The organism is Streptomyces sp. M41(2017) (assembly GCF_002078175.1).
In the GTDB taxonomy this organism is placed as follows: domain Bacteria; phylum Actinomycetota; class Actinomycetes; order Streptomycetales; family Streptomycetaceae; genus Streptomyces.
On sequence record NZ_MWFK01000001.1, the window covers coordinates 171,918 to 228,728 of the forward strand.

The following is a 56,811-nucleotide window of genomic DNA, read 5'->3' on the forward strand; positions in this document are numbered from 1 at the left end:
GACCAGGACCAGCGGGAAGATGACCAGCGGGATGAACACGCCCAGGACGAGCGTGTGACCCCAGAGGTTGATCTCCCAGCCCGGCATGACACGGATCAGGCCTTCGGAGAAGCCCATGTACCAGTCCGGCTGGGCGCCCGTGGACACCTGGTCCGGACGGTAGGGACCCATCGACCAGATCGGGTTGATCGAGGCGATCGCCGCGATGGCCGCGATGACACCGAAGACCAGGAAGAAGAAACCTCCGGCCTTCGCCATGTAGACGGGCAGCAGCGGCATGCCGACGACGTTGTTGTTCGTCTTGCCGGGACCCGCGAACTGGGTGTGCTTGTGGTAGAAGACCAGGATCAGGTGGCCGACGACCAGGCCGAGCATGATGCCCGGCAGCAGCAGCACGTGCACCGAGTAGAAGCGGGCCACGAAGTCGCCGCCCGGGAACTCGCCGCCGAAGAGGAAGAACGACAGGTACGTGCCGACGATCGGCACGGACAGGACCGCGCCCTCCATGAAGCGGACACCGGTGCCGGAGAGCAGGTCGTCCGGGAGCGAGTAACCGGTGAAGCCGGTGAACATGCCGAGGACGAACAGCAGGAATCCGAAGACCCAGTTGACCTCACGGGGCTTGCGGAACGCACCCGTGAAGAACACGCGCATCATGTGCACGAACATGCCGGCGAGGAAGATCAGCGCGGCCCAGTGGTGGATCTGACGGATCAGCAGACCACCGCGCACATCGAAGGAGATGTGCATGGTCGAGTTGAACGCCTCGGACATCAGCTGTCCCTGCAGCGGGACGTAGCTGCCGTGGTACTCCACCTCGTTCATCGACGGGTGGAAGAACAGCGTCAGGTACACACCCGTGAGGATGATGATGATGAAGCTGTAGAGGCAGATCTCACCCAGCATGAACGACCAGTGGTCGGGGAAGATCTTGCGCATGTTGGCCTTGGCCAGGGAGTAGATCCCGAGGCGGCCGTCGGCCCAGTCGGCTACCCGCTCACCGGCGGGCGCCTTCTCGCGCGAGCGCGAGTCGGAGGTGGTCGTAGTGCTCATCCGCGCTCCCAGAATGCAGGACCGACGGGCACTTCGAAGTCGCCGAGCGCTTCGAGGTAACCCTCATCGTTCACACCGATGCGCAGCTGCGGCAGCGGGTGACCGGCCGGGCCGAAGATGACTCGGGCACCGTCGGAGAGGTCGAAGGTGGACTGGTGGCACGGGCACAGCGCGTGGTGCGTCTGCTGCTCGTACAGGGAGATCGGGCAGCCGACGTGGGTGCAGATCTTCGAGTACGCCACGATGCCCTGGTAGGACCACTCGAGTTCCTGCTTGTCCTTGATGTTGTCCGGCTGCAGCCGGATGATCATCAGGGCCGCCTTGGCGATCTCCTTCTGGAAGTCCTCGTCGTGCTCCTCCAGGCCCTCGGGCTTGACGAAGGTCAGAGAACCGACGGCCACGTCCGAGGGACGGAGCGGCTCGTTGGTGTTCATGTTGACGAGGAGCTTGCCCTTGGACCACAGGGTGTGGCGGAGCTTCGTGCCGGGCAGCGGACCGAGATCGCGCAGCAGCATGACGCCGGAGAGCGGGAACAGGGCCAGCGCGCCGAACATCGTGTTGCGGATCAGCTTGCGACGGCCGAGCGCGGACTCCTTGGCACCCTGCTTGAAGTCGGCCAGGACCTTGGCCTTGACCTCGGGCTCCGCCTCGATCGCGTGACGCTCGTCGGCGATCTCCACGTCGGACATCAGGGTGCGGGCCCAGTGGACCGCGCCCGCGCCGATCGAGAACAGCGCCACACCGAGCGTCAGACCCAGCGTGAAGTTCAGCGCGCTGATGTGACCGATCGGGAAGACGTAGATCGACTTGTCGTTGGGGATCGCCACGTACGCGACGATGAAGGCGACGGTCGCCAGCATCGACAGCACGAACAGCAGGGCGACCAGTCGCTCGGACCGCTTCGCGGCCCGCTCGTCGATGTCCTGGATGCGGTGCTCGTGGGGCGGCAGCCCCGGGTCCGCGAACGGGTTCTGCTCGTCCGCGACGGCGACCGAGGCGTGACCGTGACCGGCGTGGTCGTCGGTGGCCCGCTCAGCGGGCACGTTCTCTTCTGGAATGTCTTGGCTACTCATGACTTCTTGGCCTTTGCGGTCCGAGCGGCGACCCAGACGGCGACGGCGACCAGGGTGCCAAGTCCGAAGATCCAGCCGAACAGGCCCTCGCTGACCGGTCCGAGACCGCCCAGTTCGAGACCGCCGGGGCTCTCGGTGTTGTCACCGTTGACCGCGTCGAGGTACGCGATGATGTCCTTCTTGTTCTTCTCCGTCAGCGTGGTGTCGGGGAAGGACGGCATGTTCTGCGGGCCCGTCTGCATGGCCTCGTAGATGTGCTTCGGGTCGACACCCTCAAGGCTCGGCGCGAACTTGCCGTGGGTCAGCGCGCCGCCCTTGCCGGTGAAGTTGTGGCACTGGGCGCAGTTGGTGCGGAACAGTTCGCCACCCTTGGCGATGTCCGCGCCCTCGGGACTGACCTGGCTCTTCGTCGGGACCGAAGGACCGGCACCGAGCGAGGCGATGAACGCCGCGAGCTGGTCGATCTCGGCCTGCGAGTAGATGACCTTCTTCTTCGGGATCTGCGCGCCGGGCTGCTGGGCCGGCATACGTCCGGTGCCGACCTGGAAGTCGACCGCCGCGGCGCCCACTCCCACCAGGCTCGGCCCGTCGGAGGTGCCCTGACCGCCGGTTCCGTGGCAGCTTGCGCAGCCCACGGCGTACAGCTTCTTGCCCTCGGTGATGGCGAGGGACTGGGCGGTTTCATCGGCCTGCGCCTTGCCCGCGGGTGCGAACGCGGCGTACAGCCCCCCGGTGGCCGCCAGCGCGAGGAGTAGGACGACGACCGCCGCCAGCGGATGGCGTCGTCGTGCGGAGAGCTTTTTCACGGATTACCCCGGTGTCAGGATCTTCTGCGTCGGTGCTTCTGGATGTTTCGGGCTCCGGGCCCGATTACTTGATCAGGTAGATCGTGGCGAAGAGGCCGATCCAGACGACATCGACGAAGTGCCAGTAGTAGGACACGACGATGGCGGCGGTTGCCTGCTCGTGAGTGAACCGCCGAGCCGCATAGGTGCGACCAAGGACCAGCAGGAAGGCGATGAGTCCGCCCGTCACATGCAGTCCGTGGAAGCCGGTGGTCAGGTAGAACACCGAGCCGTACGGGTCGGAGGAGAGCGAGAGCCCGTCCTTCTTGACCAGTTCGGTGTACTCGAAGACCTGACCGCCGATGAAGATCGCACCCATGATGAAGGTGACGGTGAACCACATCCTGAGCTTCTTCACGTCCCCGCGCTCGGCGGCGAAGACGCCGAGCTGACAGGTCAGGGAGGAGAGCACCAGGATCGTGGTGTTCGTCGCCGAGAACGGAAGGTTCAGGCTGGACGCCATTTCCTTCCAGTGATCCGGCCCGGTCACCGATCGCAGGGTGAAGTACATCGCGAAGAGGGCCGCGAAGAACATCAGCTCGGAACTCAGCCAGATGATCGTTCCGACGCTGGTGAGGTTCGGCCGATTGACCGACGGGTGCGCGTGCCCGGTTTCTACTGTCGTTGCTGTCGCCACGACCGACATTATGTCGGTCGCTTATCCCGCCCTCACCCCGGGGGGTGCCGTTCGGAGTGTTGACGGGGTGTGTCCAGCCCGTATGGCCCATCGAAGCCCTGTCCGAACCGGTGTTGACGAGGTGTTCAAGGGAGTAGCATCCGCGCATCGGGCAGGCTCCGGCCGGCCCGGCCGCTTCATGTCCGTACGACGCCGACGTCCCGGAGGAAGAATGCAGCCGACCGCCACGGTGCTGGTCTACAGCGACGACTCCAACACCCGCGCACAGGTGCGGCTCGCCACCGGGCGCAGGCCCGCTCCGGACGTTCCCCTCGTGGAGTTCGTCGAATGCGCGACGCCGGCCGCCGTCGTCATGGAGCTCGACAAGGGCGGCATCGACGTGTGCGTGCTGGACGGCGAGGCGGTTCCGCTCGGCGGCATGGGCGTCTGCCGGCAGATCAAGGACGAGGTCTTCGACTGCCCGCCCGCGCTCGTCCTCATCGGGCGCCCGCAGGACGCCTGGCTGGCCACCTGGAGCCGTGCGGACGCCGCGGTCACCCTTCCGGTCGACCCGGTGGAGTTCGCCGCCTCCCTGGCCACCCTGCTGCGCCGCAAGAACCTGCAGAGCGTCTGAGGACCCGCGCCCCGTGAGGGGCGCGGTCTCACACACTCTCGGGGCGCAGCCTCGCGCGCTCGGCAGGAGTCGGGGCGTCCGGGGATCCGCCCACCAGCGCGCTGCCCTCACGCCAGTTCTTCCAGTCGAGGTTCCAGTCGCCGAAGCCGTTGCCGAACGCGTCCATCATGTCGCCGTTCGAGTTGACGACCTTGACGACGTCACCCTCGTTGAAGGTGTCGAAGAACCACTCGGCGTTGCTGGTGCTCATGCCGGTGCAGCCGTGGCTGACGTTGGCGGACCCCTGGGAGCCGGTCGACCACGGCGCGGCGTGCACGTACTCACCGCTCCAGGTCACCCGTGTGGCGTAGTACACGGGCAGGTCGTAGGAGTCCGAACTGCCCTCGGCGATACCGATGCTGGTACCGCGCATTTGTACGTAGTACTCCTTGCCCAGCACGACCTTGACGCCGTTGCGGGTCTCGAAGCCGGGCTTGCCGGTGGTGACGGGGATCTCGTTGATCTGCTCGCCGTTGCGGTAGACCGTCATCTCGTGGGAGGCGGCGTCGGTGACGGCGACGAGCCGGTCGCCCGTGGTGAGCTTCAGGGTCTTGGCGTTGCCGCCCCACAGCCGCTCACCGATCTTGATGCCGGCGAGGTTGCTGTGCGCCGTGATCGTGGCGTGGGTGGGCCAGTACTCCTTGGGGCGGTAGTGGAGCGTCTTGTCGTCCACCCAGTGCCAGGCGCCGTCCACGGCGGGCGTGGAGTCGACCTTGAGAGCGCGCTCGACGACGGCGCGGGCCGCCTTGTCCTTGACGGGGGCGCTCAGTTCGGCGGTGACGGGCTGACCGACCCCGTACTTGCCGGCCTTGGGGCCGAACTCGACGTCGAGCGTCTTCTTGGTCTTGGGTGTGCTGGTGTCGAAGCCGAGGACCTTGCGCCCGGGGGCGCCGTCCTCGTCCTCGGTGCTCACCCGGACCGTGTAGTGGGCTCCTGCGGCCAGCGGGGAGGTGCTGTGCCAGCGACTGCCGTCGGCGGACAGTTCGCCCGCCACATAGCGTCCTGACGCGTCGGTGGCCGTCACGTCGGTGATGCGCCCGTCGTCATCCTCGGAGGTGATTTCGAGCGGCTTGTCGGGGTCGACCTTGCCGGGCTTCTTGCTCTCTCCGACGGGGCCGTTGAACGAGATCTGTCCCGCCGCGTCGTACGGCTTCGCCGAGAGCGGGTGGCCGTCGGAGCCGCAGGCGGTGGCGCCCGCTCCGAGGGCGACCACCAGCGCGGTGCAGCTGACGACCGTGCGGATTCGCGGTGAGTGGTTCATGAGCTCACGCTATGAACGCCCGTCAAGGACGGCGCGCCGGGTGGGCCGACCGAGGGACGGAAGTCGTGGCAAACGGGGGAGCCCGGACTCTCCTGACGGAGTGTCCGGGCTCCCCGGGGTTCAGCGCGTGCTACTGGGTGCGGTTCTCACCGTGGTAGTACTCGAAGACCCAGCCCCACAGGCCGATCACGATGATCGGGGCCGAGAAGTAGAGCAGCCACCAGCCGAAGACGACGCCCATGAAGGCCAGGGCGCCACCGACGCCCAGCGCGAGCGGCTGCCAGCTGTGCGGGCTGAAGAAGCCCACCTCGCCGGCCTCGTCCGCGACGTCGGCCTCCTTGTTGTCCTGCGCCAGCTGGTCGACCCGCCGGGCCGTGAAGGCCAGGTAGTAGCCGATCATCACGCTCAGGCCGAAGCCCATGAAGAGGGCCGTGGTGCCGGCCGGCTCCTTGGACCACACGCCGTACACGATCCCCATGACGAGGATGAACGCGGCGAGCCAGAGGAACATCTTGCCTTGGACCTTCACTTGCCGGCCTCCTTGCCACCAGCGAGAGCCGACGAACCGGAACCGGCGTGCTCGAGCTGGTCGAGCGCGGCGATCTCGGGGTGGTGCAGGTCGAACGCCGGGGATTCACTGCGGATCCGCGGCAGGGTGAGGAAGTTGTGCCGCGGCGGCGGGCACGAGGTGGCCCACTCCAGCGAGCGGCCGTAGCCCCACGGGTCGTCGACCTCGACCTTCTTGCCGTACTTGGCCGTCTTCCACACGTTGTAGAGGAACGGCAGGATCGACAGGCCGAGCAGGAACGAGCTGATCGTCGAGATCGTGTTCAGCGCGGTGAAGCCGTCGGCCGCGAGGTAGTCCGCGTAGCGACGCGGCATGCCCTCGGCACCCAGCCAGTGCTGCACCAGGAACGTGCCGTGGAAGCCCACGAACAGCGTCCAGAAGGTGATCTTGCCGAGCCGCTCGTCGAGCATCTTGCCCGTCATCTTCGGCCACCAGAAGTGGAAGCCGGAGAACATCGCGAACACCACGGTGCCGAACACCACGTAGTGGAAGTGCGCCACCACGAAGTACGAGTCCGAGACGTGGAAGTCCATCGGCGGCGAGGCCAGGATGACGCCAGTCAGACCACCGAAGGTGAAGGTGATCAGGAAGCCGACGGCCCAGAGCATCGGTGTCTCGAAGGACAACGAGCCCTTCCACATCGTTCCGATCCAGTTGAAGAACTTCACGCCCGTCGGTACGGCGATGAGGAACGTCATGAAGGAGAAGAACGGGAGCAGTACGCCACCGGTGACGTACATGTGGTGGGCCCACACGGTCACGGACAGACCGGCGATCGCGATGGTCGCGCCGATGAGGCCCATGTAGCCGAACATCGGCTTGCGGGAGAACACCGGGATGACTTCGGAGATGATGCCGAAGAACGGCAGCGCGATGATGTACACCTCTGGATGGCCGAAGAACCAGAAGAGGTGTTGCCAGAGCAGCGCTCCGCCGTTGGCCGCATCGAAGACATGTGCCCCGAATTTTCGATCCGCCTCCAGGGCGAACAGGGCCGCCGCGAGAACGGGGAAGGCGAGCAGCACCAGCACGGCGGTGAGCAGCACGTTCCAGACGAAGATCGGCATGCGGAACATCGTCATGCCGGGAGCGCGCATGCAGATGATCGTGGTGATGAAGTTGACCGCGCCGAGGATGGTGCCGAAGCCGGAGAAGGCCAGACCCATGATCCACATGTCGGCGCCGATGCCCGGCGAGCGGACCGCGTCGGACAGCGGGCTGTAGGCGAACCAGCCGAAGTCGGCCGCGCCCTGCGGGGTGAGGAAGCCACCGACCGCGATCGTCGAGCCGAACAGGTAGAGCCAGTAGGCGAACATGTTCAGCCGCGGGAACGCCACGTCGGGCGCGCCGATCTGCAGCGGCATGATCCAGTTCGTGAAACCGGCGAACAGCGGCGTCGCGAACATCAGCAGCATGATCGTGCCGTGCATCGTGAACGCCTGGTTGAACTGCTCGTTCGACATGATCTGCAGTCCGGGGCGCGCCAGTTCGGCGCGCATGAGCAGCGCCATGACGCCGCCGATGCAGAAGAACGCGAACGACGTGACCAGATACAACGTGCCGATCGTCTTGTGGTCCGTGGTGGTGAGCCACTTGATCACAACACTGCCGGGCTGCTTGCGCCGAACCGGCAGCTCGCTCTCGTACGAGTCTTCGGCTGCGTCGGCACCCTGGGGTTCGTTGAGGATGCTCACAGGTTGTTCGTCTCCCGGTTCTTCTCGTGGCCCGTCTGCTCAATGCCGGCCGGGACGTAACCGGTCTGTCCCTTCGCCGCGAGCTCCTTGAGGTGGGCCTCGTAGCGCTCGGGGGAGACGACCTTCACGTTGAAGAGCATCCGGGAGTGGTCGACGCCGCACAGCTCGGCACACTTGCCCAGGAAGGTGCCCTCATGGTTGGGCGTCACCTGGAAGGAGTTGGTGTGCCCCGGGATGACGTCCTGCTTCATGAGGAACGGCACCACCCAGAAGGAGTGGATGACGTCACGCGAAGTGAGGACGAAGCGGACCGTCTTGCCCTTGGGGAGCCAGAGGGTCGGACCCGGGTTGCCCGTCTGCGGGTTCTTCGTGCCGGGCGTGCCGACGTCGTAGACACCGCCGGCGTTCGCCGGGAACTGCTTCTTGAACCGGTCCGGAATGGCCGCCAGGTTCGGGTCGGTCTTGGCGTTCCCGGTGGAGCCGGGAACGTCCGCGACGTAGTTGAAGCCCCAGCTCCACTGGAAGCCCACCACGTTGACCGTGACGTCGGGCTTCTTGTCGAGGCTGAGGAGCTTCGTCTCGTCGCGGGCGGTGAAGTAGAACAGCACCGAGACGATGATGAGCGGGACCACGGTGTACAACGCCTCGATGGGCATGTTGTACCGGGTCTGCTGAGGAACTTCGACCTTGGTCCGGCTGCGCCGATGGAAGACGACGCTCCACAGGATCAGGCCCCAGACCAGCACGCCCGTGGCGAGCGCGGCCGCCCACGAGCCCTGCCAGAGGGAGAGGATCCGCGGAGCCTCATCCGTCACCGGGGTGGGCATACCAAGGCGGGGGAAGTCTTCCCAGTTGTACGAGCAACCAGTGGCTGTCGCCAGGACCAGGCCCGCAGTCATTGCCTGCAGCAGCTTCCGCCGCATCGGGCGCCGCGGCGTGGGGGTACCGCCCGCGCCCCCCAGGGCGTGGGGGAGGTCGGAGCCGTTGGGACTCACGTAGCGCCTTCCCGAGAGTCTCGCCCGCGCTGTTGGCTGCGGCCTTCTCGCTGGTCGGTCGCCGCCCTGCGTCGGGCAGGGGTTTGGATGTTTATGCGGACCAAACCCTACTGGACGCTATTTGGGGTCGCGCGGGGAGGGTGCCCAACGCGCCGCCCGACTCCCCGAAGGAGTGCTGTTTCGCCTGCGGGGCCCTCTTCCACGCCCTGGAATGCCCCACTCCGGATGCCTTCTGACGGGCCTTTGGGGCGACGGACTAGCGTGGTGGCGTGTCCTACTTCGACGCCGCGTCCGCGGCTCCGCTGCACCCCGTCGCCCGACAGGCCCTGCAGGCCTCGCTCGACGAGGGGTGGGCCGACCCCGCCCGCCTGTACCGGGAGGGACGGCGGGCCCGGCTGCTGCTGGACGCCGCGCGCGAGGCGGCGGCCGACGCGGTGGGCTGCCGCCCCGACGAGCTGACCTTCACCACCTCCGGAACCCGCGCGGTGCACTCCGGGATCGCGGGCGCCCTGGCGGGCCGGCGGCGCGTCGGAGGCCACCTGATCGTGTCAGCCGTCGAACACTCGTCGGTGCTCCATTCGGCGGAGTTGCACGAGGTGTCGGGCGGCACGGCGACACGGATCCCGGTCGACCGGACCGGCCGGGTGTCTCCTTCGGCGTACGCGGAGGCCCTGCGCGCCGACACCGCGCTGGCCTGCCTGCAGTCGGCCAACCACGAGGTGGGGACCGAACAGCCGGTGGCCGAGGTGGCACAGGTGTGCCGGGGGGCGGGTGTGCCGCTCCTGGTGGACGCGGCGCAGTCGCTGGGCTGGGGCCGGGTGGAGGGCGACTGGTCCCTGCTGACGGCGAGTGCCCACAAGTGGGGCGGCCCTTCGGGGGTCGGACTGCTCGTCGTACGCAAGGGAACCCGGTTCGCTCCCCAAGGGCCCGCGGACGAGCGGGAGTCGGGGCGGGCTGCCGGTTTCGAGAACATCCCGGCGATCGTGGCGGCGGCAGCCTCGTTGCGCGCCGTCCACGCGGAGGCCGCGCGGGAGGCGGCACGGCTGCGGGAGCTGACGGAGCGGATCCGGCTACGGGTGCCCGGTCTGGTCCCGGACGTCGAGGTGGTCGGCGACCCCGTCCGGCGACTGCCGGGGATCGTGACCTTCTCCTGTCTCTATGTCGACGGAGAGACACTGCTGCACGAGCTGGACCGGGTGGGCTTCTCCGTCTCCTCGGGCTCGTCGTGCACGAGCAGCACCCTCACCCCCAGCCACGTCCTCAAGGCCATGGGCGTGCTGAGCGAGGGCAACGTCCGGGTGTCACTGCCGCCGGGCACCCCGGAGGACGAGGTCGAACGGTTCCTCGCGGCACTGCCGGGCACCGTCGCGGCGGTGCGCGAGAAGCTCGGCGCGCCGACGTCGCGGCCGGTGGCGGAGGAGGCCGCCGCCCCGGTCGACTCCCTGGTGGTCGACGCGCTGGGCAGGCGCTGCCCGATCCCCGTCATCGAGCTGGCCAAAGTCATCGGGGACGTACCGGTCGGCGGGACGGTACGGGTCCTCGCCGACGACGAGGCGGCCCGGCTCGACATCCCGGCGTGGTGCGAGATGCGGGGGCAGGAGTACGTCGGTGAGGAACCGGCGGACCACGGCTCGGCCTATGTGGTCCGCCGGCTGTCCTAGTCGGTCACGGCGGGCCCGGAGCGGGAAGGCCCCGGGGTTCCGCCGGTCCTGCTAGGAGAGATGCGTCTGGACCTCGGCGGCGGCCTCGTGACCGTACGCCTTGGTGAAGCGGTCCATGAAGTGGCCGCGGCGCAGCTGGTACTCCTGCGTGCCGACCGTCTCGATGACGAGGGTGGCGAGCATGCAGCCGACCTGGGCGGCGCGCTCGTGGGAGACGCCCCAGGCCAGACCGGAGAGGAAACCGGCGCGGAACGCGTCGCCGACCCCGGTCGGGTCCGCCTTGAGCTCCTCCTCCGGGCAGCCGACCTCGATCGGGTCCTCGCCGGCGCGCTCGATGCGGACACCGCGCGCGCCGAGGGTGGTGACCCGGTGGCCGACCTTGGAGAGGATCTCCTCGTCGGTCCAGCCGGTCTTGGACTCGATGAGGCCCTTCTCGTACTCGTTGGAGAAGAGGTACGTCGCGCCGTCCAGCAGTATCCGGATCTCGTCGCCGTTCATGCGCGCGATCTGCTGCGAGAAGTCGGCGGCGAAGGGGATCGCGCGGGAGCGGCACTCCTCGGTGTGGCGGAGCATCCCCTCGGGGTCGTCCGCGCCGATCAGGACGAGGTCGAGACCGCCGACCCGGTCGGCGACGGACTTCAGCTCGATGAGACGGGCCTCGCTCATCGCCCCCGTGTAGAAGGAGCCGATCTGGTTGTGGTCGGCGTCCGTCGTGCACACGAAGCGCGCGGTGTGCAGCACCTCGGAGATGCGGACGGAGTCGGTGTCGACGCCGTGCCGGTCCAGCCAGGCGCGGTACTCCGCGAAGTCGGAGCCGGCCGCACCGACGAGGATCGGCCGGGTACCGAGCTGGCCCATGCCGAACGCGATGTTCGCGCCGACCCCGCCCCGGCGGACGTCGAGGTTGTCGACCAGGAAGGACAGGGAGACCGTGTGCAGCTGGTCCGCGACCAACTGGTCGGCGAATCGGCCGGGAAAGGTCATGAGGTGGTCGGTGGCGATGGAGCCGGTGACTGCGATACGCACGGCTAGGACACGCTCCTGCGAGGGGAGGGGATTGACAGTTAACGCTACCGGTTCGGCACGGGACCTCTGAAGCGGGCAAAACTACCCGATAGTAGATCTTTCTTCGTGACGGCAGGCGTGCATACGGTTCCGGTATGACGAACCTCAAGGTCCCAGGCACCCCTCCGCTCGGCCCGGCCGGCGACCTGGACGGCGATCTCGCGACGCTGCGCGGCGACTGCGCCCGGATGGCCGGGAACTGGGCGGCCCCCGCGGCCGCCTCCGCCCTCCCCGTCTCCCCCTCCCTCATCCACGGGGTGACCGTTCCGTCCACCTCGGCGCGGATGCTCGACGGGATGTCCGACTACGGCGACTGAGCGCGCCGCCTGAGCGGTGCCGCCGTCCGGGTGAGAGCCCGGCGGCGCCGTTCGGGTGAAACGCGCGGAGCGCCCGCGGGGAACCGTGCGCTCCCCCGCTGCGTCCCATCGCCGTCCCCCGTAAAGGGGACGCGGTGTACGACCTCGCGGGGCCCGTCTTCGACGGGGCCCGGCAGGGGAACAGCAGTGGAGCCGAAGGAGCGATGCGGTGAGCAGCGAGCGACCCGACGACGACGCGACCGATCCCGTCGAGGGTGACGCCAGGGGTCCTGTCGAGGACGCCGCGGAGGAAGCCGTCGCGGAACCCGCGGAGAAGGACACCGAGGCACGTGAAGGACGCTCCTCCGGGAACTCCGGGGACTCCGGGAACTCCGGGGACTCCGGGGACTCCGGGGACTCCGGGGACTCCGCCGGCGTGCGTGCCGCGGGTCCTTCCGGGGAGCGCGACGCGGACGACGGTCCCGCCGTGCCGCGCCGGCGGCCCACCGCCGTGATCGTCGCGGTCGCCGCGGCGGTGCTGCTCGTCGGAGGCGGCGGCGCGTACGTCGCCACCGGCGCGGCCGGCGGCAGCAGCTCCCCGGGGACGCCCGCCGGTGACGGCACTCCCCCGCCGCTCGTGCTGGACGGCTACTCCGGGACGACCACGAGCACCGGACCCACCGGCGGCCCGAACGGCATCGCGCCCGGCGAGCCCGACCCCTACGGCACGACCTACCGAGCCGACGGCAAGCTGCCGGAAGGACCCGAGTCCGCCCCGGTCCACTGGGCCGAGGGCAGCGTGACGCGGGCGGAGGTGGAGCGGCTCGCGAAGGCACTGGACCTGGCGGGCACGCCCCGGCTGGTCGGGGACGCCTGGACGGTCGGGGCGGTGAAGGACGGTTCGGAGCCCAATCTGCGGGTGAACGCGGACGCTCCGGGGACCTGGACGTTCAGCTACACGATCCCCGGGACCGACAACTGCCCCCGGGGCAAGCCGTGCCGGCCCGGCGGCACGGGCGGGGCGGGGGGTGCCGGCGGTCTGTCGGGGGTGGGCCCCGGTCCCGTCGGTGAGGCCGCGGCGAAGAGGGCCGCGGCTCCCGTGCTCAAGGCCGTCGGTCAGGACGACGCGAAGCTCGACGCCACCCAACTCATGGACCGGGTGCGGGTGGTGAACGCCGACCCGGTGGTGGGCGGTCTGCCGACCTACGGGTGGACGACCGGGCTGCGGATCGACGGTGAGGGTCATGTCATCGGCGGCAGCGGCCAGTTGAAGACGCCGGTGAAGGGCGACACCTACCCGGTCGTCGGAGCGCGGCGGACGCTGGACCTGATGAACGGGTCCTCGTCGGGAGCCTCGCCGTCGGGCGGCGGGCGCATGGGGATCGGCGGCTGCGCCAGCCCCGTACCGCTGAAGGACCGCGACGAGCAGCCGTGCGAGCACCCGACCACGGGGGGCACGGCGCAGTCGGTGACCGTGGAGAAGGCGACCTTCGGACTGGCGGCGCACCGGGCGGACGGGCGGCAGGCGCTGGTGCCGTCGTGGCTGTTCGAGGTGCGCGCGCCCGGTGCCGGAGACACCTACACCGTGACGCATCCGGCGATCGACCCCAGGTTCCTGACCGCGCCCGAGGCCCCGGGGCAGCCGACCCCGGCTCCCACGTCGCCGGGGGACGAGCCCTCGGCGAGCCCGCGGGATGTGCACGTCCAGGGCTACACCGCGGACGGCGGCGAGCTGACCGTCTCCTTCACGGGCGGGGTGTGCTCCACCTACACGGTCGCGGCGAAGGAGAGCGGGGACCGGGTGACCGTCACGGTGACGGAGAAGCCGGACAAGGGCAAGGTCTGCATCCTGATCGCCAAGATCTACCAGAGGACGGTGCGCCTGGACGGGCCCCTGGACGGCCGGAGCGTCGTCGGGAGCGACGGCCGGGCGATCCACCAGGGGCGGGTCACCGAGCCGGGAGCGTCCGGAACCACCGGCGCGGGACCGCGGTAGTACCGGCGGTCGCGGCCGGAGGCGGGGTCGGCTGCGGCGGCCCGGCGGGTTCCGGACACACGAAGGCGGCGTCCCCGTCGGAGGGGGACGCCGCCTTCGTCGTACTCGGCGTGCGCACGTGTTCGGCCGGAGCCGTGAGCCGCGGGCTCGGCTCAGTGGCAGTCGGCACCGGCGAACCCGGGCCCGGTCGGTGCCGGGCCCGGCCGGGCCGTGCCGTCCTAGCTGAAGGAGTCGCCGCAGGCGCAGGAGCCGGTCGCGTTCGGGTTGTCGATCGTGAAGCCCTGCTTCTCGATGGTGTCCACGAAGTCGATCGAGGCGCCGCCGAGGTACGGGGCGCTCATGCGGTCGGTGACGACCTTGACGCCGCCGAAGTCCTTCACGACGTCGCCGTCGAGGGAGCGCTCGTCGAAGAACAGCTGATACCGCAGACCCGAGCAGCCGCCGGGCTGAACGGCGACGCGCAGCGCCAGGTCCTCGCGGCCTTCCTGGTCGAGCAGGGCCTTGACCTTGCCCGCGGCGGCGTCGGACAGGATGATGCCGTCGCTCACGGTGGTGGTCTCGTCCGATACGGACATCTGCTTCTCTCCCGGGTTGTACGGAGACTGCTTGCCGACGGTTGCAACCGGCGGGGCCGCGGATTCATTCCGGGCCGTGTGCGTGTCTTTGCCTTCTCCGTTCATGCTCGCACACCCGCCCTCGCACGGGCCACGGCTCTGTGGACAACCCCACGGGCGGCGGGGCGCACCCCGCCGGAGCGGCGACCAGGATTCACGTCACATGGACGCTATGGACATCGTCAACATGACGTGAAGCGGTTATGATAGATAACGTCAATTCGACGAAAAGGCATCGTTCCGCCGGGCCGCTCCCCTACGGGCCCGGCGAGCCGCAGAACAGAAAGGGTGCGTGTCGTGACCACCGCCCAGACCCAGGATCTCGACGTACAGCCGACGCCCCTCGCCCTGCTGCTGCTCGGCCGCGAGGCCGACCCGAGGAGCGAGCGCGGCGTCGAGTGCCCCGGCGACCTGCCCTCTCCGTCCGACCCGGACCTGGTCGAGCGCGCCCGCGCGGCCAAGGAGAAGCTCGGCGACAAGGTCTTCGTGCTCGGCCACCACTACCAGCGCGACGAGGTCATCCAGTTCGCGGACGTGACCGGTGACTCCTTCAAGCTGGCCCGGGACGCCGCGGCCCGCCCGGAGGCCGAGTACATCGTGTTCTGCGGCGTGCACTTCATGGCCGAGTCCGCGGACATCCTCACCGGCGACGACCAGAAGGTCGTCCTCCCCGACCTCGCCGCGGGCTGCTCGATGGCCGACATGGCCACCGCCGAGCAGGTCGCCGAGTGCTGGGACGTGCTGACCGACGCCGGCATAGCCGAGCAGGTCGTGCCCGTCTCGTACATGAACTCCTCCGCCGACATCAAGGCGTTCACCGGTAAGCACGGCGGCACGATCTGCACGTCGTCGAACGCCGAGCGGGCCCTGGAGTGGGCCTTCGAGCAGGGTTCGAAGGTGCTCTTCCTGCCCGACCAGCACCTCGGCCGCAACACCGCCGTCCGCGACATGGGCCTGTCCCTGGACGACTGTGTGCTCTACAACCCGCACAAGCCGAACGGCGGCCTGACCCAGGAGCAGCTGCGCGACGCGAAGATGATCCTGTGGCGCGGCCACTGCTCGGTGCACGGACGCTTCAGCCTGGACTCGGTGAACGACGTCCGCGAGCGCATCCCGGGCGTCAACGTCCTCGTGCACCCCGAGTGCCGTCACGAGGTCGTCGCGGCGGCCGACTACGTCGGCTCCACGGAGTACATCATCAAGGCCCTGGAGGCGGCCCCGGCCGGCTCGAAGTGGGCGATCGGCACGGAGCTGAACCTCGTGCGGCGTCTCGCGAAGCGGTTCGCGCCCGAGGGCAAGGAGATCGTCTTCCTCGACAAGACGGTCTGCTTCTGCTCGACCATGAACCGCATCGACCTGCCGCACCTGGTGTGGACCCTGGAATCCCTCGCCGAGGGCAACCTCGTCAACCGGATCGAGGTCGACAAGGAGACCGAGGCGTTCGCGAAGCTGGCGCTGGAGCGGATGCTGGCGCTGCCGTAGCCGCACCGGCACCGGCACCGGCACCGGCACCGGCACCGGCACCGAGCAGTACGTACACGGGCCCCCGTCCCGGCGTGTGAACGCCGGGACGGGGGCCCGTGTGGTGAACCGGTCAGACTCCGGCCGGCTCCGGGGACTTGTCCCCGTCCTTGTCCTTCTTCTCGCTGTCCTCGGCGTCGGCGTCCCCGTGGCCGGCGGTGTCCGCACCGGACTTCGCCGCCCGCTTCGCCGCCTTCTTCTTCGCGCGGCGCTCCTTGCGGAGTTCGACCATCGCGTAGAGCGTCGGGACGAGCAGCAGGGTGAGCAGCGTCGAGGTGATGAGACCGCCGATCACGACCACCGCGAGCGGCTGCGCGATGAAGCCGCCCTCGCCGGTCACACCCAGCGCCATGGGCAGCAGGGCGAAGATCGTCGCCAGTGCCGTCATCAGGATCGGACGGAGCCGGTGCCGGCCGCCCTCGACGACGGCCTCGACCACGCCGTACCCCTGCTTGCGGTACTGGTTGATCAGGTCGATCAGCACGATCGCGTTGGTCACCACGATGCCGATGAGCATCAGCATGCCGATCATCGCCGGGACGCCCATCGGGGTGCCGGTGAGGACGAGCAGGCCGATCGCGCCGGTCGAGGCGAACGGGATCGACACGAGCAGGATCAGCGGCTGGATCAGCGAGCGGAACGTCGCCACGAGCAGCATGAAGACGATCGCGATCGCCGCCAGCATCGCGAGGCCCAGCGACGCGAACGCGTCGTCCTGGTCCGACGAGACGCCGCCGATCGACGCGGTGGCGCCCGCGGGCAGCTTCAGCTTGTCGAGCTTCGCGGTGAGGTCCGCGCTGACGGCACCCGTGTTGTCGCCGGTCGGCTTGGCCGAGATCGTGGCCGCGCGCTGGCCGTCGATCCGGGTCATCGAGACCGGCCCGTCGACGAGCTTCACGTCCGCGATGTCACCGAGCTTCACCGCGCCGAGCCGCAGCCCGCGCAGCTCCGCGAGGGTGGTGGCCGGCTCGGCGGACCGGATGACGACGTCCCGCTCGGAGTCGTCCAGGATCGCCTTGCCGCTGGTGGTTCCTCGGACCGCCTCGCCGACGGCCGCGCCGAGTGTGGCGTCGTTGAAACCGGCCGCCGCCGCCTTGGAGTTGGCCTTGACCGAGATGCGCGGCACGCTCTGCGCGAGGTCGCTCGTAACGTCGGTGACGTCGTCGAGCTTCGCCACCTCGTCACGGACCCTGCCCGCGGCCTCGCGCAGCACGTCCCCGTCGGCCGCCTTCACGACGACGCTGAGGTCCTGGCTGCCGAAGCCGTCACCGGCGGACACCGTGGTGGTGCCGACGCCGGAGAGCCCGCCGAGCCCCTTCTCGATGCGGTCCTGGACGTCCTCGGACGAAGCGGCGTCGTCCAGCATGACCTGGTAGGACGCCTGGTTCGTGTCCGTGCCGCCGCCGAAGGCCGCCATGAAGCCGGAGGAGCCGATGGTGACCTGGTAGTTCTTGACGCCCTTGATGCCGCCGAGGAGCTTCTCGACCTTCTTCGCCTGCGCGTCGGTCGCGGCCAGGCTGGTGCCGGGCTTCAACTCCTGCTTGACGGTGAGGACTTCCTGCTCGCCCTGGTCGAAGAAGTTCGTCTTCAGCAGCGGCGCCATGCCGAACGTGCCGACGAGGACGGCGACCGCGATCAGCACACTGGTGAGCCGGCGCCGCGTGGCGAAGCGCAGGACGGGGACGTAGAAGCGCTGCAGACGGCTGCGCTCCTCCTTCTCCTCGGCCTTGCGCCGGGCCTCCTCCGCGTCCGCCGGCGTGCCCTTGGGGGCGCGCAGGAACCAGTAGGAGAGCACCGGGACGACCGTCAGCGAGACGAGCAGGGAGGCGAGGAGCGCCGCCGTGACCGTGATGCTGAAGGAGCCGAACAGTTCGCCCACCATGCCGCCGGTCAGACCGATCGGCAGGAAGACGGCCACCGTGGTGAGGGTCGAGGACGTGACCGCCCCGGCCACCTCGCGGACCGCCGCGAGGATCGCCTGCTCGCGCTCCTCGCCGTAGCCGAGGTGCCGCTTGATGTTCTCCAGGACGACGATCGAGTCGTCGACGACCCGGCCGATCGCGATGGTGAGTGCGCCGAGCGTCAGCATGTTGAGCGACAGGTCGCGGGTCCACAGCACGACCAGGGCCAGCACCACGGAGAGCGGGATGGACACGGCGGTGACCAGTGTCGAGCGGACGGACGCGAGGAACAGCAGGATGACCAGGACCGCGAAGAGGAGGCCCAGGGCGCCCTCGGTGGTCAGGCCGTGGATGGACTTGGAGACGGCGGGGCCCTGGTCGCTGACGACGGTGATCGTCGAGCCGGCGCCGAGGTCCTTGCGCAGACCGGAGAGCTTGTCCTTGACGGCGTCGGAGATGGCGACCGCGCTGCCGTCGTGGTCCATGGTGACGCTCACGGCGAGGCTCGGGCGGCCGTCGGTGCGCGTGATGGAGTCGGCCGGGGCCTGCTCCTGCCGGACGGTGGCGACGGCGCCGAGGCGCACGGGCTTCTTGCCGGGGCCGCCGGCGACCATCAGGTCCTTGATCTGGCCGAGCGAGGTGAAGCCGCCGCCGACCTGGACGGTGCGGTTGCTGCCGTCCTCGTCGAAGGAGCCGGCCGGGACGGTCGCCCCGCCCGCCTGGAGGGCCTGGCCGAGGGCGGCGGAGGTGAGTCCGGCCTTCGCCATCTTCCCGTCGTCGGGCGTGACGGTGACCTGGAGGTCCCGCACACCGGCCACGGTGACCCGGCCGACGCCGTCGATGTCCTCCAGGGACGGGACGACGGTCCGGTCGAGCTGGTCGGAGAGCGCCTGCTGGTCCTTGTCGGAGGTGACGGCGAGGACGACGGTCGGCATGTCGTCCGTCGAACCCGCGATGACCTGCGGGTCCACGCTGTCCGGGAGTTGGGCGCGGGCCCGGTTCACGGCCTGCTGGACGTCGGCGACGAGCTGCTTGGTGTCGTTGCCGTAGTCGAAGGACGCCATGATCACGGCGTTGCCCTCGGCGGCGGTGGAGGTGACACCCGTGATGCCGTCGACGCCTTCGAGGTTGTCCTCGATGGGCTCGACGACCTGCTTCTCGACCACATCCGGAGAGGCACCCTGGTACGGCGCGAGCACGGACACCATGGGCAGTTCGATGGTGGGCAGCAGCTGCTGCTTGAGCTGGGGGATCGCTATCGCCCCGAAGGCGAGCGCGATGATCGACATCAGCCCGATGAGGGCCCGCTGCGCGAGGCTGAATCTGGACAGCCAGGACATGGGTGGTGGGTCTCTCTTCTGTGGTTCGAGCGGAAGGCGGGGAGCGTGGGCACCCCACGTCACACCCTGGGCCATGGACGGGCGACGATCCGTAGCCCCTGGGTCCATTTCCTTACGCGGAACCTACTCCAGGCGCAGTACGCCCAGGTGAACCTCAGTCCACCCGTGGACGTACCAGGCCGGACTCGTACGCGATCACGACCAGTTGCGCCCGGTCGCGGGCGCCGAGCTTGGCCATGGCCCGGTTGACGTGCGTCTTCACCGTGAGCGGGCTGACTTCGAGGCGCTCGGCGATCTCGTCGTTGGAGTGCCCTCCGGCGACCTGGACGAGGACCTCGCGCTCGCGCCCGGTGAGCGCGGAGAGCCGGCCGGCGCCGGCCGGGCCGGGCCCGTCCTCGTCGCCGTCGCCCTGGGCGAGGAACTTGGCGATCAGGCCCTTGGTGGCCGCGGGCGACAGCAGGGCCTCGCCGCCGGCGGCGATCCGGATGGCGGCGAGCAGTTCGTCGGGTTCGGCGCCCTTGCCGAGGAACCCGGAGGCGCCGGCCCGCAGCGACTGCACGACGTACTCGTCGACCTCGAAGGTCGTCAGCATCACGACCCGGACGTGGGCGAGGCCGGGGTCGGCGGTGATGAGGCGGGTGGCGGCGAGGCCGTCCGTACCGGGCATGCGGATGTCCATGAGCACGACGTCGGCCCGCTCGCTGCGGGTCAGCGCGACCGCCTCGGCGCCCTCGGACGCCTCCCCCACGACCTCCATGTCGGGCTCGGAGTCGACGAGCACACGGAACGCGCTGCGCAGCAGTGCCTGGTCGTCGGCGAGCACGACACGGATGGTCATACGGGGTCCCCCAGGGCAGGCGCGCGGTTCTTGACCGGAAGGATCGCATGGACGCGGAAGCCGCCTCCGTAGCGGGGACCGGCCGTGCAGCTCCCGCCGATCGCGGTGGCCCGCTCCCGCATGCCGAGCAGTCCGTGGCCGCCGCCCTCCTGCGGGCCGATGTTCTGGCCCGGCCCGTTGTCGAGGACGGTCACCTCCACGTTGTCCCCGACGCGGACGACGCTGACCTCGGCCTTCGCCTGCGGGCCCGCGTGCTTGCGGACGTTGGTGAGCGCCTCCTGGATCACGCGGTACGCGGCGAGGTCGACGGCGGCGGGCAGTGTGGGGCCCTGGTCGGAGCGGGCCACCTCGACGGGCAGACCCGCGTTGCGGAAGGTGTCCGCGAGTTGGTCGAGCCGGGCCAGTCCGGGGGCGGGCTCGGTGGGGGCCTCGGGGTCGCCGGTCTGCCGCAGCAGGCCGACGGTGGCGCGCAGCTCGTTCAGCGCGGACCGGCTGGCCTCGCGTACGTGGGCGAGGGCCTCCTTGGCCTGGTCGGGCCGCTTGTCCATGACGTGGGAGGCGACGCCCGCCTGCACGTTGACGAGCGCGATGTGGTGGGCGACGACGTCGTGCAGGTCCCGGGCGATGCGCAGCCGTTCCTCGGCGACGCGGCGGCGCGCCTCCTCCTCGCGGGTGCGTTCGGCGCGTTCGGCGCGCTCGCGGATGGCGTGCACGAAGGCACGCCGGCTGCGGACGGCGTCGCCCGCGGCGGCGGCCATGCCGGTCCAGGCGAAGATGCCGAGGTTCTCCTGCGCGTACCAGGGCAGCGGTCCGGCGAGCATCGCGACGGCGGTCAGGACGGTCATGGTGACCAGGCCGACCCGCCAGGTCGTGGGACGGTCGGTCGTCGAGGCCACGGTGTAGAGCGCGACGACGGCGGACATCACCACCGGCGCCCTGGGGTCGCCGGTGACCAGCTCGGCCAGGGAGAAGGCGCCGGTCGCCGCGAGGACCTTCATCGGGGCCCGGCGGCGGAAGACGAGCGCGCCGGCGCCGAGCACCATGAGGACGAGGCTGAGGGCGTCGGGGGTGCGGGCGCTCCAGGTCGTGCCGTTCTCGCCGTGCGGGTCGACGAAGGAGCCGGCCGCCATACAGGCGAGGACGCCGGTGGCGAGGGCGGCGTCCAGGGCGAGGGGGTGGGCGCGCAGCCAGTCCCTCGTACGCTCCAGGGTGCTCACCCGCCCACGGTACGGTGCTTCGCGGCCCCCGGAACCGGGTGGTGCGGGTGCCGCCCGCCACATCCGGATGCCATGACGGGGCGCCGGACGGCAGCACCGGGATTGGGCGGGCCCCGGTCCGCGCCGGGCGGGCTCAGCCCGGGATCAGGCCGTCGTCGCTGAGCATCTCCCGGACCTCTTCGAGGGTGGCGTCCGGGGACGGGAGGATGAGTTCCGACGGCTCCAGGGAGTCGTCGGGAAGCGGGGACCCGGCCGTGCGGACCGCGTCCAGGAGCGCCCCCAGGGTGCGGCGGAAGCCGGAGTCGTCGCCCCGCTGCATCTCGGCGAGCAACTCGTCGTCCAGCCTGTTCAGCTCGGTGAGGCGGGCATCGTCCAGCCTCACCTGCCCCTCCCCCATGATCCGTACGATCATGTCGCCCTCCTCAGGCGTGGGCCCGGATGGTCACTGCTTGTCGAAACGGGGTGTGTCCTGGGGCTGCGACGACGGCTGGGACTGACCCGGACCGCCCTCGATCGCCTGCTGCGACGACGAGGAACCGCCGGCCAGCTCCGCCTTCATGCGCTGCAGTTCCAGCTCCACATCCGTACCACCGGAGAGCCGGTCCAGCTCGCTCTGGATGTCGTCCTTGGCCAGACCCGACTGGTCGTCCAGGGCACCGGAGGCGAGCAACTCGTCGATCGCTCCGGCCCGTGCCTGGAGCTGCGCGGTCTTGTCCTCGGCCCGCTGGATGGCCATGCCGACGTCGCCCATCTCCTCGGAGATGCCGGAGAAGGCCTCGCCGATCCGGGTCTGCGCCTGGGCCGCCGTGTACGTGGCCTTGATCGTCTCCTTCTTCGTACGGAAGGCATCGACCTTGGCCTGGAGGCGCTGGGCCGCGAGGGTGAGTTTCTCCTCCTCGCCCTGCAGCGTCTGGTGCTGCGTCTCCAGGTCGGTGACCTGCTGCTGCAGCGCGGCACGGCGGGACAGGGCCTCACGGGCCAGGTCCTCGCGGCCGAGCGCGAGCGCCTTGCGGCCCTGGTCCTCCAGCTTGGTGGACTGGCCCTGGAGCTGGTTCAGCTGCAGTTCCAGGCGCTTGCGGCTGGTCGCCACGTCGGCGACACCGCGGCGCACCTTCTGGAGCAGCTCCAGCTGCTTCTGGTACGAGTAATCGAGGGTTTCGCGCGGGTCCTCGGCCCGGTCAAGGGCCTTGTTCGCCTTCGCGCGGAAGATCATCCCCATACGCTTCATGACACCGCTCATGGGCTTCGCGCGCCCCCTTCTGACGGACTCCAGCTCCAGGTACTGCAACAGAACCCACAGTACGGGCCCTGCATCCATTACCGCACTGTTCGGGGACGGATGCGCTCATCCCCAAGGACGACTGCGATCGGCACCACTCCGGCGTAGGGAGTAGGTGAACCCCGGGGTCCGCCCGGGCGCAACGTCCCCTCTGCCCCACTACAGACGCACGGTGTTGCCGGATCGTTCCCCACTCGCACGACGTCCATGCCCGCGAACCCCGTACCCTTGGGTTTTGTGTTCCGAAGCCGTGCGAAGGAAGAGAAGGCCCCCGCCGCCAAGGCGCAGGCCGACTCCAAAGTGACCCGTGACCCGCAGGCCCCCAAGGGCCGCCCCACTCCGAAGCGCAGTGAGGCCCAGACCCAGCGCCGCAGCGTCGCCACGACGCCGACGACGCGCAAGGAGGCGGCCAAGCGCCAGCGCGACGACCGTCGCACCCAGATGGAGCGCCAGCGCCAGGCGCTGGCGAGCGGCGACGAGCGCTACCTCCCCGTGCGCGACAAGGGCCCAGTGCGCCGCTTCGCGCGTGACTTCGTGGACTCGCGGTTCTGTGTCGCCGAGTTCTTCCTGCCCATGGCCGTGGTCATCCTCGTCATGAGCATGCTGCGCGTCGGCGCGCTGCAGAACATCGCCCTGCTGCTGTGGCTGGTCGTCATCGTCCTGATCGTGCTCGACTCGATCGGCATCGCGATCCGCATGCGCAAGCAGCTCGCCCAGCGCTTCCCCGGCCAGCCCACCAAGGGCGCGGTCCGCTACGCGCTGATGCGCACCCTCCAGATGCGTCGACTCCGGCTGCCGAAGCCGCAGGTCAAGCGCGGAGAGCGGCCCTGAGCGCGACATCCTTCTCCGGGGGCGCGGCGGATGCCTGGCTGAGCAAGCTGGGCGGTCTGCGTGATGTCGTACGGCAGGAGCTGGTGGCCCGGCAGCTCGACGAGCAGATAGCCGGGCGCTACCCGGTGGGGCAGCGGCTTCGGGTGCTGGACGTCGGGATGGGCCAGGGCACGCAGGCCCTGCGGCTCGCCCGGGCCGGCCACCAGGTGACCGGCCTCGAACAGGACGCGACGATGCTGTCCGTGGCCCGGGAGGCGCTCGCCGCCGAGCCCGAGGGCATCCGGAGCCGGGTGCGGCTCGTCGAGGGCGACGGGCGCGAGAATGGGGTGCACTTCCTGCCGGGCAGTTTCGACGTGGTGCTCTGCCACGGCGTCCTGATGTACGTCCAGGAGCCGGACGCGCTCCTCGCGGGTCTCGCGCGGATGCTGGCCCCGGGCGGGCTGCTCTCGCTGCTGGTGCGCAACGCGGACGCGCTGGCCATGCGGCCCGGTCTGCACGGCGACTGGGCGGCGACGCTGTCCGCCTTCGACACGACGGCCTACACGAACCGGCTCGGGCTCGACGTCCGCGCCGACCGGCTCTCGACGCTGACCGGCACGCTCGCCGGGATCGGGGCACCGCTGCACGCCTGGTACGGGGTGCGGGTCTTCACGGACACCGCGGCCGACGGCGCGGCCGTTCCCCCGGACGTGGAGACGCTGCTGGCCGCCGAGGAGCGGGCCGGGCGCACCGATCCCTACCGCCGCGTGGCGGCGCTGCTGCACCTCTGCGGCGTGCGGGGCTGACCGTCCGGCCGGTTGCGGGGACCGCGGGGGCCGTCGACCCGTTCGGGTGAGCACCGGAGGCAGTGCCGCCCGACGGAAAGCGACACTTCGGGCATGGATGCCTCCCGTGCCCTCGCCCGCGCCCGTGTTCATCCCCTGCGCCTGCGGGCGTCCCTGGCCCTGCTGGCCGGCGCGGCCGTGCTGGTGTCCGGCTGCTCGGCCGACGGCGCGGCTTCCGGCTCCGGCCGAGAGGAGGCCGCGACCACCACCCGGGCGGCGGTGCCCGCGGCGGCCGACGACCTCCAGGACGACTACCTGAAGGTGATCAAGAACGTTCTGCCGTCGGTGGTGCAGATCCAGGCGAGCGGCGCGCTCGGCTCGGGCGTCGTGTACGACGACTCGGGGCGCATCGTCACCAACGCGCACGTGGTCGGGGACGAGAAGAAGTTCAAGGTCACGACGGCCAGCGACGAGGGCGAGCTGACGGCGAGCCTGGTCTACGCGTACCCGGAGCAGGATCTCGCGGTCATCAAGCTGGACAAGCCTCCGCGGGGACTGAGGGCCGCGGTCTTCGGGGACTCCTCGAAGGTGCAGGTCGGGCACATCGTGCTCGCGATGGGGTCCCCGCTCGGGCTGTCGTCCAGCGTGACCCAGGGCATCGTGTCGGCGACCGGACGCACCGTCAGCGAGAGCGGTTCCGGGGGCGGTACGGGCGCGACGATCGCCAACATGGTGCAGACCTCGGCGGCGATCAACCCCGGCAACAGCGGGGGCGCGCTGGTGAACCTCGACGGCCAGGTCATCGGCATCCCGACCCTCGCCGCCACCGACCCCGACCTCGGCAACAGCGCGGCGCCCGGGATCGGCTTCGCGATCCCCGCGTCCATGGTGAAGACGGTCGCGGACCAGATCATCAAGGACGGCCGTGTCACCGACTCGGGGCGGGCCGCGCTCGGCATCACCGGGCGGACCGTGGTGGACGCCTCCTCGCAGCCCGCGGGCGTCGCCGTGGCGCAGGTGAAGAGCGGGGGCGCGGCCGACAAGGCCGGGATCGAACCGGGTGACGTCATCGTGGGCCTCGACGACACGGCGGTCACGAGCATCACCTCGCTCTCCGAGGCGCTCGCCGCGGAGAAGCCGGGCGACAGGGCCAAGGTGACGTTCACCCGCGGCGGGAACCGCAGGACGGTGGAGGTGACGCTGGGTGAGATCTAGCGAGGTGGCCGTCCGGCGGCCCCCGGGAGGTGGCCCGGGCGGGCGGTCTCCGGGACGTGGCCCCGGCGGGCGCGCGGGTTGCCGGGGCGGGGCCCCGGCAACCCCGGCCGGCCTACTCCGGTTCTGCGTGCAGACTCATCGGACCGTAGATCTTCGTGCTGTCCTCGAAGAGGAACACCTGGTCCGCGCCGCCCGCCAGCAGGTCCTTCCACACCTCGCCGATCCAGGACTCGGCGTCGCCCTGCGTGGTGAACTCCTCGGGCTGCACCGCGGGTTGGACCTCTGTCCCGTCGGACTTCTCGAACCGCCACGTCCATGCCGCCATGTACGCCTCCAGGGTGTGAGCACACTGCACAGCGCGAGCCGGACAAGATCCGGCTCCCGTCCGAAGCCTAGCCGGACGCGCAAGACCTGCGGGGACACGGAAAAATCATCGGCGTGGAACTGACTCTGCTCGGCACCGGTGCCCCCGCGGGCCTGCCCCGCCCCGACTGTCCCTGCGCGGCCTGCGCGTCCGCGCTCGGTGAGAGGGCGCGGGCGGCGACCGCGCTGCTCGTCGACGGGACGCTGCTGCTCGACCTGACGCCCGGCGCCGCGTTCGCGGCGGCGCGCGCCGGACGGTCGCTGGGAGGCGTCCGGCAGGTGCTGCTCTCGCATCCGCACGACGGACCCGCCGTGGAGGTGCCGGCCGGGCTGCCGCAGCCCGGCCGGGTGCCGGACGGGCGGGAGTTGGCGCTGCTGACCGGCCACCGGGTGCGGGCGGTGCCGATGGACGCGCCGGGCACGGGCTACGCGGTGACGGGGCCGGACGGGCTGCGGCTGCTGTACCTGCCGCCGGGCGGAGCGCCGGCGGGCCTGGACGAGAACGGCGACACGTACGCGATGGTGCTCGCCGACGTGGTGGGCCGGCCGGACGCGCTGGCGAAGCTGCGCGCGGCCGGCGCGGTCGGCCCGACCACGGACGTGATCGCGGTGCACCTCGACCACGACGTGCCGCCCGGGCCCGAACTGCGGCGGCGGCTCGCGGCGGCGGGCGCGCGGGCGGTGCCCGACGGGACGACGCTCGACGTGGGCGTCTACGAGGACGTGCCGGACGTGCCGCGCAGGACGCTGGTGCTCGGCGGCGCCCGGTCGGGCAAGTCGCTGGAGGCGGAGCGGCGCCTGGAGGCGTTCCCGGGCGTGCTGTACGTCGCCACCGGGGGCACCCGCGGCGGGGACTCCGAGTGGGCGTCGCGCGTCAGCGCCCACCGTGAGCGGCGGCCCGGCTCCTGGCGGACCGTCGAGACCTGCGACCTGGTCCCGCTCCTCGCGGAGGACGGCCCGCCGCTGCTCGTCGACTGCCTCTCCCTGTGGCTGACCGACGCCATGGACGAGGTGAACGCGTGGGACGACGCCGAGTGGTCCGGCGGCGGCGAACGCGCCCTGCGTGCCCGCACGCGGGAACTGGTCGCCGCGGTCCGCGCCACCCGCCGCACGCTCGTCGCCGTCTCGAACGAGGTCGGCTCGGGCATCGTCCCGGCCACCGCGTCCGGGCGCCGCTACCGCGACGAACTGGGGCGCCTGAACGCGCAGTTCGCCGACGAGTGCGAGCACGTCCTGCTGCTGGTGGCGGGGCAGGCGGTGCGGCTGCGGGGCTGAGGCGGAGGGTGCGTGGCTCTCGCCGCACCGCCCGCGTCTCAGAGCTCGCGTCTCAGGGCTCGCGTCTCAGGGCTCCCGGCGGGCGACGACGCGGTACGCGTTCGAGAAGCGGGTGCGGCGCAGGAGGGGGGCCATCAGACGGTCGAGCGCCGCGGTGGAGGCGAGGAGCGGGGCGGACGCCCGGGTCAGGCCCGTCCGGAGCCTGCGCTGGAGGGGTGTCGGGGGCGCGGGGCACCAGGGGGCGTCGAGGCCGGGCAGGGCGCGGCCGAGGGCGAGCGCGACGGCGCCGGCGAGGTCGTAGGGGACGTGCGGCTCCCGGCGGTCCGTCACGACGATCGCGCAGCCGAGGGACTCCAGTTCGCCGAGCAGGTTGGGCAGCGGCATGAGGTGGAGATGGCGCGGCTGGCCGTACGCGACCCACCACTTGCCGAGCAGCGGGCCGAACGCGCTGTCCGGGTCGGGGACCTCGACGAGGAGGTGACCGCCGGGGCGGAGCACCTCCAGGGCGGCGCGCAGTTCCTCGCGGGGGTCGGGGGTGTGCTCCAGATGGTGGAACATGCTCACGACGTCGTACCGGCCGCGCAGCCGCTCGGCGATCCGCGGGTCGGTGAGCCGGCCGACGTGGGCCTCCTCCACCCGCCCGGCGGCGCGCGCCTGCTCGACGCGCCGTGACGCGTCGAGCCCGTCGAAGGCGGTGTACGGCAGGACCTCCCGGGCCGCCTCCGGGAAGTGTCCGAGCCCGGTGCCGACGTCGAGCCAGCTCTCCGGCTCGGGGAAGGGCAGCATGGCGCGGGCGGCGGCGCGGTGGCGCCGGGTGCCGCCGCGGGCGCCGAGCAACCGGTCGGCGAGGCCCTCGTGCGCCTCCTCCCGGCCGTCCCGGCGGTAGAAGGCGAGCCCCTCGGCGCTGAGCCGGGGATTCTGGAAGGCGTGGGCGCAGTCCCCGCATTCGTCGACGACGAACGTCCCCGGCTTGCGCTGCCGCAGGTCGGGCGTCCGCAGCCGGGTGCGCAGGCGCCGCGAGCCGCACCAGGGGCAGTCGGCGCGCCGCGCTTCGTGGAACCGCTCGGTGCCCTGGGCGAGTTCGGCGGCGTAGGCGGCCCGGCGTTCGGCGGTCGGCAACGAGGTGGGGGGCATGGGCGCTCCTGTCGGGGACGAGCCGTACGACAATCCGACACAAACGGTACGTATGCGAGCGCGATCCGGAGCGCAACGACGTGGCGCGGACGTGTTCGATCGAGGCCGGTACTGTTCGGCGAATGAGCTCGCTTAATCTCGACGACTTCACCGATCTGATCGAGCGCCCCGACGGAGGCGTACGCCGTGACGCCGAGGCGCGGCGGGAGCGGCAGATCGTCCCGCCCGGCGCCCTGGGCCGCCTCGACGACCTGGGTGAGTGGCTGGCGGCCGCGCAGTCCGCGGTGCCGGTGCGGCCGATCGAGCATCCGCGTGTCGTGCTGTTCGCGGGTGACCACGGGATCGCCGCCCTGGGCGTGTCGGCACGCCCCGCGGGCACCGCCTCCGCGCTGGTCCGGTCGGTCCTGGAGGGCGCGAGCCCCGCCGCGGTGCTGGCCCGTCGGCTCGGCGTGCCCGTGCGGGTGATCGACATGGCACTGGAGGGCGACCCCGAGGGGCTGCCCGCCGAGGTCGTGCGGCACCGGATCCGCAGCGGCTCGGGCCGGATCGACGTCGAGGACGCGATGACCCTGGAGGAGGCCGAGGCCGCCTTCCGTGCCGGGGTCGCCCTCGCGGACGAGGAGGCGGACTCCGGTACGGACCTGGTGGTGCTCGGGGACATCAGCGTCGGCGGGACCACCGCGGCGGCCGTGCTGGTCGCGGCGCTGTGCGGAACGGACGCGTCGGTCGTGACCGGCCGGGGCGGCGAGGCCATCGACGACCTGACGTGGATGCGCAAGTGCGCCGCCGTACGGGACGCGCTGCGGCGCGCCCGGCCGGTGCTCGGCGACCAGCTGCAGCTGCTCGCGACCGTGGGCGGTGCCGACCTGGCGGCGATGACCGGGTTCCTGCTGCAGAGCGCGGCACGGAAGATGCCGGTCATCCTCGACGGGGTCGTGTCGGCCGCGTGCGCGCTGGTCGGACAGCGGGTCGCGTTCCGCGCCCCCGACTGGTGGCTGGCCGGGCAGAACAGCGGGGAGCCGGCACAGGCGAAGGCGCTGGACCGGATGGCCCTCGAACCGCTGCTCGACCACGGGGTGACGGTGGGCGAGGGTGCGGGCGCGCTGCTGGCACTGCCGCTGGTGCAGGCCGCGGCGGGGCTCGCGGCGGACCTTCCGGAGGCCCCCTCCCCCACGGCCGAGGCGGAATCCGGGACCAAGCCCGACCCCGAGTCGGATGCGGAGCCGCAGTCGCAGTCGGGCCCCGCCTCCGAGCCGGCCCCCGGACCGGGCACCGACTCCTGACCCAGGACCCCACGGACCCCACCGGCCCCTGACGACGAGCCCGTCGCCGGGGGCCGGTCCTCGTTCGCCACGCGGGTCCACGGCGCATCGCGCGTCCCGTCCCTCCCCCGTACCGGCGACCTCGCGCCATATCATCGCGCTTCATGGGAGATGCCCGAATTGTCGTAGATCAGGAACGGGCGTCGGCCCGCCGGAGCGACGGGGACCGGCGGTCCACGGCCGCCTCGCGGCGGGCCGCGTCCTTCGCCGTCTGGTATCTGCGCGCGGTCACGTTCATCAACTTTCTGAGCGCCGCGTGGGTCTCGCTCGGTCAGGACGTACGACGGCACAACACGGAGAACTACTTCACGCCCTACCTGCTGACCGCGGGTTTCGCGTCCGGCGTGTTCACCATGTTCCTGGCCATCACGATGCGGCGCCGCAAGCGGGCCGCGTGGATCCTCAACTCCGTGCTCAGCGGCCTGTTCCTGCTGCTCTTCTCGGTCGCGATGGCCTTCCCGGAGATCCGCCAGTACGCGCAGAACTGGGTCTCCCTCGCGTTGACGGCGGGCTTCGTGGGCGCGCTGGCCGTCGGCCGCCGGGAGTTCTACGCCAAGGGCGACCGGTCGAACCCGAGGCTCGCCGCGGTCGTCGGGGTGGGCGGCCTGCTGGTCACCTCGCTCCTCGCGGCGCTGCTGGTCACGGTCACCAACACCGCGGGGGACGCGCGGCGTTCGACCTTCCTGGACCGCTGGCGCTACGGCACCCTGCGGCTCGTGTCGGTCGCCGCGGACGACTCCCACTATCCCGGCATCGCGCCGCCCAACTGGGTCAACGTCACCGTCAACGTCCTCAGCACCCTGCTGGTCCTCGCCGTCCTCTACGCCGCGTTCCGCTCCCGGCGCGCCGTCGACCCGTTCACGGAGGAGGACGAGAAGCACCTGCGGGTCCTGCTCGAACGCAACGGCGACCGGGACTCCCTCGGCTACTTCGCGCTGCGCCGGGAGAAGAGCGTGGTCTGGTCGCCGACCGGCAAGGCGGCGGTGGCGTACCGCGTGGTGGGCGGGGTCTCGCTGGCCAGCGGCGACCCGCTCGGCGACCCCGAGGCCTGGCCGGGCGCCATCGAGCCCTGGCTCGCCGAGGCCCGGGAGCACGGCTGGATCCCGGCGGTGATGGGCGCGAGCGAGGAGGCCGGCACGATCTACGCCCGGCACGGCCTCGACGCGCTGGAACTGGGGGACGAAGCCCTGGTCGAGACCGCCGAGTTCACGCTCGAAGGACGTGCGATGCGCACCGTGCGGCAGGCGTACAACCGGGTCAGGCGGGCCGGGTACCGGGTGCGCATCCGGCGGCACGAGGAGATCCCGGCCGACGAGATGGCGTATCTGCTGCGGCGCGCGGACGACTGGCGCGACGGGGCCACCGAGCGCGGCTTCAGCATGGCGCTCGGCCGGCTCGGCGATCCGGACGACGGGCGCTGCGTGATGCTCGAATGCACCGACGGCGAGGGCGTGTTGCGGGCGGTGCTGTCCTTCGTCCCGTGGGGGCCGAACGGGTTGTCCCTGGACCTGATGCGGCGCGACCGCGGCTCCGAGAACGGGCTGATGGAGTTCATGGTGATCGAACTCCTGCGGCGCGCCCGGGAGATCGGGATCACTCAGGTCTCGCTGAACTTCGCCATGTTCCGGTCGGTCTTCGAACGGGGCGCGCGCCTCGGCGCCGGGCCGGTGCTGCGGCTGTGGCGCTCGCTGCTCAGCTTCTTCTCCCGCTGGTGGCAGATCGAGTCGCTGTACCGCGCCAACGCCAAGTACCGGCCCATCTGGGAGCCGAGGTTCCTGCTCTTCGAGAAGAGCGCGGACCTGCTGCGCATCGGTGTCGCGTCCGCGCGGGCCGAGGGCTTCCTGGAGGCGCCGGGCCTGCCGAAGTGGCTGCACCGCAAGCATTTGGAGTCGCACAGATGAGACGGACGGGAACCGGCGCGGGGCGAGCCGCGGGAACCCGCGGATGAACCGGCTCGCCCGCCGGGCCCGCGCCGAGTGGGGTCCGCTGTACCTCGCCGTGAGCCGGGGCCTCGCGCGGCGGCGGTGGCGGGCGGTCCCGGTGACGCTCGGCGCGGTGTGCCTGACGGCGGTGCTGCAGTTCGTGCAGAACCGGTCGTGGGGCTTCCAGGCGGTGCAGGACCTCGGCTCGGTGCGGGCGGAGGACCCGCTGTGGCTCGCCCTGCTGCGCACCCCGCTCTCCCTGTTCGTACCGGCGCTGGACCTTCCGGTGTGGGGCGCGCTCGCGCAGATCCTGCTCGTCTTCGGGATCGCCGAGATCTGCCTGGGCTGGTGGCGCACGCTTCTCGTCGCGTACGTGGCCACGCTGGCCGGGACCCTGTACGCGCGGGTCGGCATCGCCCTCGGCCCGCACCATCCGCTGGGCCTGCCCGGCGCCGACGCGCAGATCGTGGACACCGGCCCGTCGGCGGCCGTGGTGGGCCTCGCGGTGTTCCTCGGCTGGCGCTACCGGGCGTATGTCACGGCGGGACTGGTGATCGCGGCGATGGTGGTCGAGGTGCTGTTCAAGGACAACCTGGCCGGCAAGGAACATCTGGCGGCCATCGCGGCGGTGCTGGTGATGTGCGGCGTCTCGGCCGTGCGTCACCGGCGCTCGGGCAGGGCGCGGGCGGGCTCCGGGTCGGGTTTGCCGCCGATCCAGTCCTGAACCCTGCGGCTGGGACCCGCCCAGCGGCGGTCGTGCCGGTAGGCGCGCAGCCGGGACCGGGCGCGGGCGCGCGGCCGACGCCGATAGAAGCGCTTGGCCCAGGGCGAGCCGGGCTTGGCCAGCCGGATCATGCCGATGAGCGCGACGAAGGGGACGATGACCCCGAAGATGGCCGTGCGCGCCTTGCCCTTGCTGAGGGCGAGCAGCGCGAAGCAGAAGTTGAGGGCGATGGTGACGATCGCGCTCGTGCGGTCCTGGAGTTCCTGGTCGTTGACGTCGTTGACGCCGAACGGCGAGAAGCCGCTGAGCACCAGGCCGACGAGGGCCGCCGTGAGCACCACGACCTCGACGCTCTTGCGGCCGTCCTCGGTCCAGTAGACGTCGTCGAGGTGCAGGATGAGCGCGAACTCGTCGAGCACGAGGCCGGCGCCGATGCCGAACACCACGGCGAACGCGGAGGCCCCGAAGCCGTACCGGCCGCTGGCCACCGCGCCGAATCCGCCGACCACCGTGAGCACGATGCCGGGGACCACGTGGTGGATGTGCAGGTCGCCGGCCTTGACGTTGCCGAAGGGGCCCTTACCGGCCCGGATCATGCGCACGATGACGCGGGTGACGACGAAGGTCACGACGAACGAGGCCAGGGCGAGCAGCATGGGGAGCTTGCCCGGCTCGACGATGTTCCGCTGCAACCAATGACCCATATGCGAACTTTATCCACCGGCGCCGTGTCCGCCCTCCGGACGGCCGGATAGCCTGCGCCGGTGTCCACGACCCCTTCCGCCTCCTCACGCGCCGACGGCCTCCGTTTCGCCTTCGGCACCCTCACCGTGCTCCCCGTGACCGTGACCCGCTGGGACCGGGAAGCCGCCCGCGGCGGCATGCTGTGCGCTCCGCTGGCCGGTCTCGTGGTGGGGGCGGGCGCGGCCCTGGTGGGTGTGGCCCTGCTGGCCATGGGGGCGGGGCCGCTGCTCGCGGCCGTGGCGACGGCGGCCGTCCCCGCGGTTCTGACCCGGGGGCTGCACCTCGACGGCCTCGCGGACACCGCGGACGGGCTGGGCAGCGGCAAGCCCGCCGAGGACGCGCTGCGGATCATGAAACAGTCGGACATCGGCCCGTTCGGGGTGATCACCCTTCTGTTCGTGCTGCTGGCCCAAGTGGCCGCACTGGCCGAGGCCTACGGGAGCTCGTGGTCCCGAGGCGTCCTGGCCGCCGTCCTCTCGGCGGTCGTGGCCCGCCTCGCGCTGACGCTCGCCGCCCGCGCGGGAGTGCCGCCGGCCCGCCCCGAGGGCCTGGGCGCGGCGGTCGCGGGCACCGTGCCGGCCCGCTCGGCCCTGCTCGTGGCGGCTGCCGTGACGGTCGCCGCGGCCGGCGGGGGTGCGCTCGTCGGGGTGGACGACCTGGTGCGCGCCGTGGTGGCGGTGGCCGCCGCCTGTCTGGCCGCCGAACTGCTGCTGCGGCACTGCACGCGCCGCTTCGGGGGTGTCACCGGCGACGTGTTCGGCGGCCTCGCCGAGACGGCCGCCACGACGGCGCTCGTGGTGCTGGCCCTCGGCTGACGGCCCCGCGCCGCGGGCCGGGGCGGTTCACGCGGCGGGCTCCAGGCCGCAGGGAAGCGTGCCCCAGGGGTGGTCGCCGGCGCCGGGGACCGCGCAGTACAGGCCGGCTCCCCGCTCCCGGGCCAGGGCCGCGGCATCGGCGCCGGGCGGTACGCCGTGGACGAGATGGCACAGGTCCGCCCCGGTACCGGTCCACGGCGGCGGGCCCTTCCTGCGGTAGCCGGCCCAGGTGCCCTCGAAGGTGACGAGGACATCGGCGACGCCGGCGTACACGGGGTGCGGGGTCGTCCCGTGGTTGAGGACGAGCGTGCCCCGGCAGGCCGCAGCGAGCCGCCGGTAGTAGGCCACGCCCGATTCCGAGGCGGCGGCCTGGTCGAGGAACGTGCCGTCGGTGCCGTACCAGGAGCGGTGCCGCGACACGTCGCGCAGGACGTCGGCGAGGGGCCGTCGCCCGTAGTCGGTGTCGACGTAGCCGAGGACCCGGACGTCAGCGACGCGCAGCCGGGCGGCGACCTCCGCGAAATCCGGGTCGGGGTCCTCGCCGGGTCCGCTGGCCGGGTTCAGCACCACTCCGTACAGCCGTGGTGCCGCCGCCAGGAGCGCCTCCCACTCGGCGGGGCGGACGGCCGGGTGCTCGTAGTAGGGGACGAGGAGGGAACGGTCCGTACGGGAGGCGACCGGGCCTTCGGATCCCCTGGACGGCCCGAGGTCGGGGGTGCGCATGGGCGGGCTCTCTTCCGGGTGCCGGGGTCGGGGGCGGTTCATCGGTGGGCGGTGGCCCTGCGCAGCCGCGTGCAGACCAGGACGGTCTGGGCGACGGCCGCGGTGCCGTGGACGAGCAGGGCCACCCGGCTCGGGTCGCCCACGCGGGTGACCAGGGCCTCGGTCTGGACGAGGGCGGCGGCGCAGACGACGACGGCCGTGCCGGTGACGGCACCGAAGGACTGGAGCAGCAGCCCGGTCCACAGGACCGCGCCCAGCAGGAGCAGCCCGGCGAGCCGGACGGCGTCCGTGGACGCGGTCGCGTGCGGCCACAGCGCGGAGGTACCGACGGTGAGGGCGAGCAGCGCGGTGAGGTAGGCGGCGAGGCAGCGGACGAGGACGCCTCCGGTGACCCGCCGGAAGGCCCGTGCCGAACCTCCCGCCCGCAGTCCGGCGAGGCTCCCGCTGCGGAAGCGGTACAGCAGCCATTCGGCCGGCCCCATGCTGAGGGTCAGTGCGACGGCGGCCGGTGCGGCGACCGTCGTACCGGCTCCCGCGAGGACGTCGCCGAGGGCCGCGTGCAGCACCAGGACACCGCTGCCGAGTCCGAAGAGCGCGTACGGGAGGGTTCCCGCCGTCCGCCGCGGGGTGGACCGGCGGGCGCGGAGCCGTCCGGCGACACCGATCCGGCCGGGAGGAGAGGGCCGCTTCCCCCTCGCGGGCCGGCCCGCGGATGCGGGGCGGGGCACTCCGGTCCGCCCGGAGGTCCCCGCTCCGCGCGTCGGCGGCGTGTGCGGCGGGCTGCCGGCGGCCCGGCGGACACCGATCCGGCCCGCGGCACCGCGACGACGGGGAGCCGCGGTCCGCTTCCCGCCCGCCGACAGGCCCACGGAGGCCGGGCGGGGCACTCCGGTACGGCCGGTGATCTCCGCGCCGTGCCGCCGGGATCCGTACGGCAGCAGGGCGGCGAGCACGGATCGCCGGCCGCCCTCGCCCGACTCCCGTGCGGCGGGCGCGACTTCGCGCAGGCCGAGCAGGGCGACGGCGGCGAGCGAGACCAGCAGGAGGGCCGTGCGCGCGAGGTCGGGGACCGGGTGCAGGACGGCGACGACCGCGCCCGCCGTCACGGGTGCCAGGGCGGCGAGCAGGAGCCGTTCCCGGCCCATCACCAGCAGCACGGTGGCGGCGCCCAGGTAGGCGGACTGCCCGGCCGCGAAGACCACGGCGCCCGGACGGGCGGGGCCCGCCACCGCGAGGGCCACCAGGGACCCGAGCAGCGCACCGGCCGGGGTTCCCACCAGCAGCACGCGGCGCGCGGCCGCCCGGTCGCCGAGCCCGAGCCAGGTGTACGCGCGGTGCGCGAGCCCCTGGTTCCAGGTCCAGCCGCACAGCGCGCCCGCGAGCATCGGGACGGTTCCGGACGGCAGCCCGAATCCGTCCCTGGGGCCGGCGAGGAGCGGTGCGGCGAGGACGTGGCCGAGGCCGGGGAGGGCGAAGACGATGCCCCGGAGGAGGCAGCCGAGGAGACCGATCCGCCAGGGGTCGTGGGGCGGCTCCGCCGGTTCGGGGTGGTTCCGCGCGACCCGGCCGTACAACTCCTCGGCCAGCGCGAAGGAGTTCCGGACGCCGTAGCGTTCGCGTATCTGGCCGTCGGACATGCCGTCGGACTCCAGAGCCGCGGCGACCTCGTCGGGGTGGACTGCGGCCGCGACGAACTCGGCCATCCTGTCGGCGAGTTCGTCGATCGGATCGGGGCGCGCCCAGCTCGGGGAACGGCGCTGGGCGGGCAGCGCGGCAAGGGTGTCCTCGACGTCCTCGAAGGCGCCGGGCGGGCGCAGGGTGTCGCTCACCGGCCGGTCCCGTCCGCGGCGACGGCCTGGTACCAGGGGTCGCGGAGTTCGACGGTCCAGTCGGCGACGGTCTCGACGGTGGGCTCGTAGACCGCGGGCCGTCCGGCGAGCTCCTGGTAGATCGTCCGGAAGGCGTCGACGGAACGGCGCAGCGTGAACCGGTCGATGACCCGCTGCCGGGCCGACTCGCCGAGTTCCGCGCGCCGTTCGTCGTCGCGGAGCAGGGTGAGGGCGGCGGCCGCCATCTTCTCCGGTTCGCGCGGCGGGACGACGAGGCCGGTGTCCCCGACCGCCTCGCGGACCCCGCCGACGTCCGTGGAGACCGTCGTCCGGCCGCACGACATCGCCTCGATGATGGAGAAGGGGAAGCCCTCGGAGATGGACGACAGCATGACGACGTGTCCGGCCGCGTAGGCCCGCCACACCTCGCTGATGCGGCCCTCGAAGGTCAGCCCGTCGGTGACGCCCAGTTCGGCGGCGAGCTTCTCCAGGCGGGTCCGGTACGCCTCCCCACCGGGTGGTACGGGGCCGAACAACCGCAGCCGGGCGTCGGGGAGTTCGGCGCGCACCATGCCGTAGGCGCGCAGCAGGGTCTCCAGGTCCTTGATGGGGTCGACGCGGCCGCACCAGGTGAGGGTGGGCACGGCGGGTTCGGGGCCCGCGTGCGGGAAGGCGTGCGGGTCGACGCCGTTGTAGACCGTGCGGATCCGGTCGCCGTCGGCGCCTCCGCGCTCCTCCCAGCGCCGGTTGTACTGGTTGCAGGGCGTGATGAGGTCGGCGGCGCGGTAGCCGAGGGAGTTGAGTTCGCGGTAGAAGCCGAGCATGAACGCCTTGACGGGCCAGCGCTGTTCGGCGGCGCGATAGCCCAGGTAGCGCTCGCGCAGGTAGATGCCGTGCTCGGTGAGCAGGAACGGGACGCCGTCGAGGTGGTGCGCCGCGAGGGCCGGCAGCGTGGCGAGGCCGCTGCTGACGGCGTGGGCGACGGAGTCCTCGGGCACGCGGACGCCGAGCGGGCGCAGTGCGTGTTCCAGCAGGTCCGTCGCCGTGAGCGCGTCGTGCACGGTGGGCGCGGCGGCTGCCGTCGGCAGGTGCGGCAGGGTCCAGATCCACATCAGGGAGCGCAGGGCGGCCTCGCCGCGCAGGGCGGCGGAGAGGCGTCCGTCGCGGGCGAGGACGGCCAGTTCGTACAGGGCGTCGCCGAAGTCCCCGGGCCGGTCCGGGTCCGGGTCGAGGAAGGCGAGCAGGAACCGCTCGTAGGTGTCGGTGAAGCGGCGGCGGGCACGGCCCCGTGGTGCCCGGGCGCGGCCGGGCCGCGGGCCCCAGGTGGGCACCGGGGTGTGCCGGTAGACGTTGGGCGGCAGGTCCCACGTCACGGGTTCGCGGCCGCTGCCGGTGAGCGAGACGACGTGGAAGTCGACCTCGGGCATACCCCTGACGAGCTGGTCGCACCAGGTGCTGACCCCGCCGTGGACGTGCGGGTAGGTGCCTTCGGTGAGCATGGTGACATGACGGCCGGTGCGCATCATGCGCGGTTCCCCCCTGGGACGGTTCCGTCCGGAGGGCGCCCCCGGCCCCCCGGTTGCACGGCTCGGACGCGCACCCCGGCCGGTCGGACCGGGGTGCGCGTCGTGCCGCGAGGCTGCTCCTCTAGCCGGGCAGGTTGAGCTTCAGAGCGGACTGGAGGAGCTCCGGGGTGGTCCAGTCGTTGCGCTGCCCGGCGTACGCGGTGCCGAACACGGCCGTGCCGAGCAGGAGTTGCTTCTTGGTCCCCTCGGGCACGGTCACCGGGATCTGCGTGCCGGACGGGGCGGTGACGGTGACGGTGCTGCCGACGCGGTAGGCCGTGACCTTGCCGCCCGCCAGGGCCGCCTGCCAGGCGGTGCGGCGCTGCAGTTCGGTGCCGATGGCGCTCTGCCGGGGGTTCTGCAGCGGGGCGTTGTCGGCGTAGATGGCCCGGTAGTCGGCGAGCACCTTGTCCAGGACCGGGTAGAGGATGCGGTCCTCGGCCAGGTTGGACTGGTGGACGTAGTGCGGACGCGGGTCGTTGCCGATGGCGTGTCCGAGCGCGGTGCGCGCCTCCTGCGGGACGATGTGGTCGGCGTAGCCGGTGGCCGTGTCCAGCGGGGCCGGCAGACAGGTCGACGTCGCGTTGTTCTCGCAGAGGCCGCTGCCGCCGTCGGCCTTCGAGGTGTAGATCCAGTTGTACTCGTCGGCCATCTCCGCGGCCCGGCCCGCGTTGTAGTACACGTTCATCGGGTAGCGCGGCACGGTCAGGGCGCTGCCGACCGAACGCTGAGCGGGCTCACGGGAGTTGTCGGAGCCGGTCCATTTGACGCCGTTCGCGGACAGGGCGCCCGCCAGGTTCGGGTTGTCGTCGGGCTGCTGGGGCAGCGTCCGCAGGCCCGAGTGCTCGCCGGTGACCAGCTCGGTGCGGTCCGTGGACAGACCGTGCGAGGAGGCCCAGCTGTTGTTCTGCGAGATCTCGGCGGAGATGTCGGCCCGGCTCATGTACTTGGTCGTGCCGTCGGCGTTCTTCGAGCAGCTCCACGGCACGGTGGTGGTGTCCTGGACGCAGCCGAGGAACAGGTGCGTGTAGGTGTGGTTCACCCAGCGGTACTTGGCCCGGTCCGCGAGCAGCCTGGTGGCGAGGGCGTCGGTGCCGCCGTTCTCGCTCCTCCACTCCTCGCCCGCGCCCGCGTTGAAGACCATGTCGAGGGTGAAGCCGTGGGCGGCCTGCCACTGGGCCGCGTAGGCGGCGTCGTCGGCGGTCATCCGGATCGGCGTGGTGCTGTCCTCGCCGTTTCCGCCCGCGCAGTCGATGTCGCCGGGCGTGCAGTTGCGCTGGGAGTCCCAGCGGGCGTCGGGCGCGAAGACGTCGTCGACGTGGACGGAGAAGTAGTTCCTGCTCTGCCCGAGGTGCACGCCCTGCGTGAGCCACTCGACGATGCCGCGGGCGAGGACCTTGAACTGCTTCTGGTTCTGGTTGTACGCGAACGTCACCACGAGTTCGCGGCGGCCGTCGTGCGCGTACTGCCCGAGCAGCGTGCCGCCGGTGGGGGCGTTCAGATAGCTGGTGAACCCCTCCCTCGGGTGCGCCGCGTAGCCGTAACTCTCGTCCACCGCGGGGTCGTTGTCCTCGAAGGTGAGCGGTCCGTCGAGGTAGCGGAACGGTCCTGCGGTGCCCGCGGCGGTCACCTGCGTACGGAGGCCGTCGAGGACGCCGGACCAACCGCCGTTCTGGTCGGTGTAGTCGAGCCCGACCTCCGGGTGCGCCCACGTGTAGGCGTCGACCTGCGGGATGGCGAAGGTCTTCTCGTAGGTCTCCAGGGCGGTCTGCTCGGCCGAACCCGGGCCGAACGGCGCCTCGTTCGGGAGGACGACGCCCTGATACCTGGCGCGCGGGACGCCGTTCACGGTGTCGCTCAGGAACGCGGCGTCGATCTTCGGGCGGCCCGTGTCGGTCAGGTCGAGCGTGGTGTACGGGATGCCGCTGTTCTTCAGCTCGGCGGTGATCGCGGCCACCTGGCCCGCGCCGTTGTCGACGACCAGGACCTTGAGATCGATCCTCGGCGTGGTCGCCGCGGTCGCGCCGGGTGCCCCCACTCCCAGCGCGAGGAGTCCGGCGGCCGCCACGGCGGCGGCCGTCGCTCTCTTTCGGTGCGTGTTCGGTGCCATGTCGACGTCTCCCCCTCGAAGATCCCTCTTTTCGGTGGAAACCGAGAGGGATCTGTGGAAATCATGCAAAGCAGCGGGCGCCGTGCCCGCTGGAACACGACGAGTGTTGCTCAGGTCACCACGAGTGAGGGGCGGGAACAGGACAAGGGCACCACCTCCAGGTGAACGCCCGCAGGAATGAGCGAAACGCGCGCCCGAGCGTAGGCTCGTCCCGGGTACTCGCCCGGCTCCTGGCAGGGGCCCCGGCAAGGACCGCCCCCGAGGACGGATCTAGGGTCAGCCGTCGGGCCCGGTCGACCCACCTCTCTCGGCCAGAAGAACTTTCAAGGAAGCGGAGATCTCACCACCGTGACTGCTCTCACTCTCAGCACCGCCGCAGCGTCCGGTCTGCGGGCCGACGCGATCGTCGTCGGCGTCGCGAAGGGCCCCAAGGGCCCGGTCGTCGCGCCGGGCGCCGAGGCCGTGGACAAGGCGTACGACGGCGGGCTCGCCGGAATCCTGGAGACCCTCGGCGCCTCCGGCTCCGAGGGCGAGGTGACCAAGCTGCCCGCACCCTCCGGATTCAAGGCCCCCGTCGTGCTGGCCGTGGGCCTGGGAGCCGCTCCGGAGGAGGACGACAGCTTCGGCGCCGAGGCGCTGCGCCGCGCCGCCGGTGTCGCCGCCCGTGCGCTCGCCGGTGCCAAGAAGGCCGCGTTCGCGCTGCCCGTGACGGACGCGGCCGACGCCGGTGCCGTCGCCGAGGGCGCGCTGCTCGGCGCGTACTCGTTCGACGCGTACAAGGACAGCGGCCGCTCCGGCGACTCCGCGAAGAACGGCAAGGGCCCGCTCGGCGAGGTCACGCTGCTCGGCGGCAAGCCCCGGGACGCCGCGTACAAGGCTGCCGTCGCACGCGCCACCGCCCTGACCGACGAGCTGAACCGCGCCCGCGACCTCGTCAACACCCCGCCGAACGACCTCAACCCGGAGTCCTTCGCCGCCGTCGCCACCGCGGCCGGCAAGGAGCACGGCATCAAGGTCCAGGTGTTCGACGAGAAGGCGCTCGTCAAGGGCGGCTTCGGCGGCATCCTCGGCGTCGGCGCCGGCTCGGCCGCCGGTCCGCGCCTGGTGAAGCTGTCGTACACCTCCTCGAAGGCGAAGAAGCACCTCGCCTTCGTGGGCAAGGGCATCACCTACGACTCGGGCGGCATCTCGCTGAAGCCGGCCGGGCACAACGAGACGATGAAGTGCGACATGGCCGGCGCCGCCGCGGTCTTCGCCGCCGTCGTCACCGCCGCGCGTCTCGGCCTGGACGTCAACGTCACCGGCTGGCTCGCGCTCGCCGAGAACATGCCGTCGGGCTCCGCCACCCGCCCGGGTGACGTGCTGCGCATGTACAGCGGCAAGACCGTCGAGGTCCTCAACACCGACGCCGAGGGCCGGCTGGTCCTCGCCGACGCGCTGTGGAAGGCCTCCGAGGAGAAGCCGGACGCGATCGTCGACGTGGCGACGCTGACCGGCGCGATGGTCCTCGCGCTCGGCAACCGCACCTTCGGCGTGATGGCCAACGACGACGCGTTCCGCGCCTCGATCGTCGACGCCGCCGAGGAGGTCGGCGAGGAGTCCTGGCCGATGCCGCTGCCCGAGCACCTGCGCAAGGGCATGGACTCCCCCACCGCGGACATCGCGAACATGGGCGAGCGGATGGGCGGCGGCCTGGTCGCCGGTCTGTTCCTGCGCGAGTTCGTCGGCGAGGGCATCACCTGGGCCCACGTGGACATCGCGGGCCCGGCGTTCAACGAGGCCGGTCCCTTCGGCTACACCCCCAAGGGCGGCACCGGCTCCGCGGTCCGCACCCTGGTCCGTCTCGCCGAACTGACGGCGGCCGGCGACCTGGGCTGAGCCTCCGGGCGACGAACGGCCCCGGGTGTTCCCACACCCGGGGCCGTTCGTCTGGCCGTAGGACGGTTTCGTCTTCGACGAAATCCGCAGGTTCGCCCTGCCCCGCACCCTGTCGACGTGATGGATCAGACGTCCCACAGACCGGCCCGGCGTCTCGCTCGCCCTCGACAAGTGCGAAGATGGGTTCTCGGCAGGACAGGGCCCCCACCACAGGGCCGAAGAAGAGCGGCCGGACACCAGCCGCCGACCGGTCACTGGAGACCGGCGTGGCGCACATGCATGGAGGACGTGACGTGGCGAACGACGCCAGCACCGTTTTCGACCTAGTGATCCTCGGCGGTGGTAGCGGCGGTTACGCCGCGGCGCTGCGTGGAGCGCAGCTGGGTCTGGACGTCGCCCTGATCGAGAAGGACAAGGTCGGCGGTACCTGCCTGCACCGTGGGTGCATCCCCACCAAGGCCCTGCTGCACGCGGGCGAGATCGCCGACCAGGCCCGCGAGAGCGAGCAGTTCGGCGTCAAGGCCACCTTCGAGGGCATCGACGTACCCGCGGTCCACAAGTACAAGGACGGAGTCATCTCCGGTCTGTACAAGGGTCTGCAGGGTCTGATCGCGTCCCGCAAGGTGACGTACATCGAGGGTGAGGGCCGCCTGTCGTCCCCGACCTCGGTCGACGTGAACGGCCAGCGTGTCCAGGGCCGCCACGTGCTGCTCGCGACCGGCTCCGTGCCGAAGTCGCTGCCGGGCCTGGAGATCGACGGCAACCGCATCATCTCCTCGGACCACGCCCTCGTCCTGGACCGCGTGCCGCAGTCCGCGATCATCCTGGGCGGCGGGGTCATCGGCGTGGAGTTCGCCTCCGCGTGGAAGTCCTTCGGCTCCGAGGTCACGATCATCGAGGGTCTCAAGCACCTCGCGCCCCTAGAGGACGAGAACTCCTCCAAGCTTCTTGAGCGCGCGTTCCGCAAGCGCGGCATCAAGTTCAACCTGGGCACGTTCTTCTCGAAGGCCGAATACACCCAGAACGGCGTCAAGGTCACCCTCGCCGACGGCAAGGAGTTCGAGGCCGAGGTGCTGCTCGTCGCCGTCGGCCGCGGCCCGGTCTCGGCCGGCCTCGGCTACGAGGAGCAGGGCGTCGCGATGGACCGCGGCTACGTGCTGGTCGACGAGTACATGCGCACGAACGTCCCGACCGTCTCCGCCGTCGGTGACCTGGTCCCGACGCTTCAGCTCGCGCACGTCGGCTTCGCCGAGGGCATCCTGGTGGCGGAGCGTCTGGCCGGTCTGAAGACCGTTCCGATCGACTACGACGGTGTCCCGCGGGTGACGTACTGCCACCCCGAGGTCGCCTCCGTGGGTATCACCGAGGCCAAGGCCAAGGAGATCTACGGCGCGGACAAGGTCGTCGCTCTGAAGTACAACCTGGCGGGCAACGGCAAGAGCAAGATCCTCAACACCTCGGGCGAGATCAAGCTCGTCCAGGTGAAGGACGGTGCCGTGGTCGGCGTCCACATGGTCGGCGACCGCATGGGCGAGCAGGTCGGCGAAGCCCAGCTGATCTACAACTGGGAAGCGCTGCCGGCCGAGGTCGCCCAGCTCATCCACGCCCACCCGACGCAGAGCGAGGCGCTCGGCGAGGCCCACCTCGCCCTCGCGGGCAAGCCGCTGCACTCGCACGACTGATCAGCCTCCGGGCTGTTCCCAGTCACCCGCGTCGAGCAGGGCGCGACGACCACAGACTTCCGCACCATTCGTAAGGAGCAACAGAAACCATGCCGGTTTCCGTAACCCTTCCGGCGCTCGGTGAGAGCGTCACCGAGGGCACCGTCACCCGCTGGCTGAAGGCCGAGGGCGAGCGCGTCGAGGCCGACGAGCCGCTGCTGGAGGTGTCGACCGACAAGGTCGACACCGAGATCCCCTCGCCCGCCGCGGGCATCCTCGCGTCCATCAAGGTCGCCGAGGACGAGACCGTCGAGGTCGGCGCCGAGCTGGCCGTCATCGACGACGGCACGGGCGCGCCCGCCGACGCCCCGGCCCCCGCCGCCGAGGAGGCCCCGGCCGCCGAGCCGGAGCCCGCCCCGCAGGCCGCCCCGTCCACCGAGGCCGAGGCCCCCGCGCCGGCCCCGACCGCCGAGGCCGCGTCCGGCGGCGGTTCCGCCGAGGGCACTGACGTCGTCCTGCCCGCGCTCGGCGAGTCCGTCACCGAGGGCACCGTCACCCGCTGGCTGAAGGAAGTCGGCGACGAGGTCGCCGAGGACGAGCCGCTGCTGGAGGTGTCGACGGACAAGGTCGACACCGAGATCCCCTCGCCCACCGCCGGTGTGCTGCTGGAGATCGTGGTCGGCGAGGACGAGACCGCCGAGGTCGGCGCCAAGCTCGCCGTCATCGGAGCTCCCGGTGCCGCTCCGGCCGCCGCGGCTCCGGCCGCTCCGGCCGCTCCCGCCGCCCCCGCCGAGAAGCCCGCTCCGGCTCCGGCCCAGCCGCAGGCCCCGGCGGCACCCGCCACCCCGGCTCCGGCCCAGGCCCAGCCGCAGGCACCTGCCGCTCCGGCCCCCGCACAGCCGCAGGCCCCGGCTGCTCCGGCTCCCGCGCAGGCCGCGCCCGCCCCCGTCACCCCGGCCCCGGCGCCCGCCGCGACCTCCGGTGACGACGGCGCGTACGTGACCCCGCTGGTCCGCAAGCTCGCCGCCGAGAACGGCGTCGACCTCGCGGCCGTCAAGGGCACCGGCGTCGGCGGTCGTATCCGCAAGCAGGACGTCATCGCCGCCGCCGAGGCCGCGAAGGCCGCCGCCGCGGCTCCGGCTCCGGCCGCCTCCGCTCCGGCCGCCTCCGCCAAGAAGGCGCCGGCCCTGGAGGTCTCCCCGCTGCGCGGTCAGACCGTCAAGATGCCGCGCATCCGCAAGGTCATCGGCGACAACATGGTGAAGGCCCTGCACGAGCAGGCCCAGCTGTCCTCGGTCGTCGAGGTCGACATCACCCGGCTGATGAAGCTCCGCGCGCAGGCGAAGGACTCCTTCGCGGCCCGCGAGGGCGTCAAGCTCTCCCCGATGCCGTTCTTCGTGAAGGCGGCGGCCCAGGCCCTGAAGGCCCACCCGGCCGTCAACGCCCGGATCAACGTGGACGAGGGCACGATCACCTACTTCGACACCGAGAACATCGGTATCGCGGTGGACTCGGAGAAGGGCCTGATGACCCCGGTCATCAAGCGCGCTGGCGACCTGAACATCGCCGGCATCGCCAAGGCCACCGCCGACCTGGCGGGCAAGGTCCGGGCGAACAAGATCACTCCGGACGAGCTGTCCGGCGCGACCTTCACCATCTCCAACACCGGTTCGCGCGGCGCGCTCTTCGACACGATCATCGTGCCCCCGAACCAGGTCGCGATCCTCGGCATCGGCGCCACGGTCAAGCGTCCGGCCGTCATCGAGACGGAAGAGGGCACCGTCATCGGCGTCCGCGACATGACCTACCTGACGCTCTCCTACGACCACCGTCTGGTGGACGGCGCCGACGCGGCCCGTTACCTGACCGCGGTCAAGGCGATCCTGGAGGCCGGCGAGTTCGAGGTCGAGCTCGGCCTGTAGTCAGGGCAGCGGCAGCCACCGCACCGTCACCGCGCCCCCGTCCGGAGTTCCGGACGGGGGCGCGGTGTCGTCCACCGTCCCGCGGGCGAGACCTCACTCCCTCGGGGCCGCGGGACCGTCCACCGTCCGGGAGACGGCCGCCGGTGCCCGTCCGGACCCCGGGTCCGCCGCGCGGGTCTCCATCGGCCGGCAGCCGGCCAGCCCGGCCGCCACCAGCGCGACCGCCGCCACCGCGACCGCCGCGCGGACTCCCCTGACGCGTGCCCGACCGTTCATGTCTCCCCCTGGGGCGGACCGGGGCACACCGTCGGCGCGCCCTCCTCGTCCGTGACCACCGCGTACGGTGCGGTGGGGTTCCCGGGGTGACACGGACGTGACGCGTCCGGACACCGTCCGGTACGGGTCTTTACGGGCGGGATCGCTTCGACAACGTGTAAGTCTCGTCTCACCTGCGGTAAAGCGCCCCCATGCGCCCCTCCCCGGCGCGGGCACGGCCTTATTGTCTAAACGTCAAACGCCCTCGGGGTCCCGCACTCCTCCCAAAGGAGCCTTCATGACCGCGCCCGTCGTCCACTCGCTGCGCGAACAGATCCGCGAGCACATCGTGGAGGGGATCGTCAGCGGTCGCTGGAAGCCGGGCGAGCGGATCGTGGAGCGGCGGATCGCCACCGAGCTGGAGGTCAGCCAGACCCCGGTGCGGGAGGCACTGCGCGAGCTGGAGTCGCTGCGACTGATCGAGTCAGCGCCGAACAAGGGCGTGCGGGTGCGGAACCTGACCGCCGCCGACCTGGAGGAGAGCTACCCCGTACGCGCCGGCCTGGAGGCCATCGCGGCGGAGCTGGCGGCCGACCGTCTCGCCGACGACTGCTCGGCCCTGGAACCGCACGTGAGCGCCCTGTACGAGGCCGACCGGCTGTCCGACGGCACCGGCCAGGTCCGGCACACCGTGGGCTTCCACCGGGAGCTGGTGCGGGCGGCCGGGAACTCCGTCCTCCTGCACACCTGGGAGGGCCTGGGCATCGAGGTCTTCACGGCCCTGTCCATAAGGTGGCTGGGGACGGTGCAGCAGTCGTACGCGGAGGAGCACGAGGCCCTCGTGGACGCCTTCCGGCGCCGCGATCCGCTGATCGCCGACCTGGTCAAGGCCCATGTCCTCGGGTGCGCACCGCGTCCGTGAGGCGTGCGTGGCGGCCGTGCGCCGGGACGTTCGACCCGGCACCCGACCCCGGTGACTCCCGGCGGGCCGCGCCCTGCGGGCACAGTGGAGCACACCCGCGCTCAAGCGTGCCCTCACCTGCGGGAATCCCGATTTTCGAGGCACCCCGTGCCTGAGGGCACGGCACGCCGTGCCGACTTTTCCGATCTGAAGAGGTTTTCTCCCGGAACCCTTTGATCGATCATCGATCAGGGAGTTACAGTCACCGACGGGCTCCCACCCGAGCCTCCCGCCCTGTCCTGCCAAAGACCAAGGGCACCCCCGAAAACCCCTTGCCGAAGAGGGAACCCCCCTCCGCATCCGGAAGGCGGCGCAATGACCGACCCCACCGCAATCCAGCCGAGCGAGCTCGACCAGCTCCCGGACCGCGACCCCGAGGAGACCGCCGAATGGCAGGCCTCCCTGGACGCCGTCACCCAGGCGGCCGGGCCGCACCGTGCCGCGTACCTGATGCGCCGCACGCTGGAGCGCGCCGAGGGCAACGGTCTCGCGCTGCCCAAGCTGCTCGAGACCGACTACGTCAACTCCATCCCGACCTCCGCCGAGCCCACCGTGGACGGTGACGAGGCGATGGAGTCCCGGATCACCGCGTGGAACCGCTGGAACGCGGCCGCGATGGTCACCCGCGGCGCGAAGCACGGCGTGGGCGGCCACATCGCCACCTTCGCCTCCGCGGCCTGGCTCTACGAGACGGGCTTCAACCACTTCTTCAAGGGCAAGGAGGCCGACGGGTCCGGCGACCAGCTCTACATCCAGGGCCACGCCTCCCCCGGCATCTACGCCCGCGCGTTCCTCGACGGGCGCCTGGACGAGCAGCACCTGGACAACTTCCGCCAGGAGTCGGGCGGCAACGGCCTCCCGTCGTACCCGCACCCGCGCCGGCTGCCCTGGCTGTGGGAGTTCCCGACCGTCTCCATGGGTCTCGGCCCGCTGTCGGCGATCTACCAGGCACGCTTCAACCGCTACCTCACCAACCGCGGCATCAAGGACGTCTCGGCGTCCCACGTGTGGGCGTTCCTCGGTGACGGCGAGATGGACGAGCCGGAGTCGACCGCGGCACTCGCACTGGCTTCCCGCGAGGGCCTGGACAACCTGACCTTCGTCATCAACTGCAACCTCCAGCGCCTCGACGGCCCGGTGCGCGCGAACTTCAAGATCGTGCAGGAGCTGGAGGCCCAGTTCCGCGGCGCCGGCTGGAACGTCGTGAAGTCGCTGTGGGGCAACGCGTGGGACGAGCTGTTCCAGCTCGACACCACGGGCGCGCTCGTCCGCCGCCTGCGCCAGGTACCCGACGCGCAGGTGCAGACGTACCAGACCCGCGACGCCGCCTACATCCGCCAGGACTTCTTCGGCGCCGACCCGGCGCTCGTCGAGATGGCGAAGCTGCTGAGCGACGACAAGATCCTGGAGTGCTTCCACCTCTCGCGCGGTGGCCACGAGGCGCGCAAGGTCTACGCCGCGTACCGGGCCGCCGTCGAGCACAAGGGCGCGCCGACCGTGATCCTGGCCCAGACGGTCAAGGGCCACACCCTCGGCGAGGGCTTCGCGTCGAAGAACGCCAACCACCAGATGAAGAAGCTGTCGACGGACGAGTTCAAGCAGATGCGTGACCTGCTCGAACTGCCCATCTCCGACAGCCAGTTCGTCGACGGCGTGGTGCCCTACGGCCACCCGGGCGCCGACTCCCCCGAGGTCCGCTACCTCCAGGAGCGGCGCGCCGCCCTCGGCGGTCCGGCCCCGGCCCGCCGCACGCACCCGCTGGCCCCGCTGCCCGCCGCCGCCGACAAGGCGTTCGCGTCGTTCGACAAGGGCTCCGGCTCGCAGAACGTGGCGACGACCATGGCGTTCGTCCGCCTCGTCAAGGACCTGGTCCGCGACAAGGAGACCGGCAGGCGCTGGGTGCCGATCGTCCCGGACGAGGCCCGTACCTTCGGTATGGAGTCGCTCTTCCCGTCGCTCGGCATCTACTCGCCCAAGGGCCAGACGTACGAGCCGGTCGACCGCGACCAGCTGATGTACTACAAGGAGGCCAAGAACGGCCAGATCCTCAACGAGGGGATCACCGAGGCCGGTTCGATGGCCGACTTCATCGCCGCGTCCACCGCGTACGCCACGCACGGCGAAGCGATGATCCCGTTCTACATCTTCTACTCGATGTTCGGCTGGCAGCGCACGGCCGACCAGATGTGGCAGCTCGGCGACCAGCTCGGCCGCGGCTTCCTGGTCGGTGCCACCGCGGGCCGGACGACGCTGACCGGTGAGGGCCTGCAGCACGCCGACGGCCACTCCCCGGTCATCGCGGCGACCAACCCGGCCGCGCTGTCCTACGACCCCGCGTTCGCCTACGAGATCGCGGCGATCGTCAAGGACGGTCTGCGCCGGATGTACGGCGAGGCGGCCCCGGGCGAGGACCAGAACGTCTTCTACTACCTGACCGTCTACAACGAGCCGATGCAGCAGCCCGCGAAGCCCGCGGGTGTCGACGAGGGCATCCTCAAGGGCCTGTACCGCTTCAACACGGCGGAGTCGGCGGGCGTGAACGTGGCCGCGGCGAACGCCCCGCGGATCCAGCTGCTCGGCTCCGGCACGGCGATCCACTGGACGCTCGCCGCCCAGAAACTGCTCGCCGAGGAGTGGGGTGTGGCCGCCGACGTGTGGTCCGCGACCTCCTGGACCGAGCTGCGCCGTGACGCGCTGGAGGCCGACGCGGCCCTGCTGCGCGGCGAGGAGCGGGTGCCGTTCGTCCGCCAGGCGCTGCAGGGTGCCGAGGGCCCGGTCCTCGCGGTCTCCGACTACATGCGCCAGGTCCCGGACCAGATCGCGCAGTGGGTCGAGCAGGACTGGTCCTCGCTCGGTGCCGACGGCTTCGGTCTCTCCGACACCCGCGCGGCGGCCCGCCGCCACTTCGGTGTGGACGCCGAGTCGATCGTCGTCGCGGCGCTCGCGCAGCTCGCCCGCCGCGGTGAGGTCAAGGCGTCCGCGGTCAAGGAGGCCCGGGAGCGCTACGGCCTGTAGGCCCCGGCGGCGACAGCGGTCGCGAGGACGGCGGTAAGAGGGACATCCGGTGAGGGGCACGGCGCACGCCGTGCCCCTCATCGGCGTTCCCGCCGTGACCCGGGTGTCAGCGGCCCGTCTCCTCGTTGTCAGTGGGGCCCGGCATCATGAACGCATGCGCGCTGCTCGTCTGATCAAGATGGTGCTGCTGCTCCAGACCCGGACGTCGATGACCGCCGCCGAGCTGGCGCGGGAGCTGGAGGTGTCCGAGCGCACCATCACGCGGGACGCGCAGGCACTCTCCGAGGCGGGGGTCCCGGTGTACGCGGACCGGGGCCGGGCCGGCGGCTACCGCCTGGTCGGGGGCTACCGGACGGGACTCACGGGTCTGGCGCGCGGCGAGGCCGAGGCGCTGTTCCTGAGCGGGGTGCCGGGGGCGCTGCGCGAGATGGGCCTGGAGGACACGGCGTCGGCGGCCCGGCTGAAGGTGTCGGCGGCACTGCAGCCCTCGGTGCGGGACGCCTCGCGGACGGCGGCGCAGCGATTCCATCTGGACGCGCCCGCCTGGTTCAGCGAGCCGCAGACGCCCGAGCTGCTCCCGTCGGTCGCGGACGCGGTCTGGGACGACCGGCCGATCCTCGCGCGGTACCGGCGGGACGCCTCGGAGGTGGAGCGGACGCTCGAACCGTACGGCCTCGTCCTCAAGGCGGGCCTGTGGTACCTCTGCGCACGTGTGTCCGGTACAGAGGCCTTCCGGGTGTACCGGATCGACCGGTTCACCGCCGTCGAGCCCGGCGCGGAGCGCTTCCGGCGGGAGGACGGGTTCGACCTGCCGGGGTTCTGGGCGGAGCGGGCCGAGGAGTTCGCCCGGTCCGTCCTGCGGGCCGAGATCACCGTCCGGCTGTCCCCGGACGGCATGCGCCGGCTGCCGTACGTGCTGGATCCGGCGTCCGCGAAGGAGGCGCTGGGGACGTCCGGTGTGCCCGACGGGCAGGGCTGGGTGGGCCTCACGCTGCTCATGGAGTCGGAGGAGGTCGCCCGCGCCCAGCTGCGCGGACTCGGACCGGAGGTGGAGGTGCTGGCTCCGGCGTCGTTGCGGGAGCGCTGCGCCGAGGACGCCGTCCGGTCGGCCGCGCTCTACCGCTGATCGCGTTCCGTGGAGGGCCGCGGACGCACGCCGCTTGAAATCCGTACGAACCCGGCGGTTTTACCTTCGGCATGTGCACGCATAACAATCTGCGCCACTCCGCGTGCGTCCCTCCCGCGCAGGCCCGATGCTTGACCCGTGATGGACGAGACGGAGTTCTGGCAGCTGGTGGATTCGACCCGCGAGGCTGCCGAGGGCGACCCCGAGGAACAGGCCGACCTGCTGGTCGAGCGGCTCGTCCAGTTGGACCCTGACTCGGTCCTGGACTTCGCCCGGCACTTCGAGTCCCGCTACAACCGTGCCTACCGCTGGGACCTGTGGGGCGCCGCCTGGGTCCTGCTGGACGGGGCCAGCGACGACGCCTTCGACTTCTTCCGGTGCTGGCTGATCGGCCAGGGCCGGGAGGTCTTCGAGGGCGCGATGCACGACCCCGACACGCTCGCCGAGCTGCTGGACGACTTCGACGAGGAGATCGACGGCGACGGCGAGGAGCTCGGGTACGCGGCGGACGAGGCCTACGAGCAGCTGACCGGCGCCGTGGCGCCTGACCTCGGCATTCCGGGCGCGGCCTCCGAGCCGGCCGGTACCCCGCTGGACTTCGAGAACGAGTCCCTCGTCGCGGAGCGCTACCCGAAGCTGTGGGAGCGGTTCCGGGAGAGCTGACCTCGGCCCTGCCCGGCACGGAGCACGGAGGGCCCCGCCCGGGGCGCCCGGCGCGGGTCCGGAGCACCTGCCCGCACGGGTCCGGAGCACCTGCCCGGGAGCCCGGCGCCGGGCGCTTGCGCCGCGCGGACCGTCGGCGGCGCGCTCAGGCCGTCGTTCTGCGCCGGGTGAGATCCGCGGGGAGGCGTGCCTGCGGCTGCTCGACCCGCACGGTGTGGCGCAGGGGCGCCGCATTGGCCTGTCCCAGCGCGGAGGCCGTGGCCGCCGCCGGACCGAGGACGACCGTCGCCACCGCGCAGACCACCACCCAGGGGCCCCGGACTCCGCTCGCCCAGCCGCCCGCCCGCTCCGGGTGTCCCGCGTTCTCCCGCCGGCTGATCTTCATCATCCCCACCTCCGGTCCGTGTGTACGCCCGATGCTGGGCGGCTCGGCTCTGCGGAGGCTGTGGGCGGCCTGCGGCGCGGCTGTGACCGGTCGTGCGGGCTCGACAGGGACGGGATCCGGGACGGGAGCCGGGTCGGGGAGCTGGGCGACTCGGGAGGGTGGTCAGCGGCCCTGGTAGCGGGCCGCCTCGGCGCGGATCTCCGGGAGGCGGGCGGCGAGGGCGGCGCCGGGGCAGCTCGTCATGAAGCCGTCGTCGTGCCCGGCGATGGTGGGCAGGACGGCTGTGCTGCCCTTGGGGTAGCGGCTGAGGCTGTTGCTGGAGACGAGGCGGACGGTGGCCCGGGGGTCGACGCCGCCGAGACCCAGCTTCCAGGCGGCGAGGCGGGCGATGGCGTCGGTCATGGCCTTCGGCACCGGCACGCCCGTCGTGAAGGTGCCGATCGCGGCGATCCCGGCGGTGCGGTGGTTGAAGCCCTGGGCGTGGGCTCCGGTGACGGGCCGGGCGACACCGCCGGCGCGGCCCTCGTAGATGGTGCCGCAGCGGTCGACGAGGAAGTTGTAGCCGATGTCGTCCCACTGCTTGGCGCCGGTCTGGCCCGCGTAGAGGTCGGCGATGATGCGGGGCACGTCGGCGCAGTCGTAGCCGTTCGGCGAGTCGGTGTGGTGGACGAAGACCGCGACGACGCGGTCGTCGTAGCGGGGCGGCGGCTGCCGGTGCGGGTCCGCGGAACGGAGCCACGTCGACCGCGGCACGATGGGCGGCCGTTCGACGGGGCGTTCCGCCGCCGCCCGCGCCGTCACCCGGGGCGCGACGGCCGCGCGCGTGACGGTACGGTCCACGCCCGCCGCGCAGGTCACGAGCGCGGCGACGGCGAGGAGGCCCGGCACGCAGGCCAGCAGGACGAGGGCCGGTTTCGGCAGCGCCGCCCAGGGGCGGCGCGGACTCCACGGTCCGGGGGGCCGGGGCTCGCGCCCCGATCGTGTGCGGGCCCCGTCCGCCCGGGGTTCCGGGCGTCCGTGGCGTACGGGGCGGGGTTCTCGCCGCCCGTTCCGTATTCGAGGCCCCCGAGTCTTCCCGAAGACACGCATGGACCCACCCTGACCCGGATCCGCGCGGGCCGCGATGTGTGGTGTGCCACCCGGTGGAACCATCAGGTGTGTCCGGGACGTTTTTACAGGTCCACGCGTGTGTGGTCGTTTCCGCGGCACCACACGCGCGTGACTGATCAATGGGCCCGCCCGGCGCGTACTAAGGGGCCCCAGAGAAAGGCGGCTCCGTGGACGTGCTCGACCTCCTGCTGATGCTGGTCATCCTGGCCTACGCGGCGTCCGGGTACCGCCGTGGCCTGGTGGCCGGCTGTGTCTCGTTGGCAGGTTTCGTGGGTGGCGCCGTGATCGGCGTGTGGGTGCTGCCCTGGATGATGGAGCTGGTCACGGCGGGCACCGCGGCGGCGACGGTCACGGCGGTGCTCACGGTGCTGGTGCCCGGAGTGGTGGGTCACGAGCTGGCCGGACGGCTGGCCATGAAGCTGCGCCGGGAGCTGGACCAGGGCCCGCTGCGGGTCGCGGACGGGATCGGCGGGGCGGCGGCGAACACCCTGGCGGTGCTGCTGGTGGCCTGGGTGGCCGCGAGCGTGCTGGGCGCCTCCTCGTCACCGGTGGTCACGCAGTCGATCCGCAACTCGGCGCTGCTGGGTGCCGTGCAGAAGACGATGCCCGAGACCACGCCGACCTGGTTCTCGCGCGCCACCTCCGCGCTCACGGAGGCGGGCTTCCCGCAGGTCTTCAACCCCTTCGAGAACGAACCGACGGCGGGCGTCGCGCGGCCCTCCGGCGACAGCGTCACCCCGTCCGCGACGAACGCCGCGAAGCTGAGCACGGTGAAGGTCGAGGGCGTGTCGGGCAACCAGGGCCGCGAGGGCAGCGGTTTCGTCTACTCCGCGCAGCGCGTGATGACCAACGCCCACGTGGTGGCGGGCATCGACCGGCCGACCGTCCGGGTGGGCGGGGTCAGCCGGCCGTATCCGGCGCGCGTGGTGCTGTTCGACCCGCAGAAGGACGTCGCCGTGCTGTACGTGCCGGGCCTGCGGGCCCCCGTGCTGCCCTTCGACGGGGTCGCCTCGCGCGGCGACTCCGCGGTGGTCGCGGGCTATCCCCAGGACGGCGGCCTCGACCTCCAGGCGGCCACGGTGGCGAGCCGGATCAACGCGACGGGCCAGAACATCTACAACTCCGGCACGGTGACCCGCGAGATCTACTCGATCCGCTCGACGGTCCGCCCGGGCAACTCCGGCGGCCCCCTGCTGACCACCGACGGCAAGGTGTACGGCGTGGTCTTCGCCCGGTCGACCTCGGACAGCGAGACGGGGTATGTGCTGACCGCGCACGAGGTGGCGGGCGACGCACGCAAGGCGACGCACGCCACGGCCCGCGTCGACACGGGCGACCTGGTCACGTCCTGACCCGGGGCGGGCCCTGTCCCGAGCCCGGGTTCAGGCCCCCGGCCCGGTTCCGACGCTCCCCGGTGCGGAGCAGCCGGCCGCTCAGAAGTGGGTGCCGCCGTCGATGCGCACCTCGGTGCCGGTGATGAAGCGTCCGTCCTCCGAGGCGAGCATGGCCACGACTCCGGCGACCGCCTCGGGACCGGCGAAGCCCTCGCCGAGGGCGGGCGCCAGCTTGGCGAACAGGCTCCGGTCGGCGTCCGCGGGCAGTCCGGGACCGACACTCCGCCTGCTGGCGCCCGAGCCGTCGGTCATGCCCGAGGAGATGGATCCGGGCTGTACGGCGGTGAAGCGCACGCCCTGCTTGCCGTACTCGCTCGCCAGGGCGTGCGTCATGGACTGGATGCCGCCCTTGGAGGCCGCGTACGCCGCCATGTAGGGGTGGGCGAACGCCGCCGAGGTCGAGCTGAAGTTGACGACGGCGGACTCCCGTCCGGCGAGCAGGTGGGGCAGCGCCTCCCGGATCATCAGGAACGTGCCGGTCAGGTTGACGGCGATGACCTGGTGGAAGTCGGCGAGCGGCATCGTGTGGGTGTGCGCGGAGCGCAGGATGCCGGCGGCGTTGACGAGCACGTCCAGACCGCCGAGGACGCGTACGGCCTCGGCGACGGCCCCGCGGACGGACGCCTCGTCGGCGACGTCCACGACGACGGTGGTCAGCCGCCCGGCGTGGGCGCCCGCCCGCGCCGCGGTGTCGGCCAGGCCCGCGTCGCTCACGTCGGCGGCGACGACGTGCCCGCCCTCGGCCAGCATCCGCTCCACGGTGGCCTGGCCTATGCCGGAGCCGCCTCCGGTGACGAGCGCCCGGCGTCCTTCGTATCGGTTCATGGTGGTGGTCCTCCCGGTCCTCGGGCCGCCGCCGGTTCTCCCGGCACCGGCCGCGGCAGTGCGGTGATACGGCGTTACGCACTGCACAGTACGTCTACATGGCACGTTTTGCCATCACGGCGAACCGTGCCCCTCCTCGCGCCCGCGGCGTACGCTTTCCCCGTGAGCAGCCAGCCGCCCCCGGCCCCCGAACCCCCCGCCCTCTCGCTGACCGAGCGCCGCAAGGCCGCGACCCAGCTCGACATCGCCCGCGCGGCGGCGGAGCTCTTCACGGAGTTCGGTCCGGACGGCACCACGGCCGAGGACATCGCCCGCCGGGCCGGCGTGGCCCTGCGCACCTTCTACCGCTACTTCCGCAACAAGCAGGACGCCGTGGGCCCGTTGCTCGCGTCGGGCGGCGACCGCTGGCGCGCGGTGCTCGCGGCGACCGGACCGGGCACGGCACTGCCCGAGGCCCTGGAGCGGGCGACCGTCGAGGCGCTGTCCGCACCGGACGCGCGCGCGGTGGACGGACTGGACCAGACGCGGGCGCTGCTGCGCGCGGCGGTCGGCGATCCGGCGCTGCGGGCGGTCTGGTACCGGGTGAACCAGGAGTCGGAGGAACGGCTGGTCCCGGTGGTGGCGCGGCTCGCGGGCGCCGACGCGGACCCGCTGGAGGTCCGGCTGGCCGCCGCGGCGGCCACCGACGCGATCAGGATCGCGCTGGAGACCTGGGCGGCCACGGACGCGGCAGCCGACGGTCCGGGCTCCCCCGCCGAGCTGGCGGTCCGCTGCCTGCGTCATCTCCTGGGCGGGATGCGCCCGTCACTCAGTGCGGACGAGAACTGACGCCCGCCCGCGGGATCGGCCGCGCGCCCGGGCGCGAACGGGGCCGGGCGGCACGGGCGGGTGGCGCGGGGGAACGCGCCACGGTCGCCGGGAGCGGCCCCTGACGCGCTCCGGTCAGAGGGAGCGGCCCATGAGGACGTCGTCCACGTAGACCCCGTCGAGCAGGAACTCCTCGCGCAGGACGCCCTCGACGGCGAAGCCCTCGGAGGCGTAGAGCCCGCGCGCCGGGGCGTTGTGGCCGAGCACCCGCAGCGTGATGCGCCGGGCCCCCTGGCCACGGGCCTCCTCGCACACGGCCCGCAGCAGCGCCCGGCCCACCCCGGCGCCGCGCGCCTCGTCGGCGACGGCGAGTCCGAGGATCTGCCGGACGTGCGCGTTGCAGGCGAGCGGGGTCGGGAAGCCCAGCCGGATGTACCCGACGACCCGGCCGTCGAGTTCGGCGACGAGGTGGTCGCGGGGGCCGAACCGCTCGCTGTAGAACGGCTCGTAGGGCGGCTGGGGCCGCGGCATGACGGCGTGCAGCGTGGACCAGGTGTCGCGGTCGAGCCTGCCGAGCGCGTCCTCGTCGTCGAGGGTGGCGGTACGTATGTGCGGTGCGGCTGCCATGCCGATCACTGTACGGCGGCCGTACGGACGTCCGTTCCGGGATTTCCGCCGTCCTGCGGGCAGGATGGATCCATGAGCGACTCCTCCCTCCCCCCGGGTTCCCGTATCGCGATCGCCGGCGCGTCCGGCCTCATCGGCTCCCAACTCGCGCGCTCCCTGCGGGCTGACGGACACGAGGTGGTGCGGCTCGTGCGGCACGCCCCCCGTTCGCGGGACGAGGTGCGCTGGGACCCGCAGCGGCAGCGGATCGACGCGGCCGGGCTCCTCGGGTGCGCCGCCGTGGTCAACCTCGCCGGGGCCGGGGTCGCCTCGCGTCCGTGGACCGAGTCCTACAAGAAGC

General features: G+C 71.8%; 50 protein-coding genes (2 of these 50 running past the window's edge). 23 read left to right on the top strand and 27 right to left on the bottom strand.

Annotated features, from left to right (window positions below; genetic code table 11):
* The 4 genes from B0675_RS00755 to B0675_RS00770 all read right to left on the bottom strand — a co-directional run.
* Positions 1-1,053, bottom strand: partial view of a cytochrome bc complex cytochrome b subunit gene (locus B0675_RS00755; RefSeq protein ID WP_081216792.1) — the 5' portion only. 585 nt of this gene lie to the left of the window's left edge; 1,053 of the gene's 1,638 nt are visible here — the first part of the coding sequence; its start codon is at positions 1,051-1,053; the stop codon falls past the left edge of the window.
* A complete protein-coding gene (locus tag B0675_RS00760) occupies positions 1,050-2,126 on the bottom strand; it encodes a Rieske 2Fe-2S domain-containing protein (RefSeq protein WP_081216793.1) in 1,077 nt (358 codons plus the stop codon). Before B0675_RS00760 ends, B0675_RS00755 begins: the two co-directional genes overlap by 4 nt.
* Positions 2,123-2,932 carry a c-type cytochrome gene (locus B0675_RS00765; RefSeq protein WP_081216794.1) on the bottom strand — a complete coding sequence of 270 codons (810 nt, stop codon included), beginning with the start codon at positions 2,930-2,932 and terminating at the stop codon, positions 2,123-2,125. Before B0675_RS00765 ends, B0675_RS00760 begins: the two co-directional genes overlap by 4 nt.
* Before the next feature lie 64 nt (positions 2,933-2,996).
* Positions 2,997-3,617 (bottom strand): heme-copper oxidase subunit III, encoded by a 621-nt coding sequence (locus B0675_RS00770; RefSeq protein ID WP_081216795.1) that lies wholly within the window; start codon positions 3,615-3,617, stop codon positions 2,997-2,999.
* A gap of 202 nt (positions 3,618-3,819) precedes the next feature.
* On the opposite strand from B0675_RS00770, the gene B0675_RS00775 reads away from it, so the two are divergent.
* Positions 3,820-4,221, top strand: a complete 402-nt coding sequence (locus B0675_RS00775) for a response regulator transcription factor (RefSeq protein WP_081216796.1) — start codon at positions 3,820-3,822, stop codon at positions 4,219-4,221.
* A 28-nt stretch (positions 4,222-4,249) separates the two neighbouring features.
* Here the strand turns inward: B0675_RS00775 and B0675_RS00780 are convergent, their stop codons facing one another.
* From B0675_RS00780 to coxB, 4 genes are all read right to left on the bottom strand, one after another.
* Positions 4,250-5,521 carry an Ig-like domain-containing protein gene (locus tag B0675_RS00780; protein WP_081216797.1) on the bottom strand — a complete coding sequence of 424 codons (1,272 nt, stop codon included), beginning with the start codon at positions 5,519-5,521 and terminating at the stop codon, positions 4,250-4,252.
* Positions 5,522-5,651: 130 nt separating this feature from the next.
* Positions 5,652-6,050: a cytochrome c oxidase subunit 4 gene (locus tag B0675_RS00785; RefSeq protein ID WP_081216798.1), complete on the bottom strand. Its 399-nt coding sequence runs from the start codon at positions 6,048-6,050 to the stop codon at positions 5,652-5,654.
* Positions 6,047-7,783, bottom strand: coding sequence for a cytochrome c oxidase subunit I (gene ctaD / locus B0675_RS00790; RefSeq protein WP_081216799.1), 1,737 nt, complete (start codon positions 7,781-7,783; stop codon positions 6,047-6,049). The genes B0675_RS00785 and ctaD overlap by 4 nt, the downstream gene beginning before the upstream one ends.
* A complete protein-coding gene (coxB, locus tag B0675_RS00795; protein ID WP_081221510.1) occupies positions 7,780-8,706 on the bottom strand; it encodes a cytochrome c oxidase subunit II in 927 nt (308 codons plus the stop codon). Before coxB ends, ctaD begins: the two co-directional genes overlap by 4 nt.
* A 341-nt stretch (positions 8,707-9,047) precedes the next feature.
* Between coxB and B0675_RS00800 the strand changes: the two genes are divergently transcribed.
* Positions 9,048-10,439 carry a cysteine desulfurase/sulfurtransferase TusA family protein gene (locus tag B0675_RS00800; RefSeq protein WP_081216800.1) on the top strand — a complete coding sequence of 464 codons (1,392 nt, stop codon included), beginning with the start codon at positions 9,048-9,050 and terminating at the stop codon, positions 10,437-10,439.
* A 51-nt stretch (positions 10,440-10,490) separates the two neighbouring features.
* Here the strand turns inward: B0675_RS00800 and B0675_RS00805 are convergent, their stop codons facing one another.
* On the bottom strand, positions 10,491-11,465 hold the full coding sequence (locus B0675_RS00805; protein WP_081216801.1) for a carbohydrate kinase family protein: 975 nt from the start codon (positions 11,463-11,465) through the stop codon (positions 10,491-10,493).
* Between the two features lie 134 nt (positions 11,466-11,599).
* Between B0675_RS00805 and B0675_RS00810 the strand changes: the two genes are divergently transcribed.
* Both B0675_RS00810 and B0675_RS00815 read left to right on the top strand, forming a co-directional pair.
* Positions 11,600-11,821, top strand: a complete 222-nt coding sequence (locus B0675_RS00810; protein ID WP_081216802.1) for a hypothetical protein — start codon at positions 11,600-11,602, stop codon at positions 11,819-11,821.
* 466 nt (positions 11,822-12,287) lie between these two features.
* Positions 12,288-13,796 carry a hypothetical protein gene (locus tag B0675_RS00815; RefSeq protein WP_107482530.1) on the top strand — a complete coding sequence of 503 codons (1,509 nt, stop codon included), beginning with the start codon at positions 12,288-12,290 and terminating at the stop codon, positions 13,794-13,796.
* A gap of 218 nt (positions 13,797-14,014) precedes the next feature.
* On the opposite strand, the gene B0675_RS00820 is transcribed toward B0675_RS00815, so the two are convergent.
* Entirely contained in the window at positions 14,015-14,371 is a 357-nt protein-coding gene (locus B0675_RS00820) for an iron-sulfur cluster assembly accessory protein (RefSeq protein WP_081216804.1), read from the bottom strand.
* A 336-nt stretch (positions 14,372-14,707) separates the two neighbouring features.
* Here B0675_RS00820 and nadA point away from each other — a divergent pair, with 336 nt between their 5' ends.
* Positions 14,708-15,892, top strand: a complete 1,185-nt coding sequence (gene nadA, locus B0675_RS00830; protein WP_081216805.1) for a quinolinate synthase NadA — start codon at positions 14,708-14,710, stop codon at positions 15,890-15,892.
* A gap of 112 nt (positions 15,893-16,004) precedes the next feature.
* Here the strand turns inward: nadA and B0675_RS00835 are convergent, their stop codons facing one another.
* The 5 genes from B0675_RS00835 to B0675_RS00855 form a co-directional block, all read right to left on the bottom strand.
* Positions 16,005-19,172, bottom strand: coding sequence for an efflux RND transporter permease subunit (locus B0675_RS00835; RefSeq protein WP_081216806.1), 3,168 nt, complete (start codon positions 19,170-19,172; stop codon positions 16,005-16,007).
* A 154-nt stretch (positions 19,173-19,326) separates the two neighbouring features.
* A complete protein-coding gene (locus B0675_RS00840) occupies positions 19,327-20,010 on the bottom strand; it encodes a response regulator transcription factor (protein ID WP_081216807.1) in 684 nt (227 codons plus the stop codon).
* Positions 20,007-21,227 carry a sensor histidine kinase gene (locus B0675_RS00845; protein WP_179165213.1) on the bottom strand — a complete coding sequence of 407 codons (1,221 nt, stop codon included), beginning with the start codon at positions 21,225-21,227 and terminating at the stop codon, positions 20,007-20,009. Before B0675_RS00845 ends, B0675_RS00840 begins: the two co-directional genes overlap by 4 nt.
* Before the next feature lie 133 nt (positions 21,228-21,360).
* On the bottom strand, positions 21,361-21,639 hold the full coding sequence (locus tag B0675_RS00850) for a hypothetical protein (RefSeq protein WP_081216809.1): 279 nt from the start codon (positions 21,637-21,639) through the stop codon (positions 21,361-21,363).
* A gap of 30 nt (positions 21,640-21,669) precedes the next feature.
* A complete protein-coding gene (locus B0675_RS00855; protein WP_081216810.1) occupies positions 21,670-22,467 on the bottom strand; it encodes a PspA/IM30 family protein in 798 nt (265 codons plus the stop codon).
* A gap of 246 nt (positions 22,468-22,713) precedes the next feature.
* Here B0675_RS00855 and B0675_RS00860 point away from each other — a divergent pair, with 246 nt between their 5' ends.
* From B0675_RS00860 to B0675_RS00870, 3 genes are all read left to right on the top strand, one after another.
* Positions 22,714-23,337 carry a DUF3043 domain-containing protein gene (locus B0675_RS00860; protein WP_081216811.1) on the top strand — a complete coding sequence of 208 codons (624 nt, stop codon included), beginning with the start codon at positions 22,714-22,716 and terminating at the stop codon, positions 23,335-23,337.
* Positions 23,338-23,420: 83 nt separating this feature from the next.
* A complete protein-coding gene (locus B0675_RS00865; RefSeq protein ID WP_081216812.1) occupies positions 23,421-24,122 on the top strand; it encodes a methyltransferase domain-containing protein in 702 nt (233 codons plus the stop codon).
* A gap of 93 nt (positions 24,123-24,215) precedes the next feature.
* A complete protein-coding gene (locus B0675_RS00870; RefSeq protein ID WP_081216813.1) occupies positions 24,216-25,316 on the top strand; it encodes a trypsin-like peptidase domain-containing protein in 1,101 nt (366 codons plus the stop codon).
* A gap of 112 nt (positions 25,317-25,428) precedes the next feature.
* On the opposite strand, the gene B0675_RS00875 is transcribed toward B0675_RS00870, so the two are convergent.
* The gene (locus B0675_RS00875) at positions 25,429-25,641 is read right to left on the bottom strand and encodes a hypothetical protein (RefSeq protein WP_081216814.1); all 213 of its coding nucleotides are present in this window, start codon (positions 25,639-25,641) and stop codon (positions 25,429-25,431) included.
* Positions 25,642-25,754: 113 nt separating this feature from the next.
* On the opposite strand from B0675_RS00875, the gene B0675_RS00880 reads away from it, so the two are divergent.
* Positions 25,755-26,954: a bifunctional adenosylcobinamide kinase/adenosylcobinamide-phosphate guanylyltransferase gene (locus B0675_RS00880; RefSeq protein ID WP_081216815.1), complete on the top strand. Its 1,200-nt coding sequence runs from the start codon at positions 25,755-25,757 to the stop codon at positions 26,952-26,954.
* 66 nt (positions 26,955-27,020) lie between these two features.
* Here the strand turns inward: B0675_RS00880 and B0675_RS00885 are convergent, their stop codons facing one another.
* Positions 27,021-28,088, bottom strand: a complete 1,068-nt coding sequence (locus B0675_RS00885) for a class I SAM-dependent methyltransferase (RefSeq protein ID WP_081216816.1) — start codon at positions 28,086-28,088, stop codon at positions 27,021-27,023.
* Between the two features lie 122 nt (positions 28,089-28,210).
* Here B0675_RS00885 and cobT point away from each other — a divergent pair, with 122 nt between their 5' ends.
* From cobT to B0675_RS41225, 3 genes are all read left to right on the top strand, one after another.
* Positions 28,211-29,371 (top strand): nicotinate-nucleotide--dimethylbenzimidazole phosphoribosyltransferase, encoded by a 1,161-nt coding sequence (gene cobT, locus B0675_RS00890; RefSeq protein WP_081216817.1) that lies wholly within the window; start codon positions 28,211-28,213, stop codon positions 29,369-29,371.
* A 143-nt stretch (positions 29,372-29,514) separates the two neighbouring features.
* Complete coding sequence (locus B0675_RS00895) at positions 29,515-31,311, top strand: phosphatidylglycerol lysyltransferase domain-containing protein (protein ID WP_081216818.1); 1,797 nt, start codon at positions 29,515-29,517, stop codon at positions 31,309-31,311.
* A gap of 43 nt (positions 31,312-31,354) precedes the next feature.
* On the top strand, positions 31,355-32,056 hold the full coding sequence (locus tag B0675_RS41225) for a hypothetical protein (protein ID WP_179165214.1): 702 nt from the start codon (positions 31,355-31,357) through the stop codon (positions 32,054-32,056).
* Here B0675_RS41225 and B0675_RS00905 read toward each other — a convergent pair.
* On the bottom strand, positions 31,993-32,760 hold the full coding sequence (locus B0675_RS00905; protein ID WP_081216819.1) for a hypothetical protein: 768 nt from the start codon (positions 32,758-32,760) through the stop codon (positions 31,993-31,995). The two genes, B0675_RS41225 and B0675_RS00905, sit on opposite strands and share 64 nt — an antisense overlap.
* A gap of 60 nt (positions 32,761-32,820) precedes the next feature.
* On the opposite strand from B0675_RS00905, the gene B0675_RS00910 reads away from it, so the two are divergent.
* Positions 32,821-33,615 (top strand): adenosylcobinamide-GDP ribazoletransferase, encoded by a 795-nt coding sequence (locus tag B0675_RS00910; protein ID WP_081216820.1) that lies wholly within the window; start codon positions 32,821-32,823, stop codon positions 33,613-33,615.
* Positions 33,616-33,642: 27 nt separating this feature from the next.
* Here B0675_RS00910 and B0675_RS00915 read toward each other — a convergent pair whose 3' ends face one another.
* The 4 genes from B0675_RS00915 to B0675_RS00935 form a co-directional block, all read right to left on the bottom strand.
* On the bottom strand, positions 33,643-34,338 hold the full coding sequence (locus B0675_RS00915; RefSeq protein ID WP_081216821.1) for a spherulation-specific family 4 protein: 696 nt from the start codon (positions 34,336-34,338) through the stop codon (positions 33,643-33,645).
* A 38-nt stretch (positions 34,339-34,376) separates the two neighbouring features.
* The gene (locus B0675_RS41800; RefSeq protein WP_241539659.1) at positions 34,377-36,167 is read right to left on the bottom strand and encodes a hypothetical protein; all 1,791 of its coding nucleotides are present in this window, start codon (positions 36,165-36,167) and stop codon (positions 34,377-34,379) included.
* A complete protein-coding gene (gene pelF / locus B0675_RS00930; protein ID WP_081216822.1) occupies positions 36,164-37,693 on the bottom strand; it encodes a GT4 family glycosyltransferase PelF in 1,530 nt (509 codons plus the stop codon). The genes B0675_RS41800 and pelF overlap by 4 nt, the downstream gene beginning before the upstream one ends.
* A 121-nt stretch (positions 37,694-37,814) precedes the next feature.
* Positions 37,815-39,842 carry a hypothetical protein gene (locus tag B0675_RS00935; protein ID WP_081216823.1) on the bottom strand — a complete coding sequence of 676 codons (2,028 nt, stop codon included), beginning with the start codon at positions 39,840-39,842 and terminating at the stop codon, positions 37,815-37,817.
* Positions 39,843-40,190: 348 nt separating this feature from the next.
* Between B0675_RS00935 and B0675_RS00940 the strand changes: the two genes are divergently transcribed.
* From B0675_RS00940 to sucB, 3 genes are all read left to right on the top strand, one after another.
* Positions 40,191-41,720 (top strand): leucyl aminopeptidase, encoded by a 1,530-nt coding sequence (locus B0675_RS00940; RefSeq protein WP_081216824.1) that lies wholly within the window; start codon positions 40,191-40,193, stop codon positions 41,718-41,720.
* 293 nt (positions 41,721-42,013) lie between these two features.
* A complete protein-coding gene (gene lpdA / locus B0675_RS00945) occupies positions 42,014-43,402 on the top strand; it encodes a dihydrolipoyl dehydrogenase (RefSeq protein WP_081216825.1) in 1,389 nt (462 codons plus the stop codon).
* An 89-nt stretch (positions 43,403-43,491) separates the two neighbouring features.
* Positions 43,492-45,303 carry a 2-oxoglutarate dehydrogenase, E2 component, dihydrolipoamide succinyltransferase gene (gene sucB / locus B0675_RS00950; protein ID WP_081216826.1) on the top strand — a complete coding sequence of 604 codons (1,812 nt, stop codon included), beginning with the start codon at positions 43,492-43,494 and terminating at the stop codon, positions 45,301-45,303.
* A gap of 93 nt (positions 45,304-45,396) precedes the next feature.
* On the opposite strand, the gene B0675_RS00955 is transcribed toward sucB, so the two are convergent.
* Positions 45,397-45,579: a hypothetical protein gene (locus tag B0675_RS00955; protein WP_081216827.1), complete on the bottom strand. Its 183-nt coding sequence runs from the start codon at positions 45,577-45,579 to the stop codon at positions 45,397-45,399.
* A gap of 277 nt (positions 45,580-45,856) precedes the next feature.
* Here B0675_RS00955 and B0675_RS00960 point away from each other — a divergent pair, with 277 nt between their 5' ends.
* The 4 genes from B0675_RS00960 (at position 45,857) to B0675_RS00975 (ending at position 51,323) form a co-directional block, all read left to right on the top strand.
* The gene (locus B0675_RS00960; RefSeq protein ID WP_081216828.1) at positions 45,857-46,480 is read left to right on the top strand and encodes a GntR family transcriptional regulator; all 624 of its coding nucleotides are present in this window, start codon (positions 45,857-45,859) and stop codon (positions 46,478-46,480) included.
* A 354-nt stretch (positions 46,481-46,834) separates the two neighbouring features.
* On the top strand, positions 46,835-49,534 hold the full coding sequence (gene aceE, locus B0675_RS00965; protein ID WP_081216829.1) for a pyruvate dehydrogenase (acetyl-transferring), homodimeric type: 2,700 nt from the start codon (positions 46,835-46,837) through the stop codon (positions 49,532-49,534).
* 154 nt (positions 49,535-49,688) lie between these two features.
* On the top strand, positions 49,689-50,660 hold the full coding sequence (locus B0675_RS00970) for a WYL domain-containing protein (RefSeq protein WP_081216830.1): 972 nt from the start codon (positions 49,689-49,691) through the stop codon (positions 50,658-50,660).
* Between the two features lie 141 nt (positions 50,661-50,801).
* Positions 50,802-51,323: a DUF4240 domain-containing protein gene (locus B0675_RS00975; protein WP_081216831.1), complete on the top strand. Its 522-nt coding sequence runs from the start codon at positions 50,802-50,804 to the stop codon at positions 51,321-51,323.
* A 145-nt stretch (positions 51,324-51,468) separates the two neighbouring features.
* Here B0675_RS00975 and B0675_RS00980 read toward each other — a convergent pair whose 3' ends face one another.
* Both B0675_RS00980 and B0675_RS00985 read right to left on the bottom strand, forming a co-directional pair.
* The gene (locus B0675_RS00980) at positions 51,469-51,711 is read right to left on the bottom strand and encodes a hypothetical protein (protein WP_241539660.1); all 243 of its coding nucleotides are present in this window, start codon (positions 51,709-51,711) and stop codon (positions 51,469-51,471) included.
* A gap of 159 nt (positions 51,712-51,870) precedes the next feature.
* Positions 51,871-52,629: a peptidoglycan recognition protein gene (locus B0675_RS00985; RefSeq protein ID WP_241539881.1), complete on the bottom strand. Its 759-nt coding sequence runs from the start codon at positions 52,627-52,629 to the stop codon at positions 51,871-51,873.
* 356 nt (positions 52,630-52,985) lie between these two features.
* Between B0675_RS00985 and B0675_RS00990 the strand changes: the two genes are divergently transcribed.
* Entirely contained in the window at positions 52,986-54,170 is a 1,185-nt protein-coding gene (locus B0675_RS00990; RefSeq protein ID WP_081216833.1) for a MarP family serine protease, read from the top strand.
* Positions 54,171-54,251: 81 nt separating this feature from the next.
* Here the strand turns inward: B0675_RS00990 and B0675_RS00995 are convergent, their stop codons facing one another.
* Positions 54,252-55,037 carry an SDR family NAD(P)-dependent oxidoreductase gene (locus tag B0675_RS00995; RefSeq protein WP_081216834.1) on the bottom strand — a complete coding sequence of 262 codons (786 nt, stop codon included), beginning with the start codon at positions 55,035-55,037 and terminating at the stop codon, positions 54,252-54,254.
* Between the two features lie 162 nt (positions 55,038-55,199).
* On the opposite strand from B0675_RS00995, the gene B0675_RS01000 reads away from it, so the two are divergent.
* A complete protein-coding gene (locus B0675_RS01000; protein ID WP_081221512.1) occupies positions 55,200-55,865 on the top strand; it encodes a TetR family transcriptional regulator in 666 nt (221 codons plus the stop codon).
* A 114-nt stretch (positions 55,866-55,979) separates the two neighbouring features.
* Here the strand turns inward: B0675_RS01000 and B0675_RS01005 are convergent, their stop codons facing one another.
* On the bottom strand, positions 55,980-56,471 hold the full coding sequence (locus tag B0675_RS01005; protein WP_081221513.1) for a GNAT family N-acetyltransferase: 492 nt from the start codon (positions 56,469-56,471) through the stop codon (positions 55,980-55,982).
* Positions 56,472-56,543: 72 nt separating this feature from the next.
* On the opposite strand from B0675_RS01005, the gene B0675_RS01010 reads away from it, so the two are divergent.
* Positions 56,544-56,811, top strand: partial view of a TIGR01777 family oxidoreductase gene (locus tag B0675_RS01010; RefSeq protein ID WP_081216835.1) — the beginning only. Its footprint extends 650 nt past the window's final position; only the first 268 of its 918 coding nucleotides appear in the window; it begins with the start codon at positions 56,544-56,546; its stop codon lies beyond the right edge, outside the window.

Excerpts from the sequence above, each read along its gene's own strand:
- B0675_RS00760 (WP_081216793.1), bottom strand. The coding sequence starts at position 2,126 with ATGAGTAGCCAAGACATTCCAGAAGAGAACGTGCCCGCTGAGCGGGCC.
- B0675_RS00770 (WP_081216795.1), bottom strand. The coding sequence starts at position 3,617 with ATGTCGGTCGTGGCGACAGCAACGACAGTAGAAACCGGGCACGCGCAC.
- B0675_RS00775 (WP_081216796.1), top strand. The coding sequence starts at position 3,820 with ATGCAGCCGACCGCCACGGTGCTGGTCTACAGCGACGACTCCAACACC.
- B0675_RS00780 (WP_081216797.1), bottom strand. The coding sequence starts at position 5,521 with ATGAACCACTCACCGCGAATCCGCACGGTCGTCAGCTGCACCGCGCTG.
- coxB (WP_081221510.1), bottom strand. The coding sequence starts at position 8,706 with ATGCGGCGGAAGCTGCTGCAGGCAATGACTGCGGGCCTGGTCCTGGCG.
- B0675_RS00810 (WP_081216802.1), top strand. The coding sequence starts at position 11,600 with ATGACGAACCTCAAGGTCCCAGGCACCCCTCCGCTCGGCCCGGCCGGC.
- B0675_RS00820 (WP_081216804.1), bottom strand. The coding sequence starts at position 14,371 with ATGTCCGTATCGGACGAGACCACCACCGTGAGCGACGGCATCATCCTG.
- B0675_RS00835 (WP_081216806.1), bottom strand. The coding sequence starts at position 19,172 with ATGTCCTGGCTGTCCAGATTCAGCCTCGCGCAGCGGGCCCTCATCGGG.
- B0675_RS00840 (WP_081216807.1), bottom strand. The coding sequence starts at position 20,010 with ATGACCATCCGTGTCGTGCTCGCCGACGACCAGGCACTGCTGCGCAGC.
- B0675_RS00850 (WP_081216809.1), bottom strand. The coding sequence starts at position 21,639 with ATGATCGTACGGATCATGGGGGAGGGGCAGGTGAGGCTGGACGATGCC.
- B0675_RS00855 (WP_081216810.1), bottom strand. The coding sequence starts at position 22,467 with ATGAGCGGTGTCATGAAGCGTATGGGGATGATCTTCCGCGCGAAGGCG.
- B0675_RS00860 (WP_081216811.1), top strand. The coding sequence starts at position 22,714 with ATGCCCGCGAACCCCGTACCCTTGGGTTTTGTGTTCCGAAGCCGTGCG.
- B0675_RS00870 (WP_081216813.1), top strand. The coding sequence starts at position 24,216 with ATGGATGCCTCCCGTGCCCTCGCCCGCGCCCGTGTTCATCCCCTGCGC.
- B0675_RS00875 (WP_081216814.1), bottom strand. The coding sequence starts at position 25,641 with ATGGCGGCATGGACGTGGCGGTTCGAGAAGTCCGACGGGACAGAGGTC.
- B0675_RS00885 (WP_081216816.1), bottom strand. The coding sequence starts at position 28,088 with ATGCCCCCCACCTCGTTGCCGACCGCCGAACGCCGGGCCGCCTACGCC.
- cobT (WP_081216817.1), top strand. The coding sequence starts at position 28,211 with ATGAGCTCGCTTAATCTCGACGACTTCACCGATCTGATCGAGCGCCCC.
- B0675_RS00895 (WP_081216818.1), top strand. The coding sequence starts at position 29,515 with ATGGGAGATGCCCGAATTGTCGTAGATCAGGAACGGGCGTCGGCCCGC.
- B0675_RS41225 (WP_179165214.1), top strand. The coding sequence starts at position 31,355 with ATGAACCGGCTCGCCCGCCGGGCCCGCGCCGAGTGGGGTCCGCTGTAC.
- B0675_RS00905 (WP_081216819.1), bottom strand. The coding sequence starts at position 32,760 with ATGGGTCATTGGTTGCAGCGGAACATCGTCGAGCCGGGCAAGCTCCCC.
- B0675_RS00915 (WP_081216821.1), bottom strand. The coding sequence starts at position 34,338 with ATGCGCACCCCCGACCTCGGGCCGTCCAGGGGATCCGAAGGCCCGGTC.
- pelF (WP_081216822.1), bottom strand. The coding sequence starts at position 37,693 with ATGATGCGCACCGGCCGTCATGTCACCATGCTCACCGAAGGCACCTAC.
- B0675_RS00935 (WP_081216823.1), bottom strand. The coding sequence starts at position 39,842 with ATGGCACCGAACACGCACCGAAAGAGAGCGACGGCCGCCGCCGTGGCG.
- sucB (WP_081216826.1), top strand. The coding sequence starts at position 43,492 with ATGCCGGTTTCCGTAACCCTTCCGGCGCTCGGTGAGAGCGTCACCGAG.
- B0675_RS00955 (WP_081216827.1), bottom strand. The coding sequence starts at position 45,579 with ATGAACGGTCGGGCACGCGTCAGGGGAGTCCGCGCGGCGGTCGCGGTG.
- B0675_RS00960 (WP_081216828.1), top strand. The coding sequence starts at position 45,857 with ATGACCGCGCCCGTCGTCCACTCGCTGCGCGAACAGATCCGCGAGCAC.
- aceE (WP_081216829.1), top strand. The coding sequence starts at position 46,835 with ATGACCGACCCCACCGCAATCCAGCCGAGCGAGCTCGACCAGCTCCCG.
- B0675_RS00970 (WP_081216830.1), top strand. The coding sequence starts at position 49,689 with ATGCGCGCTGCTCGTCTGATCAAGATGGTGCTGCTGCTCCAGACCCGG.
- B0675_RS00975 (WP_081216831.1), top strand. The coding sequence starts at position 50,802 with ATGGACGAGACGGAGTTCTGGCAGCTGGTGGATTCGACCCGCGAGGCT.
- B0675_RS00980 (WP_241539660.1), bottom strand. The coding sequence starts at position 51,711 with ATGATGAAGATCAGCCGGCGGGAGAACGCGGGACACCCGGAGCGGGCG.
- B0675_RS00995 (WP_081216834.1), bottom strand. The coding sequence starts at position 55,037 with ATGAACCGATACGAAGGACGCCGGGCGCTCGTCACCGGAGGCGGCTCC.
- B0675_RS01005 (WP_081221513.1), bottom strand. The coding sequence starts at position 56,471 with ATGGCAGCCGCACCGCACATACGTACCGCCACCCTCGACGACGAGGAC.